Raw genomic sequence first — 57671 nt, 5'->3', positions numbered from 1 at the left:
GTATAAATTATTAAATGAAGTTTCACTTCATCTCACCATGCTTGTAGCAGTATTCCCTTAAGGTTTGGTAGTATTCTTTAAGCTCGCTATTACTTGAGCAAAATCAGTATATTACGTATGTTATACTTTTGAAAGTACGCACTTTATTAACATATAGATACATTGGTATAACATAGTGTTAAAAATAATACTATAAACTTGAATCCAATACCAAGAGTGAAAAGCCAAGGACAGCGATTATACAAGATTCGCTGCCCTTGGCTTTTTAGTAACTGATTCTTTTATTAAATGTTGTGTTTAAATGTTGTGTTTTTTCAACCTTTTAAATACGTAGAGATATAAAAAAACACGGACAGCATCTTTATTAAGATAGCTAACCGTGGTTTGTTAGTATATGAACTTTTTTACACTTTTTCGAACCCCTAGGAGAAACTCTTTTTTCTACTGAATAGACGATTTGTTTTCTGTTTCTTTTTCCAATACATTCTCAATATAATCTTTACCCCAGTCATACATAGCATCCAGAATAGGCATCAGACTTCTTCCATACTCAGTGAGTGAGTATTCAACTTTTGGTGGAACGACAGGATAGACTTCACGATGAACAATCAAATGGTCTTCAAGTTCGCGCAATTGATTAACAAGCATTCTTTGAGTGATACCCGGCATGAGGGCCTTTAGTTCACCAAAACGTTTGGTTCCTTCTTTTCCTAGATGCCACAATACCAACATTTTCCATTTTCCACCAATAATCGAAAGAGTCAATTCTTTTTCACAATTAAACACTTTTTCCCCAAGATTCGGCATTCATTTCACCTCCAACCCTTATTATGTCCCATAGTATACTTTTTGTTACTATATGATAAAAAAGTGCATACTTTTAATTTAGTAACATACCCAGTATACTGAGTATCATACCGTTAGTAAATAGCTATCAATTGGATACAATAACACTGTGCAAAAGAAAGCTATACGGCACAATATACTATTATATAAGGAGCGAGTAATAAATGAAATTACAATTAGCATTAGATCTTGTAGATATTCCAGGAGCCATTGAATTGGTGAAAGAAGTAGAAAATCATATAGATGTTGTAGAAATCGGCACGCCGGTTGTGATTAATGAAGGCCTTAAAGCAGTAAAGGAAGTGAAAGCTGCCTTCCCTAACTTAACTGTATTAGCTGACCTTAAAATCATGGATGCAGCTGGATATGAAGTTAGCCAAGCATCTGCAGCAGGCGCTGACATCATCACCATTCTTGGTACAGCTGAAGACGAGTCCATTAAAGGTGCTGTAGAAGAAGCAAAAAAACAAGGTAAACAAATCCTTGCTGATATGATCGCAGTTAAAGACATTGAAGGTCGTGCGAAAGAACTGGATGAACTAGGAGTAGATTATATCTGCGTTCACACAGGTTATGACCTTCAAGCTGTAGGAAAAAATTCTTTCGAAGACCTTGCAACCATTAAGAGCGTTGTAAAAAATGCGAAAACTGCTATTGCAGGCGGAATCAAATTAGAAACACTTCCAGATGTGATTAAAGTACAACCAGATCTTGTCATCGTAGGTGGCGGTATCACAAGCAAAGACGATAAAAAAGCAGTTGCAGCTAAAATGCAAGAATTAATTAAACAAGGTTAATTATAACTATGAAAACTACTCAATATTTAGCTGAAGTCGTTCAAGAATTAAGTCGGACAGTCGACTTAATCTCTGACGAAGAAGCAGAGAAGTTGGTTAATAAGATTCTGGAATCCAAAAAAATCTTTGTTGCAGGTGCGGGCAGATCTGGATTTATGGGCAAATCTTTCGTGATGAGAATGATGCACATGGGGATCGATGCTTATGTAGTCGGTGAAACTGTAACAGCAAATTTAGAAAAAGGTGATTTGTTGATCATCGGTTCAGGTTCAGGTGAAACGAAAACCTTGGTTTCAATCGCTGAAAAAGCAAAAAGTTTAGGTGGGACGGTCGCAGCTGTAACGATTTCCCCTGACTCCACGATTGGAAAATTAGCTGATATTATCATTAAATTGCCTGGATCACCGAAAGATCAATCTGAAAGTGAATATAAGACCATACAACCAATGGGGTCACTTTTTGAGCAAACGATGTTATTATTTTATGATGCATTGATCTTGCGTTTTATGGAAAAAAAGGCTTAGACTCTACTAAAATGTACGGCAAACATGCCAATCTCGAATAGAGTACACTTTAAAAAATATGGAAACATCGTAAAGACCGCATTTATTTCTTTTATGAATTGCGGTCTTTACTGCATATTACAAATAACACAGTCCATACAGGAAAGAAAAAATAGCCCCTGATTCAGTCCCTTCTATGGCCGGATCAGAGATCATTATTGGGTGGGGCACAGCCAAGAATTTAGCCATCACTCACAGTATGAGCCCTATTTGGGTTATCACCAATATTTCACTGGTAGGCCCCATGTCTATATAAGTTTTTTTATGGGAAAATAAAATCCTATTGGCGATGAAAAACGCTTCATAAGTGTAGTAAACAAAACTCTTCGTTTTATAAAACAAAGGAATGAGGTTGAATAAATGGTTCGATTCGGCGTAATCGGTACTAATTGGATTACAGAAAGATTACTTGAAGCAGCAAATGATGTAGAAGATTTTAAACTAACTGCTGTTTATTCTCGCACGATTAGTAGAGCAGAAGAATTTGCAAGTAAATATGGAGTAACAAAAATATTTACAAACCTAAAAGAAATGGCAGTTAGTCAAGAAATTGACGCGGTGTACATTGCTACTCCCAATTCATATCACGCAGAACAAGCTATTTTATTTTTGCAAAATGGCAAACATGTGTTATGTGAAAAGCCACTGGCTGTTAATGCAACCGAAGTAGCGAGGATGATTCAAGCCGCAAAAGATCATAACGCCCTATTAATGGAAGCAATGAAATCAACATTACTTCCAAACTTCAAGGTCATTCAAGATAATTTACATAAAATTGGTCCTATCCGTAGATACTTTGCAAGCTATTGTCAGTATTCATCTCGTTATGATAAATACAAAGAAGGAATTGTCCTTAATGCCTTCAATCCAGAGTTTGCGAACGGTTCATTAATGGACCTTGGTGTCTATTGTTTGTATCCACTTATTACATTATTTGGTGAACCAAAAGAAGTGAAGGCAACTGGCATTATGCTTGATTCGGGTGTGGATGGTGAAGGTAGCGTCATCTTAAAATATGATGATAAAGATGCGATTGTGATGTATTCCAAAATAACGAACTCTTATTTACCAAGCGAAATTCAAGGCGAAAAAGGAAGTATCATGATTGATAAGATTCATACGGCTGAAAAAGTAGAAATTCACTACACTGACGGCACGGTTGAACAATTAACAGTCGACCAATCTCATCCAGCTATGTATTACGAAGTGAAAGAATTTATTGAATTAATCAACCGAGGAAAAACAGAGTCTGATACTAACTCATATAAAAATTCATACACCACGATACAAGTGTTGGATAAAGTGAGAGATGAAATAGGTCTTGTATATCAAAGTGATCATAAGTGAAAAAACACAAAAAACCCTACAGCGACTTGTATTATTCTCTTGAGAAATTACGAATCTGGCCTGTTTGTCGAAGAATAAAAGAAATCGTTTTAGAACTTACCTAAACTATTTTGCATCCATTCTTTTTTATAAGAGCATTATAGCATTTTCTACCCGGCTAACAAATTTTAAAGGACTTTTGCTTATTATGCAAAGGTTCAATGCTCATTTTTTAAGATGTGTTTCTTCTTTAATTTGTGATTTAGTTTAAGTATTCCTTAATAGGAGTAGCGACAATGACACTACCCCTATTAGGATCCTACCAACAACCGCACTTTTCTGACCCCACCCTACCCTACAGAGTAAAAAGGGTTGTAAATGTAAAAAAAATCCATGCTATGACCCTTTTTTACAAGTACCTCGGTCGTACCCCTATAACACGCTATATGCTAACCTTTTGAAACTCTGTCACAAAATAAAATTAATATCAGAGGGATTTTTTATTACTTATTGAAATAATATCATTTTGAGGTGCATTTGTATGAATATTAAAGTAAAGTTGTTGTGAATATATGATTGATATCTTGGGACTCATCTTGTTTTATTCCCCTCAAATATACCTGCTCTACAAAACAATTATCGTTTTAATGGAAATTGCAAAAGAAGTGAAATCCGATTTTAAAGACTTGAATAACAAACGTAAAAATAGAAAAGTTTCTTAACTATGTATAGATTTATATATATCTGAATGGACCGGAAAGGTACATTCTTGACTTAAATGGATGATATAAACGTGTATCAGTATTGTCTAAGGGTGTTGCCATATTCGTACTTACACCATATGCTTTTGCTTGACCATAGAATATAAAGTTCCAATTAATTGCATTTACCTCACCAACGTTACATAATTTCTTTATGAGTTGTGTCATTTGTTTTTTGTTTATCTGCTTATCAGTAATATCCAATAGGTGAATATGTTTGGTATCTTGAGCTACGTGTATTTCAACCTTTTTAGATAAAGAAAGAGGAAATATCATCATTTCCTCCTAATCAGAACAAACGAAAGGGTGTAGCAAAAGCTAACTCTTCATCTGAAATATTTAATTCATACTTTGCTTGAGTGAAAGCAGCTACGTTAACAGCTTTTTGGATCACTGGTTCAATTTTCTTCAACTCTTCAACTGCTTTTTCTTTTTCTTCTTCCGTACCATAATGCAGAATACCATTTAATACGACCATTTTTTGGAGTAGAACTGCTGTATCTAATTGATCAAGATCTTGGAAGTCTGGTTTGTTAGAATTCATCATTATTTCCCCCTGTAGGTTTATTACTCTTATAGTAAAAATATTTGGCAACTTATGCAAATTTTAATTGGTATGTCCTCTGTTGTTATTGAATAAACTATGTCCTACTATATTTCTCTTCTCTAAACCACAAAAACTCCTATCCCGGAATCTTTGGGTAGGAGTTTTTCTATAAGTTTATAAATTAGAATCATCCAAATTACTTTCAAATGTATCTAATGAAGTATCCACAAACTCTTCGAAAGTGCTTTCATCAGTTTCCATTTTTGCTTGTTGATATACTTTATTACCATTTATTTTAAATTTACCTTGGTATGCACCTACTGGTATATAGACTGTATCGGTTTTATCTACTTGAGGCCCCTCAAATTTCTTTAACAATAAGTACTGCTTATCTCCCTCTTTTAGAACAGAAACACCATTTAATTTATAATCTACTTGTTGCAACTCTTCTTCACCATCTTTACCCTTAGGTGAGTAAACTCCTCCTGTCTCAATAATCTTCAGTGTTTCATTCTTTTTTACTTTTCCCTTTTTACTTTTCAATACCTTAACTTCAGAAAAGGTAAAAGGAAGGTTCTCATAAACTATTGTCTCAGTGCTTATAACTTCTACTTGAGCCATAATTTCAGCATCTTTTTTCAACTCTTTAAGTGTTTTATAGTTTTTATCTAGTTCTGCAGAGAATTCTACAGTCTTTATATTTTTTTGAACTTCTACTTCTTCTTTAATATTTGAATTCGCTTGTTCAGATTCGTTGTTCGAACATCCGATTGTTAGTCCTAATAGTGTTACCCCTAATAATGAAATTACTTTTCTCATATAAAAAGTCTCCTTTAGTTGAATTAATAAAGATTAAGTATTCCACTTCTATCATCAGTTGCTGGAGAATAAACTGTTCGATCCCTATTTTTATACATCAAAGCATTTAGTGAACCTGAGTGTGCTAAACCTAAAATATGACCAAATTCATGTGCAGCTGTTGCTCTGATATCATTATCAATATCATTATGAAGGTAGTATGCATTTAATTTTGCACGTCCGTAAGTATAATTTGAAGAAGGTCCTACTCCTGTTTTTGACATCTGTCCATTACTATTAAAGAATTCAGCAACACCATTCCATCCGGTATCCCCGTAATTATTGACATAAAATTCTGCTTCTGCATCTTTTACATTAGTAGTTTGATAGAAATATACATCGTCTTTAGTATTTCCACTATTAACATAGTTGTTCCAATTTGAGACTGCTTGATCAATCACATTTCCATAATTTCTTGTTTTTCCATTATAAGTAAATGAGTCCTTATATACATAATATTGTTTTCCATATACACTTCCGCTTGAGAATTTCGCTTTGTTTGTCCAGTAATTATAAGCACTAGCATCTGAGACAAAAAATGTACTTGTGATAACTGTAAAGATAACAACTGCAATAAATAACTTAGTTCTCTTAATCATTTCTCCACTCCCTAATTTTAAATTTATATGTTCTCTAAAAATATATTATATTTTGGTAAATATGTCTGTAATTTTTTTGAAATATTACTATATCTTTGTAAAACTTTCTATTTTTTTGAAGATTTTATATATTAACCCAATAAAAAAAGACTTAAAAATAAGTCTTTATAACAATACTCTTATTCACTTGGAATAAAGCCAATTACTTTATTGTCTGAGCTAACTAATACTGTAGGAGTACCTATAACAACATTTTCTTTGTCTTCGAATGTTACTGCTACAACTGTTTTTCCTATATAAGTTTCATCAATCAACTTATAGTCATCACTTACCTCGACTTCAGATACTGAAGCTTTATCCAAGTCTTCGTTTGCATTATCACTCATTTCTTGATTAACTAAGTAGTTCCAAGCTACTTTCTTTTCCTCAACAAATTTGTCGTTAGTACAACCTATTAGAAGAGTTAAAAATAAAATAACAAAAATAAAACTTAAGTTACTAATTTTCATTTTTTTACCTCTCTCAAAGGACTTTGTTGTGAATCTCGAATCTCTTTTACAATTCTATTTTCTATTTATATATTATTTCGTTTTGTTCATAAGATTTCCTCTTTAGTTTTAGACTGTTTATTAAAAAGTTAAGCTAATTTTATTTAGTTATTTCTCAATCATCGAACTCCATATCCCAGATTGAGCTAATTTCTCCATAAGAATGATGGTAAATAGGACTAAAAGGAATTTTAGTATTCACACGTTTGACTATTTTCGATAGTAACTTATTTGTAAAAGGTTGATCTATCTCAACTGGCAACAAAATTTTATGCTCTACTGAAGAAGATAGAATGCTTATATGATTCACTTTGACCTTGAGGATACCAAGAAAAATAGAGAGAGCTTTTTCAATAGGTACAACTTTAGCAAATTCTAGTTTGTGAAAGTCTTCTTTAATAAGTTTGTGCTTTCTTAAATGATAATTTCTAGTAGATAAAGGGAGTTGTTCACCTTTTTCTGCCTTTTTAATCATTTCATTTAGTTCATCTTTTGTCTGAAATTTAGAATGGTAAAGGTGTTCCAAACTAGATAGCAGCAACCCATTCCGAACACTATCATCCCAAAAAGGAACCTCCACTTTATTTGATTTTCTGTTATTTAAAGAATCAATCCACCTCTTAGGAATGATTTCTATAACGTTATATACCTGCTCTTCATTTGCTGCCAGATCGGAAAAAACTTCTGCAGTTAGTTGAATATCTTTCATTTCTACCGGAATATATTTATCCAGTGGATGATCTATTGGGAAAAACAGCTTGAATTCTTCATTACTATTCTTATCATACATATCAACATAATAATAAGGTTGTTTCGATGGTGCCTTGTACAAATAATCTTTTTGCATTGTAAATGGGGGAAGCGCTCTTGTACCTTCATTTATGGAATTTATTTTCGGTTTTTGTAAATAATCCTCAAAACAAAAAGGATCTCCCCATAGATTAAAACAAATTTCCTCTAAATTAAACTCATAATCAAAGTTGTATGTATAGCTCCGATTATTTTGACTTTCTAATCCTCTCAAAATATTAACTACATTCGTACTTGGATTATAGGTAATAAGAGAATGTGATTTCGAAAAAGTATCTTGAAAAATAAGCGATTGGCCGGCATTTAAAATGCTACATAATGCAAGTCTCTTTCCGCTAACTAAATTCTCCCCAGCTATCCATATATCGTGAATATTGGCTTGTTTGTAAAGGTCTTTTCTCCGTTTAATATCCTCACTTGGTATATTAGAACGTTGATATTCAATGACCCATTGAGTTCCATTATGAAATTGAATATAGATATCTGCTATTTGTTTCGTCTGAGGTATATATTTCTCGATATCAATAATTTTAGCTTTATGATCCAACAAATCTTTAAAATAATGATATAGTTTTAATTTTCCTTCATAGTGCTGCTCTGACTCCCCATCATGTTCGTATGGACAGTCTATAATGTTTTTATGTCTGAAGTGTGGTCTCTTTTTAGGTGTAGGGGCCCACCGCAACATTACCTGGTCTTTGCAGTTTGGACATCTGAATTTTAATTCGTCGGTTTCAACAGTTTTTAAATATTCACGTTTAGTCGAGTATGTATCACTCAAAATATTAATGACTTTATTACCAAGCATAGCAATATACAATTGAGTACCTCCTTTCACTTCAAAACCTATTTTAGCTTTATAGATTAATTTTAAAAAGCACAAGAGCAATTAATAAAACAACACGAATACTAAGAAGAACATCAAATTTTTTTGTCTTTCACTGTCATTTTTGATACCAACTATACTAAACATAAATTTGAGTAGAAGAAATGTGACTGGAACCGCGGTAATAAATGTAAGAATTGCGACTAACAATGCAGTCATTAGAATCACCTACCTTTCGTTCGAACACCTTATAACAAGCTCAATACTTGATTAAGATATTTCTTTACATCAACCACACGTTCAGCTGCAGCATCTGCAATCTGTCGATAATGAGTTACTCCTTCATCTGTTAAGCGTAAAATACGTTTAGTACGTTTCTCAGAATCCTCCCAAGCTCCAATCAAGAGATTGTTTCTCTCCATTTCAGAAGACAGATCGTACAGATAACTGTTACTTGCTACCCAACCATATTTCATTTTTAACAACTCTCCAATTTCACCCATGTATATGGTAGTACGATTAGAAGCCGCTTTAAGTGTCACATATCGAACAAGATCCATAACAGAAACGAGTTTCGAGAAGTACTTTCTATGTCCTTCAGGTAATTCATGTTCTACTGGTGGATTTTCACCTGATCCAGTCAGATCATAAACAAATCGATCGATTACCATTTTTACTTCAAGTAACCGCTCTTTGAAATTATCTATATACCAATTATATAGTTCTTGTCCTTTTTCTGTTATGGAAAAAACATTCTTGCCTCCCTCTTTTACAAAAGATAGCACTTCGGTTTGTGCCAGCTCCTTTGCTATTTTACACAGATAATCGTAACTATGAATTTTCCCTGAGTAGTTTTCCTTCAATTTTATATGCAAGGCACGAGGATAATTCGGGCCATGTTTTAGTTCATTTAATAAGAACAGGGTTAAAAATTCACGCTGGCTCATACCAAACGTTTCAACCGTCACGTCCTTCTGATTTGCTTGTTTTAACACTTTATTCACTCCTTTTGCAAGTAGGGGAGGCATATCTTACAAGATAACGCAAGTTATCCTACACCTCGATAGAATATATATTCGCTATCCCTGGCTCTTCGTCCTGCTTTCTGCTGTTTTTTTCCTTGAACAACCTTGTTTTTCATTCCATGGTTCGATTCCATTTCATTCTTTGAATCATTTAATCTCTCGATTTCATTTAATATTAAATGGATCGATCCCATTCCATCTAATCGGAAAAATAAAATCTATCGATTTCATTCTATCGAAAGCTAGGGCGGGTGTTTGACGCGCGCGCAAGTGTAGCATGTGCAAAGGCGAAGATAAATGTCCAACTGCAGCATATCAAAAAGAGGGTCTGTAAGGGTTTCGAACAGACGGACGATCAATCGAAAGGAAAATAATGGAACATTGCGCTCGAGCAGGAGAGGTACAGACAAAGAGACGACGAATACAGCAATATATATTCTATCGAGGTCTCCTGTTAAAATATAAAAGCGGTATAGTTACCTTCGGTCCCCTTTTTTATATAAGAGTTTATATATTCATTTATATAAATAAAAAGCACCAACTGATAGAGGTTTCCCTTCATCAATTGATGCTTCCAATTTAGAATTAAAAATCAATTTAATTATTTAAATAATACCAAACTACCTTTTCACACATCAAAATGAGCTTATCCATTTGTTGTTTAATGTTAGTTGTTCCACCAGCGTGGAATAAATTGTTTCGTTTATCAATTAAATCTTGAGCAAAAAATTTGTCAATCTTATGCAATCCTCCAGCATATTTAATACTTGTAATACCTAGCTTATTATTTAATATTTCAACCAACTTTTCTGCTCTATTTTCTTGTGTAGCAGTAGCAAAAGTATTACTCAATATATTAGATGCCTTATCCGCTAAATCACTTGAATATCCGTTCTTAATCAAGTAATCCTTTACAAGTTTAGACATCCCTTTTCTATCTTTCTTTTCATATATCCTTGTTCCTACATCATTCTTAAAAGCTGCTTCTATAAACTCAATGATGGTAAAGGCGTGGTAATATTTCGCTTTATGATCTAACGATTGTAATGAACCATATAGAGCTGTTACCATAAAACTAGCTTCACTTGAAGCAACCACCTTTTCAAGTCTTCTCGTCATATCTTCCAGATCTATTTTAGAAAATAATTCACCTGAAACATGATCCCCTTTTATAAAAAAGCTATCGATTGGGGACTCTCCACCTCTTAATGTAATTAACATATCTTTACGGTACCATTTAATTCTAACATGTCCCTGTAGACTGTTATCGGTTTCGCTATGTCTTCTTTGAATGTAAATGCTAATTAGTTTAGCTAGTTGATTTAAAAGACTATTCCCTATAGAAAATGCTGTAATTTCACTATCAGCTTCTATATTTTTTAGTATTATTTCTTTATTTGTCTTTGTATAACGCAAGTCACATTGAACACCTTGATATGTGATTTGATCATGAAATTCATAGAATACAATCATATTAGTATTGTGGAAATCATACTCTCCGACAAACTCTTGTGTTATAGGCACCCTAATATCATAGAAATTCATTTTAATTTTACCTCGTTTCAATCAATTAGTATTGTGGAAATCATACTCTCCGACAAACTCTTGTGTTATAGGCACCCTAATATCATAGAAATTCATTTTAATTTTACCTCGTTTCAATCATTCACTCTAACTACTAAAATAGGCTCACCATATCTTACTAATTGCCCATTACTAATCAACACCGTTTCAACTCTTCCATTTACAGATGAAGGCAAGACTTTTCCAGATGACATATAACTCATTTTAAATCCCGGAAGTACGCTTGTATACATGAGAAACTCATCCCCTATATTTATTTCACTACCCTTTTCGATAAAAGGGATAGTTGGTAGATGGTTAAACCAAAGCTGCCTTGTAAGAACGGAACTAGGTGTATCTCCTTCTAATATATTTCTGAAGATCTCTATCCTCTCATTTAAACGGTAGTATACTATTTTTATATTAGGATGAATGAATTTTCCCTCTATCTCTTTGGCCGCTTCTAAACTCACATCACTTGCTAGTAGTGGGACCCTATCAAATAAGATATCTTCTAACACATCTTTAGATCGGGTATAAGTTTTACCAGTTAATTCATTAACTCTTTTTAAAAATTTAGGTGGCATAAAGTCTTTTTGACTAATACTTGGTTCTCCCCCAAAACGAACGAGTTTAACATTATACCGATGCTCATCTTTATTATTTTCTTCTACTTTTGATCTTGAGCTATTTTCTTCAATATAGGTTTGATTGTTTTCAAGTACTATTGAGGAATTTATCATTTGAACCGATAATAGCAGTTCACAGACAAAATCAAAAATATTTACTTTTAGATCTATATCCATAAATGCTGTTTGTATCAAATAATTACGTATAAGTGATATTTGTACATCAATCTTTTCAAAAGAAACATTGGAACTAGTTAAATGGGTAGCGATTGTTTCATACAAATATTGTTCTTCGTTACTGATTTTCTCCATCTTTTCTATTCCTTTTAATACAGGGAGTTCAAAGGATTCAAAGTTATTTAAACCCTCCAGAGATACTCCCTTGAATAACCGATGAATTAACTCCATCTTCTCTATTAAATATAGGAAGAATTCAGATGATCTGATATCCGATTTCACATCAATTCCAAGATCTGCTAGTGTTGCTTTTAAAAGCATTAAATCTTTTGTGTTCCATTCGCCTTTGGAATGATGGAAAAAATCATTGGTAACACATATGATCTTTTCAAACAAAGGGAGTTCTGAATATTCCACTCCATTCTCTAATTGATACTCTATTATCCTTGTCCAATGTAATAGGTCAACATTTCTCTCAAGGTTTGCGACCCTATTTTCTAGTTTGAGTACATCTGACCTAGTTTGTTTAAAGTATAAGAAAAGGTCATTCACTAATAAGTCCGTCTCTACTGCCAATGTATTTAACTTATTGTTAACAGTAGTAATTAGGTCAAATGTTAGTAGATTTTGTTCACTCAATTTATTTAAAGTATGCTGGGATGCATGCTGAACTGATACCATATCATTATTTATTTGAGCTCTGATTTTTTTATTTTTACCTGTAATGGTATTCCAAAAACGTCTAAATACACCTTGTTTCTCTATTTCTTTAGCCCTTGATTCACTGGCTACCAGTACAGTAACTGAGTCTAATGTAAGTTTACTAATTGCCGCTTTATTTCCTTTATATAAATCTATGGTTTTTTCAATTTGTTTTTCAATATTTGTATATTTGTGAGGAACTAAATTATCACTTTGGTATAAATTTAGTTTTGTTTCCATAACTCATCTCCTGGATTATAATTTCTTCTTTAATCATATTCCTCTGCTTTAAAAGGTCTTCACGAGTAGATTTATATTGTTGTTCTGAATCCCTTAAAAAGCTAAGTGTCCTAGTTATTTTCTCTTGGGTTACACCCATTTCATAAATTGGCCTTAAAATTTCAAGTGTATCATTATACCCCTGATTTATTCTTAGGTTTGAACCTGTGCTTGAAAAGTCTAAAGTTCCTTTAAATAAACCTCCTTGATACTCAGAGGGGAAAATCTCTATTATTTTAGCTTTATTGAATTGATGGTGATTGATAATATCAGTTCTTTTTAAATGTACAACAATTATGAGATCACAGCCGATATCATAAAGTGGCTTTATAGGTATATTATCAGCTTTAGGTAGTGGTATACCCCCATCAAAATACCCGACTCCATCAATCACTTCAGAATCAAAAATAAAAGGAAGTGCAGAGCTAGCTAAAAGAACTTTTATTATTGTCTCCGGTTCTAAATGATTAATTTCAAAGTACTTTGCACTTAAATCCTGCGCTTTAAAACACGTAGCGAAGAATGGTATATCCGAGTTAGAAACACCACTTAAATCTATGTTCTTCTTAATTAATGATCGTAGTCCATCTCTAGTAAACCACCCATGTCCTACGAGTTTATTTATGTAGGGTTTAATTATATTTTCCAGCCTAAAACCAAGGCTATTTGTAATTCGATTTAATATCAAATCATGATTTATTGTTAAAATTTGATCATGTGAAATGTTCAACCAAAGCTCTTCTGCTTTTTTATAATCCCCTTGTACGAAAAGAGCAGCATTTAACGCACCTACAGATGTACCTGATATTGCACTGATGCTTTTATCTACTCCAAATTCTTTTAATGCTTTCCAAACCCCTATTTGGTAAGCGCCTTTTCCTCCACCGCCCGTAAAAACAAGTCCAATTCTTTTCATTTTCTATCATCCTTTTAGCAATCTAATACTATTATAGAGGAAAACCTCCCTCTAGCATTATTGAATTTATATCACATAATGAAATAAACCAATACTTATATTTAATGATTTTCATGAAACAAACCTATTAATCTAGCGTATACTTTACTATAAGAATATTTTTCTTTATATAAGAAAGGATGAAACCAGTGATTTTTGAAGATGATTCCATGTTTAATAAATTACGTAAACAGCAAGAAGATATGAAAAGAATGTTCGAACCTATGAATCAAATAAAAACTTTTAAATTACATGATTCTGTAATTACACAACTTCAAAATCAACAAAGAGAATGGAATGAAATGATTCAACCTCTTACCCAATCTCTATTATCATCAACACTACTTAATGAAGTTATCAAAGTGCAAGAAACAGTAAAACCGATAGCTAGCCTTCTCCCATCTATAGCGGCTGATGTACATAAATATCAATCACAAATTAATCAAGCGTTAACTCCTATATCTAATCTTATCGGAGATAATGCTATAAGAATGGCAAGTATGACAGTTATAGAAAGAAATAAATTAGATGATTTATTTAAATCTGTTGCTGATTATTTAAATGAAGAAATGCCAAACCTTAGATCTATTGATTACACCGGTATTGATGAATTTATGGGCGATACTCCGACTCTTTCTACAAACTCTGTTTATGCTAGTAATGATTTACCTTCCAGTATTACTGTTGCTACACCTAAGAAATCATTAAAAGACATGAATGAGGATGAATTAGTTGCATTAGTTAGAAAAGCAATGACTCCATCCTTAATATTTGGGGCTTTTACTTTTATTTGTAAGGTTTATGAAGACTACCTTTTAGATGCAGCAAAAGTTATTATCGAGATTGTCTTTGCTTTGCTTATAACAACCGCTACTGGTAATTTTGATGCAGAAGTTAAAGCGGAAATTGTTCATGAAGTCAAAGAATCTATGATCACAAGAGATGTACGGAAAGTTGTTACTAAATATGTAAAAGTAAACCCTTATGGAGACATTGCTTTTCTTAGAACTGACTCACATATTCGTAAAGGAAGAACAAAGACATCACCACTTCATACAGCTCATAAAATAAGTTCAAATACTGTTTTAACTATAATTGAGAGAAGAAACAATTGGCTAAGAGTCGAAATTGAAAATGAAGAGACATGCTTCATTGGTTGGGTTGAAGAATCCAAAGTAGTGAAATTCAAGAAAATAAAATAGTATATAAAATAGTATATAAAAATGACCTAATGACATCCTCACATCATTAGGTTTCTGTATATAGTTAATTTCTAAAGTGTCTACACGAAAGACATAATCAACTTTCTCTATATATAAATTCTATTTAGCATGTTCTTTCATTGTTTCATAAAAAAAATTGTTAGCATCTTTATATCAGAAATATCCCAAATAACGCTATACTACCAGAAACCAAATTATCTGCATATAAACCGAAGCCTTCTTGTTTTTGTTCATATTGGAAAGCCTTATACATTTTTTTCTACCCTTATATTTAATATTGTATTTTTTTGAAAATATAATTACCTTAAAGGTTGTAATGCTTTCCCTGTTTCAAGATCATAAAAATCATCATGCAATAAGTATACATCACCGTACTTTTCTAATAACAAATGGAAATCTGTTGGATTTAAGTTACGTGTTAATAATTTATTGAAATGATCTAAGCATATGTTCCATCTTCGCTTATCTAAGTCTAAATCTTCCATGACCGAAATAGATTTCTGATCACAACACCCACAAATGTCCACTTGTTCTTTCTCTTCACTTGGTAGCGGATACCCCTCTTTATACTCTACACGTTGTTGATCGTATGCGAATAAGAGAGTATGATTTTGACAAAGAATAACCCTTTTTTCTCCATCATCAACCTCATTTAACATTATGTTAAAATCGCAACCCTTTGACATACAAATGTGATTTTTCATCCTTTTTCCTCCTTGTAATAAGTAACTACCTTAACTCTAAATCAAAGGAGGACTTTAAACAAAAAACCGACAGTAGATGAAAAAACTAGAATGTATTATATTTTTAATATGTAGCTTCGCTGATTTCGTAATATAAGGTTTATTAATACCTTCCTTTTGACTTATTTATCAAAATCCTTTGTCACATTAATCTCAAACAACTCTAAAAAAAATAAGACCGTTTTTTCAACTTGTTCTTCTGATTCAGAATAGGGTATATCGATTACTGGCAACCCTATCTTCCAACAAAACTCTCTTTTTCCTTTATCACGTTTTCTTAATTCTCTTGCCCCTTGATACCCACCAAAATACTTTGACCTTAGATATTTGTAATGTTGAATGCCGTTATATTCAATAGCAAACAAAGGAATCTTATTTTGACATACGACAAAATCTAACCTTAACTTATATTCATACCCTAAGCGTTCCATATTGACTTCACGAATAAATTCAATCTTATTTTTTTCAAGAATGGCCGAAACCAGCTCTTCACCATTTGAGACTCTTTTTAATCTTTTTTGGCATTTAAGACATACCTCTCCTTTTTTTATTTTAATTGGCTGCGTTCTCCATTCATGCCCTCTATTACATAAGTGCAGACCATTTTTGCTCATTCCTTTATATGGCCCTATAAACTTTATATCTTTGCGGTTTTCAGTTAGAAAATTTATATACTTCTGATGATTGGGAGATATCTTGTCAGATAATTCAGGTCTCCAAACATTCGAACACCATAGGTATCTATGTATATCATCATCAAGATTAACAATATATGATTTTACCAAGGCATTTCCTAACTGGTCTTCTAACTTATTAATATAATCTTTGTATTGTTCAATACTTGCTACCGCTTTTGATTTTTTCTTATATAGGTGTAAACAATCAAATTGATCTTTTACTAAGAGTAAAATTAGTCCTCTAAACTCCATGATATCTCTTCACCTTTTCTCACTTGGTTTAAGCTGAGTATGTCCTGCTAATAATCTCTTTTTTCGGATAATCATATAGATTATCAAGCCACTTGTTATAATCATAGGTAACAATTATATCCGCACCTGGACAACCTGAATGTAACGTGTCTAAAAGAAATGCTAGTTCTCTATGATCTTTTTCGGTGTAATAGCAGTGATATAAATCTTTCCCCTTCTCTACGTAAGGCGGATCGACGAACAGGGCAACCTCATTATCCCAATATTTTTCTTCTATTAATTCAAGTGCATTTTCTTGAGTAACCTCTATCCGATCACCCATAGAATGTATCTTCTCAATACGTTTGATTAGTTCATTTGGATTCCATCTAGAAAGTAAACTATCTCTACTTCCATTACGGCCACCTAATGGATTTGCTTTTACCACCCCACTATAAGCTAACCTATTCACTATCAGGGATGCCCAAGCTGCTTCAACAAGGTTAACACCCTTATAATCTGATTTAATGATAGCTTGAGCCTGAAAATAATCCGTATGCGAAGGCTGGATCGTCCGGATTCGGTTAATTAACTCAAAGGGAAAGTTTTTAACTAACCACCATAGCGAGTAAACACCAGTATCTAAATCATTTAGATGAAGTTGCTCAATAGCTCCCGCTTCAAGTAAAGCCAACTCAAAACTAGCACCCCCAGTGAAAGGAGAAACTAATTTCTTCGTTTTCTCTTGTTGAAGGTGAGTATAAAGATAATCTACAATTCTAGTTTTTCCACCCGGATATCTGTATGGGGACAATCTCTTTGAAAGCTTATTATGTATTTGTATCTTTGCTTCCGCTTTTCCAAATTTCTTTTCTTCTAGAATTAACGTAAACCTATGTTTTAAAGTTGTTTCATCTAAGTAAGTAAAACTATCACATATTTCACACCAAAAACCATGATTAAATGAATCAATCTGAAAATCCTCACTATTAGAAAAGTCCTTTAAACCACAATGTTGACACTCCAGCATGGTTGTATGGTCCATATCTATTGCTCCTTGCTTCATTATATTTTCATTAAGTGTAACTAAGTTTATTAATAAGTGAAAAATGAAGAAATCTAATTGAAGTTATTAAAAATTCGGGGAATTTTATATTAAAAATGCTATCACGAGTTCCTCATTTGAAGAAATATGATAGCCTTTTTAACTTCCCTTTTTAGGAGATATTTCGTAAGTCTCTAATCTTTCTATAATGTTTTTCCACTGATAAGGGTGAACGATTCATTTTTTTAGCAATCTCATGATATTTAAGACCCTTTTTTTCAATTCCACTAGCCTTGTTTCCTCTTTGTAAGACCAATGTTTATAGGTTCTTTGTTTTACTTCCAATTTAATTTCACAACTCCTCTACAAATAATATTCATTTATTAACCAATTTGTAGTTTATAAATTTTGTAGTTTTGGTGAGAAACAACAGTTAAATTTGTTTCTATATTTAAAAATTCAGCAGCATCCTTTGAAATTTCTACTAATACACTATTTTCTCTCACTATCCGTACCTTACCAATAATGGAAGATCCTTTTCTAGTGAAAATTACTGGTTGCCCCTCTCGTGCTTTTTGGTTATAAGGATTTTTCTTCTTTTTCAAAGATCGGCACTCCCTTCTATCTATATGAGTAATATCTATAAGTAAAATGTACAAAGTTATTTAATAAAGTGCAAAAAACGTTCATGTTTTAAATTTAACCTTCATTCTTCAATAAATCATTCATCTTCCTTAAGAGTAAAACTTACTGTAGTGTAATTTTGATTTAGATTTAAAACAAGTTTGGTAGATTTCCTTCGTTATAACAGCAACTCCCCTATAACATGTAAAAAATGACAAATAAAAAAGCACCAAAACGCATAATGTATGCATTCTGGTGCTTCCAGATATCTAAAAAATCATTGATGTAGTTTTCAATACACAAATTATATACCATAAGAAGGATAATATAAAGATTAAAACTACAGTAAATTCAGTATTTCATATATTGTTTTTCACGAAGTTTAAGATTTTAGAATTATAGGGAGTTTCGTCCCTCTCTTTTGTAAACTAATCCTAATATATCCAGTTGTTTTCAATATAGAATTGTAATTAGATCTTAAACACTCGCGCTTAGTTTACTGAAGATCATATTACTGTGGAAGTCCTAAACTTTACCTCTGGTTTCATTTGGTTTTTCAATAGTTTATGAACAACATAAAATCGCTTTATCAAAGGCATCTTCTGGAATATATACTTTATTGTCTTTAATCTTATAAGGAATATTATTCTTTTCTAGTCTGTCTGTGTCTACAACGGGCACAGTATCTCCCCAACGTACATATTCACCATTATATGCGCACCCACTTGTGATAAAAAATGCAGATGAGAAAAGCAGGAAGTAATACTTTTTCATACTTTCAACTCCAATTTGGATTAGAACACTACTTAAATTATATTTCAATTGTATATATTATCATTTTTCTTTAGGCAAGGATCTTCAATTTAAGCGCTTAGATTGCTGAAGAGTGAATAACAAAAATCGTTAGTTCAACAATCCTTCCTTTTTCCATTTATCGTAGTACATTTGATAACCCATGTCCTCAGCTGTCATAGTGTACTGCGTATCTTCCAACTTAAAAGTATGTAAGCCCGATAAGGTCTCATAGTTTGGATTCCTTTTACATCTCCTAATAGAATTTCAAATGTATCAACATCCACTGAATGTGTTGTTCCATTCTCATCAGTTTCAAGAAGTATGAAATCTATCTTCCCATGTTCTGAATCCCCTAAACATTAAACATGCTTGTTTATATAAAGTTTATTCATACCTAAACCTCTATTCTATATGTCAATTCATTAGCTTATTGAACTATCCTGCTTTTAGCTCAATAAGAAAATCAACATTGTTCTTTAACTGAGCCTTTTATATAAATATTTATGTATATAGCATAAAATATATTAATATGTAAATGCGGTAATAAGTATGTAATAAAAAAAGATGCCAGAGGGAATTTAAGAATTTCCTTGTTATGTCTTCCACCTATGTATTTTATAAAGTCATAACATATGTGTATTCCAATTTTTTAGAGATCATACGGTTCAGACGGTGGTTGAAAAGGCTCCTCTTTTATCCCTTTTAACAAAAGGATCTTCCTTCTAAACTCTATGAATTGAGGAGATAATTTCCCTGGTCTTTCTAATCTTATAAAGGTTTCTCCCCCATCTTTTGGCTTATAATTGAATGTTAGTTGATGATGGTAAGGTAACACATTGTAATACCTACGACCACCCTGTGGGCGCACAAACTGCTTTATGTAATCAACGTTTGTAATGTTCTGGACTTTAATAGTGGCAGTATCATTAAATACAATCCTATCCTCATACAATTTGACACTCACTTCTTTTCCAAGGTCGTATCCGTGTAAAAAATATATATTTGCATATATCTTCATTAGATAGCCTTGTTTCTTTTTTTCTTTATGTTGTTGTAATCGGATCCCACCAAATATTGCGATCACTATAAGAGAACAAATAAGAAACCCCATTGACCAAGCCCCTATCTATAAATTCTTTACTCTATTTTATCATGTACCTAGATTGAGCAAACTGCATAATGTTGAAAATATAGCATAAAATATATTTAATCTGTTCCATGAAAAAGAAATCGCCACTTCGTTAGAAGCAGCGATAATTTATTAACTGTTAGTCCGAGATCATTGGTTGTTCATGCTATAAAACTATTATATTTGCTTATAAATATCATATCCATCTTTAGAATGTGGTTCCAGCAGCTGCATAAGATCCAGAGCAGATAAGTTCGGTAGATCGCAATAAAATTCCTCTCTTTGATTATCTGTAGGAAAATGAAATGTGTAAAGTTACTGTAATACCTGGTAACTTTCCAACCCATGATTCCAGCCTAATAGATAAATTGTAATAGAATAAGGATTTTCTTGTTTTGTTGTATAATCCGACATCGCAGCAAAACCTATTAAATGTTCTTTAGGATTGGTGATTACACCCATAAGACCTTTGCTATCCAATAATTCGTTTGGAAAAATTACTTTTCCATCGCTTTTTTCTCGGTACATTTTAAACACTCCTTTTAATTATGAATTGCACTTTCATAATAAGTGAATCCATTTAGTCAATCAAAAGAGCAAAACAACCAAATTATGTATAATAAGAAAGCAAAAATGACCATTTCCTTATAGAAACGGATCTTTTAAATACAAAAAGGATAATATCGCCATTTTTAGTTATTATCATAAATTTTTTATATTTTACTGCAAAGTACTCGTATTTCTCAACAGTCTTACCTAATAAATGCAAATGAGCGACATCCTTTCTCTTAAAAGGATGTTACCAAATATTACTAATTTTACAAAGTTCATAAATACACTTATAAATAGTCTGTTTTTACTTTTAAAAGAGTCAATTTTTGTTACACAGTAGGGCGCTCAAATATAAAAAACGATCGCCCTAATAGAAGTGATCGTCTTATACGATTATATAATTGCAAGTATATTTGAACTGCGCTGCAAATTGGTTATTATTTTCCCATCATAATCATTCAATAATAGATTCCTTTTTCTGGAATCAAATTTATTTCGTAGGTAATTCCCATGTCCCGTTTTTTAAGTAGCTATTAAAACGGCAATTCATGTTTAGATTGCTCATTTATTTTCTTTTCAACAGATTCCACGAACAAAATGAGGGCCGAGATATTTTTAAAAATCAGCATGCTCTCGTCATAATTCAGCAATGGATTGTCATGGGCAAATGATTTATCATTTCTGACAGGATTAAAAGCATCCAAAAGTGAAATGGAAGTTTTTAATATCCTTCGCGTCATTTCCGTTTCGATATAGCCAAGCTCATCAATATGCTTGATATATTCCCCGAAAATACTATGAAGCGGTTTGTCTTTTCCACCAGTAATTCCGTGCTTATCACAAAGCCTTCGTAAATACTTGACCACATATGTATGAAGGCGATCTAATGCTGCACCTGGTTCATTTTGCTCGATACTCTCACGAATCGTTTTTGCAAGCAAGGAAAAATCCATTTCTTCAGCGGCGACTGCAACTAAATGGTCAACATGTTCAGAAATTCCCTCTTCACCTAACTTGCCTGCTATTTTCCAACATTCATCTCTTAGATTCCAAGTGGTTTCTTCAATAGGGATGTCTTCACTCTGAATTGCCCCCCAATATACAATAAGATCTTTTAATAGAATGGAAACAGTATAATTTGATTCTATTTCCCAGAAAGCACGTAAACGATTCGCCTTGGAATCACCTTTAAAGGCGTATTGTTGGTCGTATATATCCTTTCCGGTCGATTCCATTACAAACTCACTAATTGTTCTGTTAGAAAAATCAATGACATATCCTGTTCCCATTTCAAATAATTTTTCCAAACGCATTCTATCTATTCGATTTAATTCAGCCAAGTAGAGATCTCTCCTTTACCTTTTTTCTATTGTATACAGTTAAAATTCTTGAATCAATGGGCGTAATAATTAATTAGGATATGTTAGGTTTAGATACTTATGTAAATACGGTCTCCAAGGTGATTATTCCTTTTATGTTTTCTAATACTTCAGGATCAACTTCCTTGATAAAAGATCTATAAGTATTTACAGATGGAAGGATAATATGTGTATCCATATATGGAAAGGTAAAGTCACCTTTTATTCTCCATTCCCTTTCATGTGTCCAATCAATTATGTTATTAGGATCATTAATTTTAAAAGAAACAAATTCCTATAATCGTTGTTACTTGCAGTTTAAATAGATAAACAAATCTACTAAAACACACTTCGACAAAAATTGTAAAATCCCTCCAATTACTAACAAAGAGGTATCCAATAATAATTCTGTTGGATACCTCTTTTATATATAATCAGACATTGTTTGATTGCTGCTTATGTGTAAACACCTAGGTGGAAAAACATTCTATACTCTATTGAGCACATAATATATCTCTTGCTTTTAGTATTCATTCTAATAGTTATTTTTAGGCGATTACTTCAAACCAAGCCTTGAAATTAGGACTGCCAATTTGACATGCAAAACTACCATTTACAATTACCCCTTCTTTTTCTGAGGCATTAAAAAGTTCCCCTTTATTTACATTATATCCATTCGTTCTAAGGTCTTCTTTCGCTCTTACAATTATTAATTCGTCATCAGGTATAAATATTTCAAACATATTATTTCCTCCAATCACCGTTATTGACAATATAGTACTTAAATCATACCAAAAAACCACGAATTGCTGTTCTATTTTCCAAAATAATGCCAATCGTTACTGCGCAGTAATTATTACTTTCTTGTTCAATTTCACTTTTATTGCTTTAAGTAAAGATCGTCACAATCATAACTATTTAAACTGGAAATTCATTTAACAATCCTCAACAATATGGCCCTTTAAATGAAAAAGAGCGGCATCCTTATTCAAGAATAGCGCCCTCTATTGTTGAAGAATAAAATTTCTATTAGCTGGTTTCGTAGCAATATCAAGGAATCAAGGAATCAAGGAATCAAGACGTTTTTCAATTATTTCAGTTATGTTAATAGCTATTTTATGTGATTTTAACTTATTAAGTACGGTAACTTGTTATGAAACTATCTTGCTGAATCTCTCCAGATTTTTTGCTAATTCATTATATTCAGAAATCAAACCCAATATACTGTCTATCCAGCGACTACCAGCTCCCCTGTAAAATTTATGTGCAACTGCTTTCTCCGTTCGTTGAGTAGACTCAATAATAAAGGCTACCCGATTTTGTTTCTTCTTTATCATCTTTCATTCCTCCTAATAAAAAAACACCGCTATAGATGGTCGATAGCAGTGTTCTTAATTCCTCATTACAGGTATTTTGTTAACAACCTCTTTTAGATCATGTTTCTAACTGTATCAAGGTAGATCATAAAACCAAATGGTAATATTAAAAAGAAAATTAACAAAAGAATACTTTTTCGATATACCCATATTTTTAATCGATCTTTACTTTCCTTTTGAACATCCAAAAAGGGCACTGAAGATATTTGATGATCCTGATACAGAGTTTGGAGCTCTTTTAATGCTCTTTTCTCTGTTTTCGATTCATCTCTCATATAATATAAAATGTAGGTAATAGTAGAAATACAATATAAAGCTATTGAAAGATATAATAATGTTTTTGGTATTACTACACCTTGAAACATAAACATTAAAAAATCTGTTAAAATACCTATTACTGCAATACCTACAAACAACCACCATACCCTTTCTAATAATTTAAATAATTTAGGGTTCGTAACTCCTTCATAATAATTAAGAGCATGAGATGCCTCATGAGCAGCTACAACTATAGAATTTGCATCACCTTTATTATTACTTTCGTTGATATATATTTTTGTCTTTTCTTTTTTATAATTACACTTACTCCCTTTATTTTTACTAATTTCAATCTCATAATTAATAAAATTATGATTGTTCAAAATCTCTGTAATTACAAATCTGCAATCCAAATGAATGTACACTCCTTATCTTTATATATATTATCCAACAAAAAAGTAACTTCTCAAAAAAGAGGACATTATAGAAATTACTATAATGTCCTTCGATTGTTCTAATATTTACGATGAAATTTCATATCTGAATAGATATTACCGTTTATTTGTATAAAGTAATTCTTATCAGCCTGTATAGTTGGAGACGTTTCCGGATGCATAGAATGAAACTCAAACATATACTCCCCATTAGGAATTTTTTCGAAGTCATCTCTCCATAATTCCGCTCTCCATATATATTTAGTTGGACTTGACGAAACAAGTGTAAAGTTTGTCGAAGGAATATCAACTTCTCCTACTTCTCCACCAAAATTAATAGATCCCCATACACGAGCTGCTGGCGTACTTGTTAATTCAATAACAAATTTCTCGCCTGCTTTAAACATGTTAATGTCTGGATCAAAACCTTGAGCAATTAGTCTGTTTTTCCATTCTTCCGTATGGGTTACAAATGCATCAAGCTTAGCTATACTAACGTTAATTGTTTTTACTACTGTATCAGTAGCACCTTCATTATCAGTTACTTTTAGTGTAACTGTATACTGTTTGCTTGTTGCAACGAACTCTGGATACTTAGTTGCTGTTGCTGTCGTGCTCCCTCCAAGTGGAACGATAGTCCATTCGTATTTAACGATTGAGCCGTCTACGTCATACGATCCATCTGGATTTAACTTAACAGTATCTCCAACTGTAGGGCTAAATGGTTCCCAAATAAACTCTGCTTCTGGTAATTTATTCGGTGATTTTGGCTTCACAAGTATGTCGTGAGCTGCCGGTACTTTAGATTTTAAATTGTCATTATCGAATACATTAAGTGTTACTTGATACTCCCCGACTCTAGAATTCGGTATTGTTGGATTCTTTGCAGTAGAGGTTGTAACTGTACCGTTAGGATGTTTAATTGACCACTCATATCTTGTTATTGTTCCATCTAAGTCATAACTATAAGAAGGATCAAAAGTAATAGTTCCACCCTCTATTGGTTGTATTGGTTCCCAAGAAAATTCTGCAAATGGCTCTTCTGGTCCTTGTACCATTTCCACTTCAACCGTACTCGTTCCCGATAAAGATTGGTGAGGGAATGGTGGATCATCATAAACTGTTTGAGTAATTCTATACTTCCCAATACCCCCAAATTGCTCTAAGTCAATTGGAGCAACACCTGTATTCCACACTTCAATAACATTACCGTCTTCATCAACTTGTTCTACTAACCAACTGTAATTTAGTAATTTATCACCATCAGGATCAGAACTTAAATCCTTATAAGTTAGTAATTTTCCTTTATTAACTGGGTTAGGAGTTAAAGTAAAGGATGAAATAGGTGGGTTGTTATCTGAGATAACTTTTATGTTCTTCTCAAACAATTCTGACGTCATCTTTACCCCTACTTTGGGAATATCATCTACAGTTAAACCAATTACATAGTCTCCTGCAGTCAACCCCATACCGCTAAAGCTTTCGGGGAAAGAGGTTAGATTCTTAAGAACTGTCTGACTACCTTGTTTACGTACAGTAATTTTATAGTTTGTAAGAGGGTCATTATTTGGATCATAACTTAAATCCTCAAAATTCAACTTCTCACTTGTTGCTACTGTACCCTGTACTTCGAATAAAGCAACAGGCGGTAGGTTTTCGTTTTTAGTACTAATTCTCTTTGTAATGGAATCACTTGCACCATCTAAGTCTGTAACAGTCAACGTGACATCATATAACTTATCAACTTGTAAATTAGAAGGTGGTTTTCCTTCATGTTTTACCCCATCTACGTAATAACTCCACTCATACTCAGCTATACCCCTATCTTCACGATTTGTTTGGAAATCGATATCATATGAAGGTGTTGAGTCTAGTGTTAACTTGAGATTATCACTTTGATCGACTGAAAAGTTAAATAATGCTGTTGGACGTCTATGGACATTCACTGTGTACTCTCTAACAATACTTTCATCAGACCATTTTCTGAAATTGTAAAATCTAGAGTCTTTAAAGTGAATCGGATCATCCATTGAACGTAATTGGATTTTATATGTTCCTACTTCAGTTAACTGCATTGGGTTGTTAATCCAAGAACCAGTTTGTACAATTGGTCCTAATGGTTGATTATCAATAACCCTTCCATTTACTTTAGTATGATCATGTTCAAACTTCCACTCGCGTTTTAATTCTGGATCGTTTTCGTGATCTTCATAAGTAACTGTGTAATCAACTTCATCGCCTAATATGATAGTTTTATTTACATCATCTTCCTTATGAGAATAGTTACTGATAAAGTAATCCTTGATATCTTGAACATGTTTTTCTGCTGCAGTACTGTCATACACTGTAAATTGACCTAATTTAGAACCATTAGACAATACCTTATCGAAGTTAACTCGATTTTGAGTATTTGCTGTGTTCCAGAGGTAAATTGATTTGTTCTTCATGTTTGTTATAACACTGTTATACTTTGTTGTGTTACCCATCCAAGACCAGTTCTGTTTATCAAAACGGAAATAATAGTTATCAGAACCTGCTCTAAATGAAGTGTTCGCAAAAGATTGGGTAAAGTCTGTCGTATCTATGAAAGGTTTCCCCGAACCACTTGTCGTAAAGCTTTGAATTTCATAAGCAGAACGAGGTACATCCATTTGGATACTGTACGTCCTCGATATTGTATTTACCCTCGAATACTTATCTGTTGAGGATGTTCTGTAGTGATCTTGTGATAAGAGTGGTTTCCCTTGTGCTGTTCTTTCAGCATCATCTGCTGTTCTATCAGCATAAGTGTGATTTACGAAAGATGAACTCCAACTAGTACAAGATATATAACCACATGATGGTAATGAATTTGTGTAAACACTCCAGTTTGGACACCAGTAAGTTCCTGTAGAAAAACTACATGTTAAATTGTACGACTCAACTGTTGTGTTATCCGTTACACTTGTAACATACCAACCCGAAGGTGGAGTGTAATAAGAACTTGAAGAAGTTACAGTGTCATAATAACTATCTGTCCAATAAGACATACCCCAGTTTGGGTAATTGATCTGATGAGTGCCATCAGGATCTGGTCTACTTTCATAAGAATTATCAATGACTACCCTTGCGTCAATCCCTTTAGTAAGAAGATCAACCTCCAAGTCACCTGCAAGAGCAGTTAACTTATTCTTTTCAGCACTATCAATATCATAATAATAGTCGTAACTTTCCCATGTTCTTGTTTCAACATAATTTGTTCTGTAATAACGTGCTTGTGAACCATAGTTTGTATGATTTTCTTGCATTGTAGCAGTATCAAGCCCACCAAAGTTTAAGTAAATATCGACTTTATTCTGAGTAGTTATTCCAAAATCTACGACAGGAGGTGCATTGTCTACAATGACCGCCTTATCCTTTTGTGGAATATTGAAATTTTCTACCTTATGATATTCATCGATACTCTGCATTGGCGCTGGGACTACAGGCTCCGTTCCATCCTTTAAATAATGTTCAGCTAGAATAAACTGAGTAATAGTTGGTTGATTAAACCCCTCTACTACTTCTAAACTAAAGCGATAATTACCGACTCGGTCAGTCTCATACTCAATGACTGACTCATTAGCATCAGATATAATCTGTTTAGGAATATCCCTTTTTGTGCCGAATAAACCATCGTTATTGCTGTCATACTCTATATACCAAATGCGTTGTGTAATAATATCATCATCTGGTGAATAAGAGCTGTCTCTTAAAGTAATCTTAGCTACCCCATTTTCATCTCGGAGCTCTTTCTTGCTATCAACTGTAAATTGAGCAATAGGTTTAAGGTCAGGTCCTACAGTAAAGGTTTTTGTTACCAATTCACTTGTCTCATCAACATTATTTGTAACGGTTACTGTTACTTCATAGTCACCGGGCTTTCTTACTAGTATCTCTCTTTTAGAGTAGTCACTAGAAACGGCTATCTTAATATCATCTGCTGTTACCCCTTCTGTTAAGGGCTTTATTGTCCATTTTGTTTTACTGTAATCAATAGGTGCAACATCAACAGGACTTTTAGAGTCAGAATTTGTTGCATCTAGTACAATTTTTCGATTTACTTTCTGAGTACCATAAATTGATAAATCAGCTGTTGGAGTTGTAGGTAAAATTGTAAAGTTTTTACTTGCACTCGATGTAGCACCTTTATCATCTGTAACAGTTAATTGTGCTACATGGTTTTCAGGCTCAGTTACCCTAGAGTACTTTACATTAAACGGACTTGACTTACCGTCTACCGTTAAAACTGACGAAGCTATAGATCCATCGGGATCATAACTCGTGTTCTTCATTTCAACTGTTTCAACCCAATAATACCTTTCTAACATTTCCAAAGATGCAATTGGAGGTTTGTTCTCAACTTCTAAAACAAACGGTGTTACATCAAGAGTTGCTTTGTCTGTTTTTCCATTGTAAGTGGCAGTTATAGTAACTTGCCCCTCATGTACCCCAATTGCTTTTCCTGAGTTATCTATAGCAGCTATTGCAGTATCACTGCTACTATAACTCGAACTGCTCGTTACATCTAAACGAGTTCCATCTGACTTAATGTACTCTACCTTATAAGATTGTTCCTTACCTACCATAACTGCACTGTATTCTGGTGTTAACTCAATTGTCCCTACCTCTTCTGGTGGGGGTGCTGTGCCTTCACCAACTACTTTCAGTAATGATCGGTCTACTAGTTTCCCCTTCATTGGATCGTTATAGGTTGCTATAATACCTGTTGTTCCTCTTTTGAGTCCTGTAGCCAAGGCTTTATTGTCAATGGTAGCTGTTTCAGTATTTGAGGAGATAATCTCCGTTTTAGTTGTTATGTCTACCTTTTGACCATTATTCATTTGCCCCCAAACAGTGAATTGTTGAGTCTCACCTACGTTTATGGTGGCTTCACTTGGTACCAGATCAATTGAAACGACACTAGGAGGTAATACTTCAAATTTCATTTGTAGGAAATAGTCAGTATTACGGTTCTCAAAACGTGCTCCTTGCCAATTGTAATATTGGAAGTCTTTATGAGTACCATTTGGCATACCCAGTGTTTTACCATAATATGTCCAATCGGAAAGTTTCATATTTGACATGTAGTCATCGTTGCCCGGTGTATACGTGTAAGCATTACATCGACCAAAATAAGTACCATCTCTTAGTTCACTCTCAGTAGGTGCTCTACCATACTTAGAATCTTCAACCGAAAACCGATTACAGTCAGCAACAGATACTGGATATGTTCTATAGCTGTGTACAGGGAAAACAATTGCTTCAACTGCAACTGAATAAGGATTTCTCGACCTTTCTGTATCCATTATTTGTTGCATTTTAGCTCTTACAGTTGATACTTTTTCCCCTGCAATAGAAACAGGATCTGTTACATACTGACCTGATTCAGTTTTCCGAAACTCTTTTTGTTTATCAGCGACTTCAGAGCGCAGCATTACTCCATCGTTCTTATAACTTGTATAAGTCCATGGATTAGGCAGGCCTTCTCTTTCAAACCATTGTGGATGCCTTGCACTGCTAGGTACGTCTCCTGCGGGATGAACTAACAATCTATTAAGGGGTACATCAGTAGCTACCCAGTTATACTTTTCATAACTATCACTACTAACCGCTTGTACAGATGGTGTGAACGAAAACAGATTAGATGGTAACGTAGAAAGGAGTATTATGAGAATCAATGAAACATTGAATAGCTTACTCCTTCTGAGCTTCCTCATTTAGAAAGCCACCACCTTAAATTTTACTAGCTTTTACTATATTCTGTTTTGCTTCTGTCATGGTTGATGTAAGTGTCTCCATCAAGATAAGCTTTTGAACCTTCTAACTTTTCTATGAAAACACGTTGACCTTTTTTCAAGGTGTATTCTACCTTCCCATTTGTGTTATATACAGAAACATTAGCTTTAGCAATAATTTCACCAACAAAGTACTTAGTCTTATCGCTCTTGATTACATAATAGCCACCACCAACATCATACTTTCCGTTATCATAATCAAATACTCTCACTGCTTCTCCTGAAGTTAGATATCTATGAATTTGACCATTTGGATTGTACATTGGTACAGACTTGTTAACTTGTAATCTCCCAATAAAGTGATCCATTAAAGCATCGTTTCTTGGTACATAATAATCTCCACCGACATTATAAAGGTTGCCCTCTACGCTATAAACTCGATAGAAACCGCCTTTTTTAAGCATCTTAGTAGCAGTGTATGAACCGTTACTTTCCTTCTTAAGCATTGGAATATCCTGTTTTGCTATTAACCTAGCAATTGGTTCACGATAAGGCTTTGTGTTTTTGGGGATAACAATACTTTTTCCCTCAATGCTCTTAGATTGAGCTGGAGTGTAACTGTTAATAACTTTTGTGTAGTCTTCTACAGGTAAGCTTAAATAATTTACCCCTTCATAGAATCTAACTTCCATGTTGTAAAAACCTTCTCTAGCTTGATTGTGTGCACTTATATAGTAATTACCCGTTGGTTTATTATTTGTATAAATACTAAACCTTAAGTGAAAATCTGAAAAATTCTTCTCATTTACACGATCATACCTTTTTACATATGATTGATTATACTTATACGGGTTTTCACTTTTTGGGTCGAATTGATCTGCAATGTTGTAATAGTAAGAGTTCCCTGTTTCAAATACCTCTTTGAAATAAGGCTCCGAGTTTTGATTAGTACCCCTTTTGAATATCCCAACTAATGTGCCATCGACCTTAGAAGTTTTATAAAGGTTTGTACCTTTACCACCCCAAAATACAGGTCCTCCAGTTGGTAAATCATATTCACTATTTTGAATTGTCGTTACCTTTGATGGATTAACCGCTGCGGCTTTAGCACTAATTGCATTTGGCATAAGTAAAGCACCTGCCACTGCTAGTCCTAAAATAGGTTTAATAACAGATTTCTTATTCATTTTTTATCCTTCCTCCTTCTTATTTACTACTTATATTATCAACTATTTAGGATTTTCAGGCAAAAAATGAGATAGATTTCAATATAATCATAGTATATTATACCTAAAGATGATGATTCATTTTTTATACTCTTGTACCACTACTTGATAAACTTCCTTAGTACCTTTATATACTTTTGTTTTCACAACATAAATAACAGAAGGACCAAAGATTGCTTGATCAAACGTTAACCCTTTCGTTATATCTTCATACTCATAAACAAATGGGAAAGTTACCTTTATTCCAGTATTTATATCTATAAAATCATCATCGATGTATATCTTATCAACTACTTCAATTGGCTGCTCATACAGTATTGTATCTTTAGGTTGAAGACTAAAGTCGACAGGTAAATTACGTTGCATGGTCTCAATAAATACACTTTCCGCTTTTATTTCATCGAAAAGGATTAGATCTTCCGTTAAACCACTTTTATCAATTTGGAGAGCTGCATCATGAACAGCATGTTTTAGTGCATAATTCAATTGATCATATGCTAACTTCTGTATTTCTGTTTGAGTCATGTAAGAGAGAATATAAAACGAAAGGACTCCTACTGATAATGTATAGATGAAGTATTTCATGAAAGCTACCCTCCATAATGATCTTGCTAGTTTACGTATTCACTCAATCTTGAAGCTGAGCGTATGTGAAAGATCTCTTCTTCTTCTCCAAGTGATAAAAGACTTTCTGCAAATAGAAAGAAGTATTTATTTGGTACTTTTAATTTCCCACTTATGTAATTTCCTCGATAAGTCAGATCGGTAGTTACTTCGAGTTCTATTTCAGAATCATCATAACCAACGCGCTTCATTTCATCTTTTACTTCTTGAATAATATCATCTGTAAATCGCCCTTCAATTGCAGCTTTCTCCGTTGCTCGTTGAATGACGATTTGCGCTTTATCTCCCCTTGCTTGTTCTGCATCATGCAGCATAGGCTGAACAAGGAAGAAGACGAGTAGCGGAAATAACAATAGAAAGGCGATTACATCTTTCAAAGGTTATCACTCCCTTTATTTCTAATAGGTTATGGTGTACTTGGAGTAGTTGGTGAACCTAACCCAGCACTATCCATTGAATCTTGTGCATCTTGTAACATTGTTTGTGTTTTGTCCTTAATATTTCCTGAATCCTCTTTGAAACCGCCATCTGCAAATACGAATGTAATGATCAAACCTACAACAAAAAATGTTAATAAAGCCATTGCTATTAAATCTTTCATTATTTTTTCCTCCAATTTCTATAATTAATTTTAAATTTGAAAATATGAGATTTTATTCTCCTTAACGCTATTTTCCTAACCACCACCTTTAAGGTAAACTAAACTATAAATTATTCATTTGTTGCATAATATCTTTATATTGTAAGAATTGAGCCATAAATGGATTGGCAAAAATACTTAATGCACAAGCATAGATAACAAAATAGATAATATTTTCTCTATCTTTTAAATAATCTTTGAACGCATTTTTATTGGCATTAGCAAATTCGTCTCGTTTCTGCTCTAATAACTCATATATTCTTGTTGGACTAGTGTTTTCGACACCTTGCATAATTAATGCAAGCATATGTGCCTCTTGCGTTCCAACATCTTTAGCAAAAGCATTCCAGGCATCCTCGGAACCATTTACACCGTTCCACCTTGATATTGCTAATTCAATAGAAGGCTGAATGATTTTGAAGTATTTCCTATAGGAATACAACATGTTGTAGTTGTTCCCTATATTTTGATTCGTTTTATAGTCAGCTTTCAGTTGTAAATACAAAGAATACACTTCTTGGTTAGTCGCACGATAATGTCTCTTTCTTAACAAATTAAGTACAAACTCTATTGGAAAGTATTTTCTCGGAGAGGCTACTAATACGACCAAAATGGTAACAATTGCAGTTTGTTTATTTAGGATTTCAAGTCCTGTATATCTTGTTAATAGATTTAATATCATTACTCCAAAAACAATAATTAAACGAGTTAAGTTGTAATTAAAGCTTGTAATAAAGGGTAAACCCGCTTGTTTAAATAGTTCATCTGCTTTTGGATTTACTATTAACCTTTCAATCAAAGGAAGTAATTTTTTCGTTACTCTATATTTCATATAAATTCTTAACTTGTATCTTATCGCTCTTTCATCTTGTTCAGATTTTATGAAACAGAGATATGAAAGCAACAGCAACATTGCTAGTAAACTAAAATGAAAGATCCTTTGAGAATCAACTGTATTGATAATTGAGGAAAACCATTCCACGATTTAACTCCTTTCTCATAATCTTTTTTTAGGTTTTTCAAGGAGTACCGCCATAATAAATCCGACAAAGGCTAATATAATTGAAAAAGTAAGGACCTTTATTCCGACTGGATCTGAAAAATGATAAACATACGCGTTTTGTTCCATAAAGAACTGAGCATTTATCACAATTAGAGTTGGAATAAAAAATATTGTTAATTTTCCTAGTTGAGCAATTTCGCGTCCGCTTGATTCAGCTTCAGAAGTACTTTTAAGGAATTCTGTTATATCGGCTGAAATATCTTCTAAAATTGATTCAACATCTGTCCCTTCTTCTATTGCTTTCAATATAGTCATAGATAGGTTTTGCCCCCACTCTCCAATTTGGTAAGCAAATACTTCAGCAACTTGATCTCTATCCATCGTTCTGTTTTCCATGCGAATAAAAAGCATTCCGAAAATCAATTTTGTATCTCCATCTAGTCTTTTCGTTAGTTCTTTTAAAGCAAACATCATATTTTTCGAATTTCTTTGGTACTCCTGTAACAACATAATCGTTGTGTTAGATAAATCAGCTTGTGAGTGCGATCTCATTCTAACTACTCTTACATAGAGAAATGCAGCTGGACTTATATAAATAAAGATAATTGATGTTACAAGTGCATAAAGAAAAGCATGTGTTGTGATTGATAAAAGAAACAACAGAACCAAAAAGGATATTAATTGGATTCTAGCTATACGTGTAAACAACATAGGTGAATATGACTTATTCGTCGCTTGAAGCAGTCGATCAAACCATCTAAAAAATAGGGTATTTCTTATACGAGTCTCATAATTTTTCAGTTGATTCTCTCTCTTCAACTTCAATCGGTTTTTGACCACGTTGTACTTAAAACCAAAAGAATAAACAAAAAAATTAAACCAGCCAGTCCTATCAGATATCCAATTGCTCTTATAGTTGCACTTAATAAGTCTAGTAACATTAGAGAGCACTTCCTTGTAAACCAACTGCCATTTGTTCTGATTTTCTCATTGGATACTTAGTTGATAGATTAGAAAGTAGGGATTGAAACTCGTTATAACTATTTAAATCTCGAATTTTCATAATACGTTCAATTCTTTGAGGAATGTCATTGTTGTATTCCCAAGTATCTTTTTCATAGTCATAATGAATAATCTTATAGATTGATACCTGTAGGTTATGGGGATTCACATCATAGAATTGAACTCCGGTTATTCTTTTTTTGTTTTATCAACTTCATCCATAGTGATAGAAAAATGAAGATTTTCCGCAAACCTTATATATTCGTCACGATAACTTAAGCCAGTTCCAGAATGGTGTTGAATATTAAGGCGAGCCAATGTACCAGGAATATTCACTGGATCAAGGTTATGAAACGTACCCATAAGTTTTTTTATTCCTCGCTCACCGGCACTACCGTAAATCTCCGTTTCTGCCTTACGTACCTCTTGAACGATAATTTGTTCAATATCGTGCCTTAACAATGCAGGAAAGACTTTCTTTTCTAAATCTGCCCCTTCTCCCCTCACATGTATAAAAGGTGTGTTAGGGAAGATTTCTCTTATATAGAACTCATAATTTGATTCAACAAAGGCAGTATGCAAATGTTGCGTTTCCGCTAACATTGTCATTAAGAACGTTGATTTACCAACTGCTGGTGGCCCAGCCACGATAGAATTTAACGATAGTTTAGATAGGAACTTGAAAAGACCGATTGATTCACTTGGTATAGTATGTAATTTCGATTGTTCTTCAAATGAATGTATGGATACTACTTGTCTTCTTAATGTAATGATTGGTTCATAACTTCGTTCAGGTATCATAATACTTATACGAATACCGTCTAATGAAATAGTTTCTAATTCAGTATGTTGTTGAGGATCTAATTTATTCTTTTTATCCAAATGTTTAAGGCGTTGACAAATAGCATATACCTCATCGAGATTTTTGAAAGAAAAAGATTGACGTACATATTCACCATTCTGCATATACCAAATATCCTTACCAATTACTTTCGCTGCAGGTGATTGGATTTTCTCCCACCATGTCGATAAAGGTCCTAATCCAAATTCTTGGTGGAAGATTGCATTCTCTAGATTGCTGTAATAATTAGGGAATTGGATTTCCGTATATGAGTTAAAATTGATGAAATCCCTTATCATACCTTTAATCATCTTGATTGAAGCGGGATCTCCAATTAATGCTCTATGATAAATTTCAACATAATCTTCTTTACTATTGTTTTTAATCTTCAATTCGATTTGCTTTTCGACTTCATCTTTAGCAACTTTACTAATGTAAAAGAAATCTTTATTTTTGGATAAAGTCAGTGAACCCGTCTTCTCTTTCAAAAGATAATCTTCCGCTGAAAAGGCTTGTTCTTTACGTAATCCTTTCAGAAGATCTTGTTCTCCCTTAAATAATATTTGAGTCAAAGCGTTCACCTCCTTAGAATATTCCAAATAATTTCTTCTTTTTATTATGAGAAGGAGCCTCTTTTTCTTTTGCAATGCCCTTTGCTATACCGGCTGAAGCTTTGATATAAGATTTATCGAATCCACTATGTAAAAAGTGATCCTCGATCTCAATATCCTCCGCACCAGGTACAAATGGTAATTGTCCATATAGTGGAACGTTTAGTTCACTAGATAATTGTTTCGGTGTTAGTGTAGATTGAGACACATATTTATTAACGATAAGAAGAAAGTCTTCGGGTTTATATGATAGACCGCTTAGTATCAGCTCATTCCATACATTAAAGTTTTGAGCTGAGTGTATTTGTTGAGTAGTTACTAGGATTTTTGAGTCGCTATACTTTAAACCAGCTAGAGCGCCCGCAGTATCCGGAAATGATCCTAAATCTAAAATGACATAGTCAAATGCACTTTTCGCTGTATCTATAAGAAGCTTAATCGGATGGATTTCATAACTGTGTCTAGTAAGATAATTTTTATTACCAACTAAATAGTGAATTCCATCAACGCTGACCATGTATTCCATTAACTTTTCTTCTGTGATTAATGCGCTGGCAAGAGTAGGATAGATGGTATCTAAGCTATAATCTGTACCTTTCCCAATCAAATGACCTGCGTTATAAAAATTCAACCCAATTACACATGCTTTACGATTTGTTTCAAAAAATGATTTTGCTAAACTAAACGCTGTTTGAGTAACTCCTACTTGTGGGTGTGTACCTAATACAGCAATGACATTCTTGTAATCTGAGATTTCAATATCTAGAAAAACCTCTTGGGCAAATTTGACGATCCCTTCTTGCCCCAATGTGATATCGTATATATCAATATCTTGAGAAATCGCAACTCTTCTAATATTTGAAGGTGTATCTTCTGTTACAAACATGACCAGTTTTTCTTCTCTTTTTTCAGCTCGTATGGCGAGTATTTCATCAATAGTAAAACTATCGTCATCAAATACTAGTCCGTCATACTTTAATTTAAGAGCATCATCAACACTAATAATTTCCACTGAATTACTGAATTCAGAGTAGGTTTCGATCTTGGCTTTTAAAAAGTTATATTTGGTTGCAAATCCAATCTTCATTTTTCACACTCCTACCTTCTTAGTAACTAATGATTAATCCATATCCACTCTCAACGGCCTTTTTTAATTCATTAAATTCTTCATCTGTTAAACCTAATTCAATTCTTGAAGGATTATTAATAGCATCTAGGCGATTAGAAGCTTCTCCAACACCTGTTACTTCCACATTATTTGAACTTTTCAAGTAAGCTACTACTTTCTTTTCAAGTAACGGTTTTTCTGTACTAAAAGTCTGTGTTAGGGGTTCTTTTGCAACTCTAGTCAACCAAATGTCAACTTCATCTAGGCGTCTTAAACTTCCTGGAACTGATACTAACCAAGAGCTAGGAATTGAGAAATATCGCTCATTCTCTTCAGATCGCAACTTGGAACTCATTACTTTCTTTTTTGTAAAAGGATCATTTGCAGAAATATCATGGGCAGCTCTTTTTCCAATTACATCTTTTGAAGCTAATAATGTATCTTCTGTTACTAATTCTCTAGGGTAGTCACTCAAATAAGTATTTTCTTCAGTTAACAATTCATAGGATTCAATATTATTAGTCGCCACCACTACTTTTGTCGTTGAAAGTTTTCCATGAAGATAAGTTTCATAGACAAAGATATAGCCAACAAAGATAAAGATGAATAATATTCCCAATAATCTAAACAACCATTTCTTTTTCATAAATGCCTCCTAAATCCAAACAATTTGGTACAAAGCTTTTTTTGTTTTTGTAGGTATATTTAACTTGTATTGTTATCCTAGATTTCTTTCAAACCCTTCCCCCTTTGAATAAATAACGGGTAATCAAAAAAAAGCACCTAAATACATAGAATCTATGCATTTAGGTGCTTCCTAAATATATAATATATAATTTAATTGTGGTGTTTCTTTCATATGTAAAAGTACTATATTTCAATTTCAATTATATATTATCACTTCTTTAGTAGAGCGTCAACTGAAACGGACTATTTCTCTAGAACTTTATAACTATAATTTGTACACATATAAATACGAGGATTATTTAATATATATCTATTGTATGATTAAGATAAATACAAAAACTTACTTTTACCTCTCTGAAAAATGAAGTTTGCCATTATAAGTTATACTCTATATTTGCCCAGTAACCCTATTTTTTCCGCTTACCTTTGACTCATACATATATTTATCTGCTAGCTTGATAACCTCAGTATAAGGAAGTCCACCATTGTTAGTTGCAAATCCAACAGAGAGTGTTACTATTGTGTGACTTTCAACTCTTGCTCTTACTTCTTCGGCAAGCCTTTCTAAATCTACTTTAGAATCATTAATTAAAAGAACTATCTCTTCACCTCCATATCTACCTGCAAGACCTTTTCCTTTAACAAGCTCCTGAACAATTATAGAGACTTCTTTTAATACCTTATCCCCTATATGATGTCCCTGAGTATCATTTAATGCTTTAAAATTATCAATATCGCAGAAAACCACACCTATATATCCTTGCTTTGCTTTTTGCTCCACTTGTTTAGTATAATATCTCCGATTATACAGTCCTGTTAATCCATCGATTACAGAGGTATAAGAAGCCGCATGCATTAAGTCTACTATTCTTTCAAAAAACATTATGAATTGAATAATAAAAGTTAAAGCAAGGAAAGATGAGAATAAGAATCGTAGCATAAACAGACCTAATACAACAGAAGTAACCCCACATAAACCAGTTAAAATTGTAAGTAGGATAGATACTATATAATGGTTTCTTTTTAATATATCATTTGAGAGCTTTACATAAGATACAATTGAGGAGCCCGTCAAAAGTAAAAACGGTATTACTGCTAATATGCGTAATGAAGTACTTCCTGTTATCAGAACTAGGATTAAAGGAATAAGGAAAAAGAGTAAGTTCTTTTTATTCCTTTGAGAATAAAGGTAATATATCGTACCTTGAACAAGAATAAGTGATCCTATAATTAAAGGTATAGCTGGAGAGAACATAGATATTTCTTCATTTATACTTTTGAATGAGACAATCCAAAAAGGTAACATTGAAACAAAGAACGAAAGAGCACTAATTAAATAACTGTTCTTCTTTGTTCTTAGATAAAGAATAATTGCCATAATAGTCATTATGAATAGGAAAATCATAATAAATGAAAGTGGTAAGAGATATAATTGTTGAGAAAACATATTTTCACCTTCTTAATATAATGATAGCCTCAGTATAGAGATACTGAGGCCATTTAATTTAAAGCAAATTAGCATATTGGCAAACTAATTCTTTAATAGTATTACTTGATTAAACTAATGCGTCACGCTTGATTGGAAGTCATCGTACGAGCTTAAATCTCCATGGTAAAAAACTACATCCCCATCAAGTAAGGAGAAACTATTACCATATGGATCAACCCTAGAATTTTTATATCCTTCTATCTTCCATTGATTTGCTAATGGTGCATGAATATATTGTAAGTAAGGATTCTCTGTATCCTGATTCTTAATCGTTTCAAGATTAAAGTTCACCACAATATATCCATCCTTTAAGAAGACAGATGATTTATCTGTTAAAGGCTCCATACGTCCAACTTCTGCTAAATTCGTTCCCTTCGGTACTGTATAAACTGCAGCTGGCAGACTGTACTCTCCATACCATTGATGGATTGATGCTACTGCTCGTTGTTGATCTACACTAGCATTCGGAGGGATTGAGCTTGGCCCAATGTGAGTTTTTAGTTTGGAAGGCAAGATCATCCATGAATATTGCCCTACATATGTTTTATCCTTTGCATCATTTAGATACTCCTGGATATAACGATTTTTTATTGTAGTTGTAATATTTGAATAGTGGTCAAATGCATAATCAGCAGCGGCCTCTATTTCTGATTCTGGAACATTTCGTAATCGTTCTACTAGTTTCACATGACGTCTTTCTTCGTCCTGAGCACTACCGATCTTAACAAAGCTTTGATTTTCATTTTTATAATATAAATCTACTTCTCTTCGATTCGATCCATCTTTATTAACAAAATAGAATGTTGGAGTGATACGAATACCGTCTCCTTGATTGAACATATTCCCTTTTGTTTTGAGATCGAATTTAAAGTGATAACCAGTTTTTATACTTGTATTTTTATAGTCTGGGTGACTTCCAGGCATGATTGGTAGATAAAAAGGTGAATTATTCCCCCTTAATGCACCATCAATTCCTTTGTCTTGAACCCAATAATAATTACCGGTATGACGATAATTATTCGGACTTACACGAAATACATTTTCCCAATTGTAATCAGCTATATCCGTTATTCTGAAATCATAGAGCCTACCAATAACATCGATAGGAATTACATCAGTCGCAACATGGTTTGCTAGATTTAAGTTAGCATTTTGTTCTGTAGTAAATCCCGTTGATGGAGAGTTTACTGCAAATGATCTGAACAGAACATCATAACTACCTTCATCTACCCAAACAGGTGTATAAAATGCAGATGATAGATCATCTACTGGAATATCAACCCACGTATTAGCCGGTACGAAAGTTCCTTGAGTTCCTCCATTATAATGGTATACATCAAATGGAAAGCGGACTTGCTTTCGACTAATATATTTCGCGTAGTCTCGGTTTCCATACCCTTGAATATTCAAATGCTGACCACTTGTTGGCATCATAATGGTAAATGGACGATCGAGAATAACAGCTTTCCTTACAGGATCGGGTTTTGTTCTTTGGTTATGCCCTGAATCATTAGAAACATTCGCATAAATAACAGTTGGTGTATGAACAGTTACCGTATTTATCCCGTTTATTGGATAAGTTTTAGCAGACCCACCTTTTATCCCTTTAATAAGGTTATAGTTAATGTTTCCACTACTCGGTGTATCAGCTTTATTTAAAAGGGAATTGCTAATCACCATTCCTGATCGATAAAACACATTTTGGTTTGTCATTGGTGATTCAGGAATAGTTGATGGTGTTGGTGCTGTTTCCTCAACTTTTGTATCATCCATGATTACTGAACCATTAAAGAGGACAGAATCATTTTTAACTTTGTTCTTCGTAACTGCACCTTCTGCATTGGTTTGCCAATTTTCATTTGGTACAGCTGGTCTAGATGTTCCACCATTTATATTTTGACTACCTAAATTTACGTTTTCGCACTCAGCCGGAAATACGTGTTCTTCAACGTCATCATCATTTGAAGCTGAGACAGATGGTGGTGAATAGCCATTTGGTGACATAGTAATGCTACCATTAGGTAAAGCATAGTTAGACATCGTTGCTGATTCAAGACCATTAACTTCTAAGTTATCAATCTGCCAATAATAGTATGGTCTTTTAACTTGATAGGTTTTCTCAACAACAGTTTGATCACTATGAGGAGTATAATAGTAGGTTCCATCAGGTCTGTTTACTCTAGTACTCCAAGTTAAATTGTAAGTCTTTTTCACTTTAACCGTATACGTCACATCACCAGACATTTGAGTGAAGGTATTTTTAAACAAATACTCTTTAGCAAATGCGTTAGCATATAGGGATTCGCTTGTTGGAATACCGTCAAGAACGTTAAATTTTTCATTCCCACGCGTATCAGCTTTTATAAATCCGGATGTGTTAGCATCCATCTTATCAGCTTGTTGCTGAGCACCTGCACTTGGTGGCGAGATGACACGAGGGCACATTTCTCCTACTTCACCTTCTTCTTCACCAGCTCTTTTAACCAGGTAAACTTGAATTTTATAAGAAGATTTGCTATTCGTTAACTCTTTTTCACTAACCATTGCATGCCAGTTAGCATAAGGGTATTCACAAGTAGGATCACTTGGGCATGATGCGGTCGGTAGCCCCCACGTAACACGAGAAAATGACCAATCCCAATATTGCATATCTCTCATGTATTCGTCATTTTCTGGTGTGTAATACATAGGGTGTGCTCTACCATAATAATTACCTTCTCTAATATCTGTTATAAATGATTTTCTTGACTCATCATTTGTATCCCCAGCCCACTTGATCCAAAAGTTAGGTGAATTTAACCATCTTGATCGTCCAGTTGAATCTTCGTTATATACCATATCATAGTTGCCAAAACGAGTGCCTCCCGGGTAATCGGCATGTTCATATACCTTGTGTGTTGGTAAGTATGTTTTCCATGGTAAAGCCGCGTCCGCTCCTGTTGGCCATACATATGGTTGGTTCCTTTCAGGGATGTTAGACCATTGTTTATCAATATTGGATATATCACTTATAGAGTTTTCATAGTTGTTCCTAGATTGTTTTAACAGTGCATCGGCAATCGAAATTGGATAGGACCGTTCCGTATGTATTGGGTATACCATTACTTCTTTAGCGTAATAATCAGGATTTGCACGTAAAATATTTCGAAGTGATATATCAATACTACTTTGAAGATCACCATTCCAAGTTAGAGATTCCATAGGTGTAATAAAAGAATTTGATGTATCAATAGTTTGGCTTCTCCACTCCCAGACATATCTCCATACTTCATCCCTTAGCGCAAATTCACTATTAGCAAGTCGTTCCCAATCATTGGATGATGCATTATAGTGTTTATAACTTGCTGGAACTCTCCCATTTGGATTGTCAGGTGATTTTAAATCTAAGTAATATATAGGTGTGTTTCCGTCCATCCTAACCTTTGGCGGAGGTGAATTTATAAAAGTGTATGCTGAAGCAGGAGGAATATAAGGAAGATATGTTCCTCCTACAATTAAAGCAATTAAAAGAATTCGAACTATTTTTCTCATTCATTGCTCACAATCCTATCTGTCAAATTCCACATTGAAATTTGGAATAACATAATAACCAGCTCCTACTTGATAACGTCCTTTATCTGTTGAATAAACACGTGCTGTTTGTTTTGGTACGAATTTTTTGAATAACTTTCCATTTGGATTGTATACATACATATATCTGTCTTTACTATAAACATGACCTACATAGTAAAGTGTATCTTTGCTTTTCTTGACATAATATCCTCCACCAACTTGATAACGGTCACTTTGTACCTCATACACACGTAAACCTTCATTTTGAGTTAATTTACGATGTACTTGTCCTTTAGAGTTGTAAAGTACCATGTCCTTCCCTTTAATCAAAACTCGACCAATATGAGAAACCTTCGTAGGAGGAATACCATTATTATCTGCTCTTTCAAGGTAATCAGTTCTTTCAGTTTTCGTTAGTCCTGTTAGATTTTGATTAGGATAAAACTTAGCTTCAAAGAAAAATGCACTAGGATCTCCCATTCCAGGTCCGCCTAAATAATAGTTTTTGTCACTTTTCGGATTATCAATATAGAAAACTGTTCGTATAGTAAAATCCTTAGCAGAATTACGATTTAAAAACTCGATTTTTTGATGGTTCTGATCTGAAATTGCTTGTTTAGCGGATTCGTTTCTCCCATCAAACATGTATGGTTGAGCATATAAATCAGCAGGGAATGAGCCTTCCATTGTTTTTTTATCCCTGTACATTTCCATTGCATGATATTTATTTTTCTTAATATCAATTACTAGTGTTCCCTTTTCTGATCTTTGAGTGGTGAACTGAATACTATCTTGTGCATTCTTATATGTAATACCTCCTGAGATTTTATCTCCAGTTATCCATTTCATACCTACCGCCTGGGGTTGAACAATTGATACTGAAGCAGCTTCAACTGTAGCAGTAGGTAAGCCAAGCGGAGTAGTTGCAAATCCTCCTAACATCATTGTTCCAATTGCTGTTGTTACTGCTAGTTTTTTAATACTTACTTTCATTTTTCTTTCTCCTTTCGTTTAAAAACGATGATTTTTAGGTTATCTTCACTTTCAACATCCAACATTTCAATTTAGCTCTTTAGATACTGCAACCGAAAATTGGAGTTTATTAGAACCAAGACTCTAGTACTATTCCTTCTAATTTATAACTATATTATAGGTAACTAGAACCAGAATTTTTCTTTGCAAAGTAAAATACAACTTAATTTTAACATCACAAAATTAATTTCACAAAATTCCCAAAGTGTTTAATGGATATATCTAGGTATTTAGTCGAGTGGAAAATAACCTTTTTTCACCGCTTCTTTTTCGTTAGGAAAAACTTCATCTACAGGGTATGAATACCCTTCATCATCACGATAGTAATACTTTATGTCATTAATCACTGTTCCGAAATAATCATGTTTTTTAATAATACGACTTCCACCAAGAGCAAAGTTATTATAGACATTATCTGCACCAAGCGGATAACCTTGAATAAACGAAATCACACCAATATCATCAATCGTATTTTGCCAATCCTCCCCACTTATAACAGGCATGGTGAATCGGTAGGTAATTCCATATTTTTTAGCGTAGGTATTATGACGATTGATATAATACTCAATCTCATCCTGCACAATGTTTAATATGGTGCTTCGTCTAACATTTTCAAAGAGTTCAGCATCTTGTAATAAGGGAATATCAAGTGTATCCTTAATTTCTTCTCTAACCCCCTCGTTCCATTTGTCCAGGCTCTTATCATATGCAATCACATAATCATCAAGAGTAAAAGAAAGCATATTCCCTTGATTATCCTGATACACAAAAGGTTTCATCGGCATTTCAACATGTTTTCGAATCAATTCATTATTGGCATCTTTGTATTCCTCCATCGCATAGATATAAATCCCTTTATAATCAACAATAGCCATAACAGGAATATAAGCTTGCAATACCCCTATGCCATTGGGATTTTCTTCAACATTATAGTTCGTAGACAGTGTTTTATAGAAGGTTTCGAACGCTTCTTGTCGGTTAGCACTCGTTGATTTATCAGATCCATATCCACTTTCATATTCTTGATGAACATTTGTTAGTAAGGACTTGGCTGCATCATCAACAGATGCTGTTAGTGCATGGTCATATCGTGAAGAAAGCTGGTCTGCTTTTTCAATTTGATTTCCTTTTACATGCATGGTGAACCAAAAAGGACCTAGTATTAAAATAAAGATAATCGCAAAATTAGTAATCTTCATTGTGAACCATGCCTCCATATGGAATCTGAATCACAACAGGATTTCCCGTATTTCCACTAGTTAAGAAATCACGAAGAATGGTTGAATTTGTTCGATTTGTGTTTTTCACTTCCACTTTAAAGTAGTCACCAACAGTTAACTTATATACTCTTCTGTCATCATCTTCCGGAAGCGTGTTGTCAGGAAATAAAATAGGTAGTATTTGAGCAGAATAATAGTTTTGATAATCTGTCATATATTCTTCTGTAAAAGTACTTGGATCACTTGGATCTGTATAAATAGGAAAATAGGTTTTTTGTTCATGGATTAACTCAATGTCATATGTATATTTAGTTTGCTCTAATTCTTGGGTGAATTGTTTGTACATTGTAGGAGTTATATAACCTTTGTTACGAACGGAATCTACAAATTTAGTAACCGCATTTTGAGCGGTTAGACTTGCCAGTTCGTCTTCTCGTTCAAAATTAAACGAAAGAGGTACAAGAAATAACAACACAACCGCTATTAATACTGCAAACATTTTCGATATAGCATCCATCTGTTAAGGCACCTCTTTCGTATAAGTTATTGTTTGGACCTGACCTGCGCTATCTCTCGCAATAATTTCTTCATATATTGCTTTTACATCAATTTTTGAAGAAAAATCTTGGTTTGAAATATCGGCATTATTTACGCTATAAGTATAACCATCAACGACAATCTGAAAGTCTTGGCCATAATACAAGTAAAGTTTCCCAACGATTTCTGATCCATAAATTTTTGTTTTTTCTGGTATAGTTAACTTTTGTATTAAAGAAGGATCTTTTTGAATGATTCCCTCTTTCTCGTATGCTTTATCAATCATAAAGTTTGTTTCAAGAGATAGGGTAACTGCCCCCAATGTTATGAACGCAGCTACCGTAAATAGTAGGAATTTCTGAACAGATTCCATGAATGTCCCCTATTATAGTTGTGTAAATTCTATTCCGCGGATCACTTTGTTACTATCACGAACAATCTTTGCATTAAACTTACCAGATGGATTAATATACTCACTGCTAGATTCAACAGTTGTATTTGTTGTTGATCCACTTGCAGTTACTAAAGAATCAGGAGTTGAAGCATTATAGTTGTACCATGTAGTACCTTTACCAGTTGTTACTTTTATACCAATCTCTTCATCTCCAAATTTACGAATTGCATTTAATACCTGCGATCCACTTACATCAGCATTGTCATAGACTAGGAATGTTTGCTCTGATAATTCAGTTTGTAATCCACTAAACTCTTTTTGTGCTGCTTTACTACCATCTGCTGCAGTCGTATAGATAATGACTGTTAAGGTAATTAACGCGATTGTTATAAATAATCCTGCTCCAAACATAAGGGCTCTTTTCGATGCATCCATTTAGGTCACTCTCCATTAAGTTAATAGTTTTTTACTGTACTTGCTTCATAACCTCTGAAGCTTGGACAATACTGATATACAGCATTGGAATAACTAAGTATAAAAAGATTAAAGTATAGATTGGTGCGAGTCCTAAGATCTCACCCCACCATTTCTTTTCATTTAAGACTGTGTCATTATGACGATTCCGTTGTTCGATATAGAATTGCTTTTCTAAATCAATATCATCAAATGCGTCTAAGACAGATATTCTTGTAACGGCTAGATTCAAACGGTCAACTAATCTAGTAAAGGATAGGAATGAAACATCTTCTTTCAGTTCCATCAATGCTTCTTCTGGACCACTGTCATAGTTTAATAAACATTTTTTAAGAGGCTCCTTGAAGATAACAGCAAATCGCTCCATCCATTCCAGTACATTTTGAGCTGAAACACTCTCAAAATGAGAAACGACATTGATTATGGTATAGAATTGATTAACTTCCTCTTCCATATCCATCTTTCTCATAAAGGCTTGGAAATGAAGAATCCAAACTGGAGTAAAGAATGCAGCAACACTAATCAGCATTGCGATAAGTAGCTCCCACCATTTAAAATGAGAGTTTTCTACTTTTTGTATCTTTTCAAATATTCTTTCAGCTGTTGTAGTGATCTCATTAGCCTGTTGATTTCTATCTAGCTCAAGATTCTCTGTCACATATGTAACGATATCGTCATAAGATGTATCTTTCACCTCCTCAAAATGGATGATTGCTTTACGATCAAAGTCTGTTTTTTCCTGGGCTTCTACCTTTTCCTTTTCAGTCAATTTCCCCATTAACACATTTGTTGTTGGGCTGTATAATGCATTTTGAGTTATTGAATAATGACTGAAAACAAAGATTCCAATAACGATAAAAAAAGTTAAACATGCAATGATTAAGCGTTGAGTATAAAGCCATTCCAACTTTGTGTGGGAATTGGCAGCTTTTATTAAACGTGTTAGTTTGAAGTATTGTTTTTGGTAATACTTCGGTGTAAAAGCATCAACAACATATTTAATAGGTCTGATATTATAAACTCTTTCACTCCAAAGCTTTCTTTTTACATGAGATGTGTATTTTGCTTCATTAATTTCACGCATTTTTCGTATTAATACATAGGCTAGTAAGATGACGACATATAAAATAATTTGGCTAATTAACCCCACAGTACTTTCATAGAAAGACTGCATGGAAGGGAAATATGTGATAGCCCATTGACGAATTGGAAATGTTAAAAAAATTGGAATAACAGTAATAACACTTAATCCTTTTAAAATCTGAGAAAGTTTGTCTCTGTGAAGAATTTCATAGTTAAGTTCTTGAGTTAAACCAGACAATCCATTTAAGAACACAGATCCTTTCTCAGTTCGTACATCCCCTTTTTCTAGTACTAATACACAAATGCTTGCGAATGCTTTTAAGAATCTGTTAGGTGCGACACTTTCATATTCCCGAAGCATTTCATTTGGATTAGTCGATATAAGGATTTGATAGATTCTATCTCCTTGTAATTTAACCTCATAGGAAGCTAATTTTGTTGCTTCATAAATGGCCTCATCAATCATTTTGGTTTGTTGGAAGCTATGCCGAACATCCGATAGAAAATCCTTGAATTGTTTAATTAAACGATCTTCTAATCTGTGAACAAACATGTCTATTAAAACCCCGTTAAGGAAGATAACCGCAATAATGACAACAGCTATAAAAAGTAAATTTGGATTAAAAGCAGCACACACAATAACTATGAGGGCCGAAATCCCTATCGCGGTAAAAAGGATCTTCATTACTTCTCTACGAAGCTTATATTCGTCATAAGAATTAATAGTTTCTAAACGTACTCTTACGTTTCTCACTAATCCCCTTAATATTGGAGTTCTAACGAATATTGGGTAATATCTTTGAGCGATTGTTCCAAAATGATAGCGAAGTCCTTTTTTATCTTTCGGAAGGAGTAACGATACATTTGTTTTCTTTTCGCCTTCTGATTTTCTATCGACATACATATATAACAATGAAAATATAAGTGTACCGACAGCTGAGAAAGCTAAAATTAATTCAACTAACAAGTTCGTTACCCCCAATTCTCATTCATAAATACTTGAAACTCTTCTGCCTGTTTCGGTGTTAATCGTTCCATCATTTCATTCATTTGGATATTACTGATACGATTAACAGTTACATACTTACCATCCCTGAATTCAATGATATTTTTAGATTGGAATGCCTTTCTGTCCGTTTGACGTCTAAAGTATTCTGTCATTGTATCCATCATGGCATCTAACTTTTCTTCTTTTGTTTCTTTTTCTTTCCATTCCGTCGGATAATCAATTTCCTCATTTAATGGGATACACTCTGTTATACGTTCGATGTAACGGTGCCCATCAGCACCTCTCTTAAGATGCACATCAAAGTTAATGACATTTACAACCTGTTGCTCGGCTATCTTTTCATTGTTAAACATACCTGACTTTAAAAGAGAGTTTCGTAAAGAGTGTACTAGATCTCTAAATGTCTTCGCATGGTGGGTAAAAATAGTAAACTCTGAAGCTACTTGTGCCATTTGAATCATCCATGTCGCAACTGGATCAGTCGCAACTTCTCCAAGGATATTAACGGACCCGTCTGTTTTCTTCTGTAAATCTAGTCCAGCTTGACCTGTCACATGCTCAGTCTCTTGGAAACTAAGAATATTTCGATCAGGATAGATTTTACGTAAATTTAACTCAAATGCCATTTCTTGAATACGTAGATTAAGAGTTGGATTAATATACTTAATCAAAGCCATAAGGAGCGTGGTTTTACCTGAACCTTGCGAACCGGTAACTCCTGTCACTCTACCGCCAGCCATAAGGTATTTTAAAAGATTGATCACAACTTCACTGTTTTCATCTTGAACAATACTCGGCAGTGATGCGCTTGGTAAGTCGAATTTACGAATAAAAAATGCCCATGATTCTGAAAAATTAGGTCTAACAACTACGACACGTGACCCATCTGCCATTTCATTGACAATAAAAGGTCGTGACTCAGATAATTGACCTGGATTATTGTTTTTATAGATTGTCTGTGTTACTCTTCGCAGTTCTGAATCTGTTTCAAATGATAAGAATGAAAGATGAATCGTTTTACCTTTGTACATGATCCAAACTGAGTCAACAGCTCTAGGAGCAGTTTCTAATTTATTGTAAGTTTCCATTTCATCTTCGATCGTATCAATAGTTTTTGGTAGTCCGGAAACTCCACCACTAACTCCATCTATTAATTGGTCCCGGATATCATCAATAACTCCGAAGCCTTTATATATTGAAAAGACACGCTGAACGACAATCTGAAGTTTGTCATCAAAAGTAAGGTTTTTACGATACTCTTTTTGAAATATCGTATTGATCTCTTCTTTTGAAATGTAGTAACCATCTTGATCAGCTGATTGAACCGGCTTTAAGCGATCGAGATTGTACTTTTTAATAAGTTCTGATAAAGCATTTGTTTCATGCTTCTCTTTATAAAGATGTAAAAGAATGTCGAACTTATCTTGATACGTTAACTTACTTATATCTAAGAAAGGTATAGGAATGTTAACCGTTTCTTCATTTAGGTTATATGATTGAATTAGTAAATCAGATATAAACTTCTTCACGTACAGCTTGTCATTGACATTCCCAGTGTTACAGTTTTTAAGTGCATCTTCTAATTCAGCTCGTTTACGTTTTCTGCTCAAATATTCAGCTTCGGATAAACCAAGATCATGAAGGTTAGAATTTGCAATTTCATTTAAAGACTTTTTTACATAATTTACAATTTGAGGGATGTAATACTCTTCTATTTCATAGCTTTTCTTATGTTGTTTTATTCTTTGCTCCACATCTTTTCGCTGTGTCAATTTAAACACTAAAAAGAGTGTGATAATTATTAATAGAACAAGAATGATGATTAAATTTAAAGCTGCTGACATATCAAGAAACCCCTGACTCAAGTAAGTTCATTGATGTTGATTGACCTAATTCGTTAACTTCCTCAACAGAGACTTGTACCTGAGTTAATTTCATGATCTCGTTAACTAATTTCTCAACCTCATTCACAAAATAGAAATTTGGATTTGACTTTGAGGCATTATTTGCTCTTAAGAAAAACTCTATGACATTTCGATCATTACAAGCGTCCCTAAACGCTGTATTATAAGGAATCGTTAAGATAGGAGTTTTACATTTAAACTTCCTTTGAATGTTTTTAACCGTATAGCGTGATTTTGAATCATATTGCGAAAGAACAATAACATAAGGTTTTTCATCTAGAACATCGAGCCAATCCACTTTGCTAAAGAACCTTTCTAAAACATGAATATTTTGATTAAGATTCACAACAATCAAGTCTGCTTCATTTAACACACGTTTTGTCATTTGATTTTTTGTTCCAGAATGTACATCAACCATACAATAATCATAATATTTAGATGAGACTTTAAAGATGGTATCCAGTACACTATCAATATTTTTAAACATCCCTTGGTTGGATTTAGAGCTCCCTACAAGTAGCTCCAAGCGGTCACGAATAACAGTAATAGTATAATCCGCTACTTTATCATCAGTTAGTCGTTTACTCATTGCTAGTCGTTCGAGTGCATCAAGTCCCGTATCCGAGAAACTTAGTAGATCCCCTTTATTGGACTTTTTTGTAAAGGCAGATTCTAATGTTGAATGAGAGAGCTGAGTCTGTGTAACCATTGTCTTTACATTGTGTTCTACCGCTAACATACTGGATGTCGCAACAAGGTTTGATGTATTACCTGCTTGACCATGGACCGGTGACCAAAAAGCTACTATGCTCATAATACGAAATCCCCTTTCTCTAATTTTTTGAAAGCTATTTTTGTTTCTTTTTCATGATGACCAGATAATGAAATAACAATGGAAGAGACCACCTTTTTATACTCTTTGGATAGCTTCTTAAAGGTTGGTTCCATGTAATACTGCATGTTAATTTTGTTGGCTGCATCCATTTCATCGAATGGTAACTCATAGTATGAAGCTGTCCATTTTATATTGTGATTAAAAAGTTGGTTAAGGTATTTATCATCTAAATCACTTGGCAAATCATAGGTAACTCTGTTGAATTCTTTCTCTTTTTCATTAGCACGAACAAAGCTATTCACTAATTCTGAGTCTTCGATTAAAGAAATTTTATCGTGATCACCAACGTAGAAACGGGTATGGAATGATGACCATTTTGATAGGTGATCAATATGATCAATATCTAGAAGAACATAATCATATGATTCAAGTTTTTCATTTGCTTGCTTCATTGATTTTTCTAATTCCTCCGGGCTTGAAGCAGAAGCTATATCAATATTGAAAAAATCGTATAAACTATTCTCTTCTTCATATTTTGTATAAGTTTTCAGATATCGTTTTTTCATTGAGCAATCGACAACAACTGTTTTATAACCAATTTGGGAAAGAGTCAGAGCAACGTATAGTACTAAGTCGCTCTTATCTCGTGTTCCGAGGAATAAAACTTTTTTCATTAGTTACTCCCCTCCGTTTGTTTCATCTAGTTTTTCAGCAGATTCTTCAAATACTTCTTGTTGTGTTTGAGCTTCTTCTTGTTTTTCTTTAACAGCTTGTTTTTGTTGATCTTTCATTGACTTATATGTATTTTTATCTTCTTCTGCTAGTGTTTGTAGTTGAGAATCTAATGATGATCTTCCTCTTTGTTTTAGTTTCTCGGTCGCTACATTCACTACGTTTGGACTTTCAAGAATTAACTGAAGCACGTTATCTTTTGGTGGGTATGTAACAACAGATTCTTTCTGGATATAAGGGTCAACATATGGAAGTGCATAGATAATTGCATTCTGCATGTAAGCATCTACTATTCCTGATGACATCGTCAGGATCTCTTCTTCGTCCATATTGAATTTAATCGTTTCTCCTTCAACATTTGTTACTTTCTTTTTAGATAACAAGATGTAGTCATTCCCATTTGGGAATTGAATACGAACATCAACAAAATCCTCTTCCTTTAAGTTTTGCGTTAACTGGATGAAACTATATTCACTTTTTCTTAGATCGTTTGGCGTTGCTTCTTCTTTAAAAAGAATAGCTTCAGTCATGATTGATTTATTTTTCAAATCAATCTTGGCAATTCTTCCTTCAATATCTTCTAAGCTTAAAAGGTCGTTAGAAGCAGTCTTTTCAGAAAGAACAATTTCATCAACCATATCAGCTGTAATTTTCGTTCCTGCTTCGACATCTTGATTTAAGGCATAACCTTTTTCTTGCTGAATTTTCCAAGTTTCTAATGATTCGATTTTCTCTTCGTAAGCTTTCATTTGTTTAAATTCATCCTGTTTCCAATTGGTGTAGAGGAAGTAAATAGCAATAGTTGCTATGATAAGGACCGTTACGGCCCCAATACTTCCAGCTACAAGTAGATTTTTTGTACGCTGCCTGATTTTCATTTATCTCTCTCCTAATTAAAAAAATGTAATTGCCATAACGACAAAAGAAATTATTAATATCGCGATACCACTCGCTACAAATACGTTTGTAGATGGTTTTTCAGCTTTCTTAGTTGGTAGATATTTATTAAGCATATCCTCAAAGACCATTGCAATCTCTTTATTATTTGAATAAGGATCGGATTGGGTTGGTATACTGAAGGTCGTTAATTTAGTGTCCTTTTCAACATCACCAAGAGTCCTTGAATCAATAAATGGGATAGCAAGGATCCAATTATCTTGTTCATGTTCTTCAAATGTTTTTAAAAAGCTAAGTAAGTTCTTTCTTTTCCACTCAGTACCATGAGCTGTTACAATCTTTAAATGTGACCGGAAAAATTCTTCGAAATAATCCGTGTTATCATTCCAACCAATGTCTAGAATAATGAAATCGTATTGATGAATTAGATCAGAAATATTTAATTGATTAATTCCTTTATAATGATCTATACCTTTGATATTGAAATGATTTTGAGTTGAAGTGAAACCCTTCCCCCTCGTAAACATATTCAATCTCAAATAGATGATTTGAATTATTAGCCTCAATTAATGCTACGTTCAATCCCCTATTGTTTAGAAAATTCGCTAAAAGTAATGATGTATGGGTTGAACCTGTGTTAGCTTCTACGCCTACTACCCCAATAAAGACTGCACCTACCAGCCTTTGCTGAACAATTATCTTTTCTTTTACAGGAATTTCAAATAACAAGTCTTCCTCATCAATTAGAGATAAAAAGTCCTCTTTGCCGTTATCTACTTTAATCTGTTTTTTTTCGGGATTAATATCGTTTCTCTTTTCACTTTGCTTTGTAGATTTCTCATATCGAGTAGCAATTTCGATTTTTTGGGGTTGCTGTTGAGAATGTGGGTTTCTCCATGGAATACTGGTATCAATTTCTCTCAATTCTTTAACATCTGTAAATGTTTTAGGTGTTTTGATAGAATCTAGAAGCTCAGCTACTTTATATTTTTTTGTGGTTGTTAAAAAAATGTTATAGATACCTATACTCACTAATTCTGATAGAAATGGATGCCCAACTTTCTCGGTAGCTAAAATAATAAATTGAACATTAGGGAAAACTTCTCTAATTGTTAGGAGACAATTAGAAAGAAACTCAAGACGTCTATCTTCCATCTTTTGAGCAATATCACTAGACATTAATATTGCATCTGGAGGGTTTAACTTCCCTTTTTCTTCATTCATTAGGTATTCAATTAAATCTTCAATACTTACACACACTTCTGGAACATGATGTTCCCGTTCCTTAATGTGTTTAGAGAATGCTTCAGCAACTTGCTCATTAGCCATTGCAATAAGAACATTCAATAAAATCAGCTCCGTATCTTGTATTGAAAGTGCAATTTAGAACAAAAAAAGCACGCACTCCTTCTGTAAAAGGAGTGCGTGCTTCGCACATATATCAATAGTTTTTATATGTAATTTGTAATAGGTATTTAGTTCTTAAACAGAATACCATTACAATATATTAACCGTCAATAACTTTCTCTTCGGTTTTTTCAAGAGAATCAATTTCAAGATTTCTACAAATCATATCGTTACCAGTGACCCTATCAACTATATAAACACCCTCATTTGTTTCTTCTTTCCACAAAGAAATTAAACCTTCTGGAAAATAAGTCTGGTTTTCTTCATCTTTCCAATCAAAGTCTAAAGAGTCATATTTTAAATACATATGATGCCTCATGTTCATTTCAGGTACAGGGAAAAATGTTTCTGTACTTATAATGGTGGATAAAGTAATTTCATCTGTTAAATTAACGATTGAAGCAACTAACCTTTGTGTTATTTCTTTTATATGTTTCGGTGTATTAATGCTTGTTAACTCTTTTGGTACATCAATAATCATTAGCATTTGTTGAGGTTCTGATAAATTTGATGTAAGAGCCCAATATGACCATATCCCCTTCATAAAGGACACTAATGTTTCTTCAATTGAACCTTTCTCATACATATAGGTGTATCCACTACCTTCTATGTAGTACCAATCAATACTTCTAAGGCTATTAAACTGATTTTCCAGCCACTGTTTTCTTTCTCCATCTTCTAACCGTTCGACAGCTCGAATATACCCTTTTAATGGCCCTTCTGCATGTCTCCTATAGGAAGCTAACGGAATTAAACCAGTACGACTTTCACCCTTTAGTAAAGATATTGCTTCAAGGAATGTTTGAACAAAGTCCATTCTATTCATATCGAACAATTCATTAATTTCGATATTTTCTGTGGGCATCTCTTCAAAAGCTATAAGATCATATGCATCTTTAATTTCACTTGTACTTACGTCATTGGCTTTAATCCTAAATACTGTCTTTGGATCATTGGCAGTTAACTTATTTGAGATTGTATCCAGTATCTGATGCTTCCTTCTATTATTGTTATCACCTATAACAGCTAGCTTAGATTCAAATTCACTTGCCCAATTCCACTCAAAACGTTCTTCAATTTCATTGAGAAATACTAATTGCTTTTGTAAACTAGATTCCATTTAATCCACTCCCTAATATGATTTTTGATAAATAAGCATAAAAAAAGCATTATCAAATAAACTTGATAATGCGTGCTTCGCTTCTCTACCTGTTATCTATTAAATTTTTATATTCTCTATCATAATGTTCTTCAATATAATCTTCAATAAAAAGATCTCTTTTATTTACATTTTCTGACTTACTGAATAATCCCGTTTTTATCATACGTTCATTATCAGGCTTTTCAGACCATAGTTTCAAAGCTTCTTTTCTTAATTTAGATTCTACTCTTCTAGCAGTTAAGCTTTCTATTAATCTTTGTTCCCTCTCCTGCTCTTTTTCTTGAAGAAGATGTTCCCTATTCATTAATTTAGACTGTTCTTCCAAAAGCAATTTCATTTGGGACATTTGATGACTGATCAATTCACCCACTTCATCTTTTAATTTAGCTGCATTTTCTTCCGCTGACTTTTCGATAGCGTCCGTAAATCTCTTTTGTACTGCATATAGATCTAATACTTCTAGATTATCAGTTTTAGCTTCTTCTGGTGGAAACGGTCGTAACTCAAAGCGATCAACTAACTCGTCCATAATTAATTTAAATGGTATGTTGTTATCTTTTCTACGTTTATCAATATACCTCAATATATTCAAGTCTAGTTCGTCATATATTTTTTGGCCACTATCAACTTCTCTACTAACGTAGTGAATCTTATTTTCTTCTAGTTGTTTAAACCAACTATCAACAGTAGAAACACTTCTTTTCTCTGCTAACTTATGAAAGTCCCCTATCCGCCAATATTTCACTTCTTCCTCAGTCATATTCCCTCTCCTTAATACATTATCTTATCTATTAATCTACCACATTTCTTTTTTGAAATCTACCAATAAAGAAGCAATAATGGATAAACCTTTAATAATCCATAAACAATAATGCATCAATAACGAATAAACCATCGAAAACCCCACTTCCCTACCCTACCAATAATCACTAAACAACCAATAAACCATAATCAATAAACCAGGAATAATAAATATCACTTCAATTATCCGTAGCTAATAAACCAGTAATATTCAATAAACCTTTAATAACACACAAACAATAATGCTTTAATAATTAATAGACCTTTAATAGACCATTCACAATGTACCAGCAATAATCGATAAACCTTTAATAATACACAGACAATAAAACTTTAATAATCAATAAACCGCTAGTAAACCATTTACAATATACCATTAATAATCGATAAATGTTTAATAATCTATTAACATTTACTTTGAAAAACAACACGAATTGCTGATGTTTCAACATGCTGGTGCACAACAAAAACTTATTTTTTCTAATTCCCAAACTCAACATTCTTAGGTTGTAACAAAACAGTAGTATTGGTTCAAATCCTTATTTAACTGGTTTTATTCGAGATGGTCCATGTAAATAAAATAGGGTCTATTGATGATCAATAATAACTTGATAATCCTTAAATAATAAAGCTTTAATAACCAATAATCCTTTAATAAACCTCAAGCAATAAACCTTTAATAGTCAATGAACAAGAATTGATCCGTGAAATCAAAACTCTTGAACTCACGTTATCCCTGATTCCATTGCAATGAAAATTCAGACCTTAACATAAATAAAGGTTTTTTGTTATATAGTGCCAGCTTTATTGAAAAATAATACAGGAATAAACTAGATTGCTTTAATAGTACTTACATAATAATCCTTGAATAATCAATAAACCTTGAATAAACCATAGAAACACCTTATATATATTTATTGCTGCTATGTTTATATAATTGTTTATACAATTGTTTATATACATAATTATATATTCATTTATATAAACATATATATAAGGGTTTATATAAATGAATGCCCAACTTATTATATAAATAAAATCTATCGAAACACTAATTTATTGCCAATCAGTATCATGTAAGCAAAAAAGATTTTTTATTTATATAATCTTTTAAATAAATGGTTATATAAAAGATTATATAAATATTATATTTTTGTAGCGTTTTGTTAGGGAAGGGGTGTTAAAAGATGAAAGTATATAGAAAAGTGGGGGGGTTCATAAAGTTCATTTAAAATATATTGAATTTCACCATTAGTCTTGAAAATTTATTGTATATTCATTACAAAAAAACCATTAATTTCGGGGGATAATATAAGCCTAATCATTTAAATGTATTTTATCCATTTATAAATCTTGCACATCATCATGAGGATGAGATAACAAGAGTAT

52 protein-coding genes and 1 pseudogene are annotated in these 57671 nt (G+C 33.2%); 4 read left to right on the top strand and 49 right to left on the bottom strand.

The genetic code is table 11. The annotated features are described in order from the left end of the window. Positions 1-441 precede the first annotated feature (441 nt). The gene (locus tag AC0L8O_RS26060) at positions 442-807 is read right to left on the bottom strand and encodes a winged helix-turn-helix transcriptional regulator (RefSeq protein WP_031538335.1); all 366 of its coding nucleotides are present in this window, start codon (positions 805-807) and stop codon (positions 442-444) included. Between the two features lie 203 nt (positions 808-1010). On the opposite strand from AC0L8O_RS26060, the gene hxlA reads away from it, so the two are divergent. The 3 genes and pseudogenes from hxlA to AC0L8O_RS26045 all read left to right on the top strand — a co-directional run bounded on the left by hxlA (position 1011) and on the right by AC0L8O_RS26045 (position 3553). Next, positions 1011-1643 carry a 3-hexulose-6-phosphate synthase gene (hxlA, locus tag AC0L8O_RS26055; RefSeq protein ID WP_031538336.1) on the top strand — a complete coding sequence of 211 codons (633 nt, stop codon included), beginning with the start codon at positions 1011-1013 and terminating at the stop codon, positions 1641-1643. 8 nt (positions 1644-1651) lie between these two features. After that, positions 1652-2208 (top strand): annotated as a pseudogene (gene hxlB / locus AC0L8O_RS26050) (6-phospho-3-hexuloisomerase). Between the two features lie 358 nt (positions 2209-2566). Next, entirely contained in the window at positions 2567-3553 is a 987-nt protein-coding gene (locus AC0L8O_RS26045) for a Gfo/Idh/MocA family protein (RefSeq protein ID WP_072526549.1), read from the top strand. A 713-nt stretch (positions 3554-4266) separates the two neighbouring features. Here the strand turns inward: AC0L8O_RS26045 and AC0L8O_RS26040 are convergent. The 10 genes from AC0L8O_RS26040 to AC0L8O_RS25995 form a co-directional block, all read right to left on the bottom strand. Further along, complete coding sequence (locus AC0L8O_RS26040; protein ID WP_473449466.1) at positions 4267-4572, bottom strand: hypothetical protein; 306 nt, start codon at positions 4570-4572, stop codon at positions 4267-4269. Between the two features lie 10 nt (positions 4573-4582). Next, positions 4583-4840 carry a hypothetical protein gene (locus AC0L8O_RS26035; protein WP_473449463.1) on the bottom strand — a complete coding sequence of 86 codons (258 nt, stop codon included), beginning with the start codon at positions 4838-4840 and terminating at the stop codon, positions 4583-4585. Between the two features lie 174 nt (positions 4841-5014). Then, entirely contained in the window at positions 5015-5659 is a 645-nt protein-coding gene (locus AC0L8O_RS26030) for a hypothetical protein (RefSeq protein WP_473449460.1), read from the bottom strand. A gap of 23 nt (positions 5660-5682) precedes the next feature. After that, positions 5683-6297 carry a matrixin family metalloprotease gene (locus tag AC0L8O_RS26025; RefSeq protein ID WP_473449458.1) on the bottom strand — a complete coding sequence of 205 codons (615 nt, stop codon included), beginning with the start codon at positions 6295-6297 and terminating at the stop codon, positions 5683-5685. Between the two features lie 179 nt (positions 6298-6476). Beyond that, positions 6477-6806, bottom strand: a complete 330-nt coding sequence (locus tag AC0L8O_RS26020; protein WP_473449455.1) for a hypothetical protein — start codon at positions 6804-6806, stop codon at positions 6477-6479. A gap of 154 nt (positions 6807-6960) precedes the next feature. Then, positions 6961-8475, bottom strand: a complete 1515-nt coding sequence (locus AC0L8O_RS26015) for a competence protein CoiA (RefSeq protein WP_473449452.1) — start codon at positions 8473-8475, stop codon at positions 6961-6963. Between the two features lie 254 nt (positions 8476-8729). After that, complete coding sequence (locus AC0L8O_RS26010; RefSeq protein WP_473449450.1) at positions 8730-9476, bottom strand: hypothetical protein; 747 nt, start codon at positions 9474-9476, stop codon at positions 8730-8732. A gap of 627 nt (positions 9477-10103) precedes the next feature. After that, positions 10104-11051: a hypothetical protein gene (locus AC0L8O_RS26005; protein WP_473449447.1), complete on the bottom strand. Its 948-nt coding sequence runs from the start codon at positions 11049-11051 to the stop codon at positions 10104-10106. 113 nt (positions 11052-11164) lie between these two features. Continuing rightward, a complete protein-coding gene (locus AC0L8O_RS26000) occupies positions 11165-12817 on the bottom strand; it encodes a hypothetical protein (protein ID WP_473449444.1) in 1653 nt (550 codons plus the stop codon). After that, positions 12786-13772, bottom strand: a complete 987-nt coding sequence (locus tag AC0L8O_RS25995) for a patatin-like phospholipase family protein (protein WP_473449442.1) — start codon at positions 13770-13772, stop codon at positions 12786-12788. Before AC0L8O_RS25995 ends, AC0L8O_RS26000 begins: the two co-directional genes overlap by 32 nt. Before the next feature lie 188 nt (positions 13773-13960). Here AC0L8O_RS25995 and AC0L8O_RS25990 point away from each other — a divergent pair, with 188 nt between their 5' ends. Continuing rightward, positions 13961-15013: a hypothetical protein gene (locus AC0L8O_RS25990; protein WP_473449439.1), complete on the top strand. Its 1053-nt coding sequence runs from the start codon at positions 13961-13963 to the stop codon at positions 15011-15013. A gap of 320 nt (positions 15014-15333) precedes the next feature. Here AC0L8O_RS25990 and AC0L8O_RS25985 read toward each other — a convergent pair whose 3' ends face one another. From AC0L8O_RS25985 to AC0L8O_RS25800, 38 genes are all read right to left on the bottom strand, one after another. Then, complete coding sequence (locus AC0L8O_RS25985) at positions 15334-15738, bottom strand: hypothetical protein (RefSeq protein ID WP_473449436.1); 405 nt, start codon at positions 15736-15738, stop codon at positions 15334-15336. 161 nt (positions 15739-15899) lie between these two features. Beyond that, entirely contained in the window at positions 15900-16706 is an 807-nt protein-coding gene (locus tag AC0L8O_RS25980) for a DUF2726 domain-containing protein (RefSeq protein ID WP_473449433.1), read from the bottom strand. A gap of 28 nt (positions 16707-16734) precedes the next feature. After that, positions 16735-17730 carry a DNA adenine methylase gene (locus tag AC0L8O_RS25975; RefSeq protein WP_473449431.1) on the bottom strand — a complete coding sequence of 332 codons (996 nt, stop codon included), beginning with the start codon at positions 17728-17730 and terminating at the stop codon, positions 16735-16737. Positions 17731-18113: 383 nt separating this feature from the next. Beyond that, entirely contained in the window at positions 18114-18335 is a 222-nt protein-coding gene (locus tag AC0L8O_RS25970; protein ID WP_473449430.1) for a DUF2187 family protein, read from the bottom strand. A gap of 583 nt (positions 18336-18918) precedes the next feature. Further along, positions 18919-19128, bottom strand: coding sequence for a hypothetical protein (locus tag AC0L8O_RS25965; RefSeq protein WP_473449428.1), 210 nt, complete (start codon positions 19126-19128; stop codon positions 18919-18921). Between the two features lie 670 nt (positions 19129-19798). After that, positions 19799-20260 carry a hypothetical protein gene (locus tag AC0L8O_RS25960; RefSeq protein ID WP_473449425.1) on the bottom strand — a complete coding sequence of 154 codons (462 nt, stop codon included), beginning with the start codon at positions 20258-20260 and terminating at the stop codon, positions 19799-19801. A 333-nt stretch (positions 20261-20593) separates the two neighbouring features. After that, a complete protein-coding gene (locus AC0L8O_RS25955; RefSeq protein ID WP_473449423.1) occupies positions 20594-20806 on the bottom strand; it encodes a hypothetical protein in 213 nt (70 codons plus the stop codon). Positions 20807-21363: 557 nt separating this feature from the next. After that, positions 21364-22170 carry an abortive infection family protein gene (locus AC0L8O_RS25950; protein WP_473449420.1) on the bottom strand — a complete coding sequence of 269 codons (807 nt, stop codon included), beginning with the start codon at positions 22168-22170 and terminating at the stop codon, positions 21364-21366. Between the two features lie 566 nt (positions 22171-22736). Beyond that, entirely contained in the window at positions 22737-22931 is a 195-nt protein-coding gene (locus tag AC0L8O_RS25945) for a hypothetical protein (RefSeq protein ID WP_473449417.1), read from the bottom strand. Positions 22932-23339: 408 nt separating this feature from the next. Beyond that, positions 23340-23525 carry a hypothetical protein gene (locus tag AC0L8O_RS25940; RefSeq protein ID WP_473449415.1) on the bottom strand — a complete coding sequence of 62 codons (186 nt, stop codon included), beginning with the start codon at positions 23523-23525 and terminating at the stop codon, positions 23340-23342. A gap of 92 nt (positions 23526-23617) precedes the next feature. Further along, the gene (locus AC0L8O_RS25935) at positions 23618-24235 is read right to left on the bottom strand and encodes a hypothetical protein (protein WP_473449412.1); all 618 of its coding nucleotides are present in this window, start codon (positions 24233-24235) and stop codon (positions 23618-23620) included. Positions 24236-24336: 101 nt separating this feature from the next. After that, entirely contained in the window at positions 24337-29994 is a 5658-nt protein-coding gene (locus tag AC0L8O_RS25930; RefSeq protein WP_473449409.1) for a PKD domain-containing protein, read from the bottom strand. 26 nt (positions 29995-30020) lie between these two features. Beyond that, positions 30021-31199 (bottom strand): hypothetical protein, encoded by a 1179-nt coding sequence (locus tag AC0L8O_RS25925; protein ID WP_473449406.1) that lies wholly within the window; start codon positions 31197-31199, stop codon positions 30021-30023. A gap of 117 nt (positions 31200-31316) precedes the next feature. Next, the gene (locus AC0L8O_RS25920) at positions 31317-31823 is read right to left on the bottom strand and encodes a hypothetical protein (RefSeq protein ID WP_473449403.1); all 507 of its coding nucleotides are present in this window, start codon (positions 31821-31823) and stop codon (positions 31317-31319) included. A 26-nt stretch (positions 31824-31849) separates the two neighbouring features. Then, positions 31850-32239, bottom strand: a complete 390-nt coding sequence (locus tag AC0L8O_RS25915) for a hypothetical protein (protein ID WP_473449400.1) — start codon at positions 32237-32239, stop codon at positions 31850-31852. Between the two features lie 29 nt (positions 32240-32268). After that, a complete protein-coding gene (locus AC0L8O_RS25910) occupies positions 32269-32463 on the bottom strand; it encodes a hypothetical protein (RefSeq protein WP_473449398.1) in 195 nt (64 codons plus the stop codon). Between the two features lie 103 nt (positions 32464-32566). Continuing rightward, the gene (locus AC0L8O_RS25905) at positions 32567-33484 is read right to left on the bottom strand and encodes a hypothetical protein (RefSeq protein ID WP_473449395.1); all 918 of its coding nucleotides are present in this window, start codon (positions 33482-33484) and stop codon (positions 32567-32569) included. Positions 33485-33499: 15 nt separating this feature from the next. Continuing rightward, positions 33500-34330, bottom strand: a complete 831-nt coding sequence (locus AC0L8O_RS25900; protein ID WP_473449392.1) for a hypothetical protein — start codon at positions 34328-34330, stop codon at positions 33500-33502. Between the two features lie 115 nt (positions 34331-34445). Next, a complete protein-coding gene (locus tag AC0L8O_RS25895) occupies positions 34446-34676 on the bottom strand; it encodes a hypothetical protein (protein WP_473449389.1) in 231 nt (76 codons plus the stop codon). Positions 34677-34696: 20 nt separating this feature from the next. Then, complete coding sequence (locus AC0L8O_RS25890; protein WP_473449386.1) at positions 34697-35920, bottom strand: P-loop NTPase family protein; 1224 nt, start codon at positions 35918-35920, stop codon at positions 34697-34699. 13 nt (positions 35921-35933) lie between these two features. Beyond that, the gene (locus AC0L8O_RS25885; protein WP_473449384.1) at positions 35934-37046 is read right to left on the bottom strand and encodes a CpaE/TadZ family protein; all 1113 of its coding nucleotides are present in this window, start codon (positions 37044-37046) and stop codon (positions 35934-35936) included. 19 nt (positions 37047-37065) lie between these two features. Then, positions 37066-37713: a Flp pilus assembly protein CpaB gene (gene cpaB / locus AC0L8O_RS25880; protein WP_473449381.1), complete on the bottom strand. Its 648-nt coding sequence runs from the start codon at positions 37711-37713 to the stop codon at positions 37066-37068. A gap of 429 nt (positions 37714-38142) precedes the next feature. Continuing rightward, positions 38143-39201, bottom strand: a complete 1059-nt coding sequence (locus AC0L8O_RS25875) for a GGDEF domain-containing protein (RefSeq protein ID WP_473449378.1) — start codon at positions 39199-39201, stop codon at positions 38143-38145. A gap of 114 nt (positions 39202-39315) precedes the next feature. Then, complete coding sequence (locus AC0L8O_RS25870) at positions 39316-42774, bottom strand: DUF5704 domain-containing protein (RefSeq protein WP_473449375.1); 3459 nt, start codon at positions 42772-42774, stop codon at positions 39316-39318. A 15-nt stretch (positions 42775-42789) separates the two neighbouring features. Beyond that, on the bottom strand, positions 42790-43788 hold the full coding sequence (locus tag AC0L8O_RS25865) for a hypothetical protein (RefSeq protein WP_473449372.1): 999 nt from the start codon (positions 43786-43788) through the stop codon (positions 42790-42792). Positions 43789-44057: 269 nt separating this feature from the next. Then, complete coding sequence (locus AC0L8O_RS25860) at positions 44058-45026, bottom strand: hypothetical protein (protein ID WP_473449369.1); 969 nt, start codon at positions 45024-45026, stop codon at positions 44058-44060. Next, positions 45013-45564: a hypothetical protein gene (locus AC0L8O_RS25855; RefSeq protein WP_473449366.1), complete on the bottom strand. Its 552-nt coding sequence runs from the start codon at positions 45562-45564 to the stop codon at positions 45013-45015. The genes AC0L8O_RS25860 and AC0L8O_RS25855 overlap by 14 nt, the downstream gene beginning before the upstream one ends. Before the next feature lie 3 nt (positions 45565-45567). Next, a complete protein-coding gene (locus AC0L8O_RS25850) occupies positions 45568-45957 on the bottom strand; it encodes a hypothetical protein (RefSeq protein WP_473449363.1) in 390 nt (129 codons plus the stop codon). Between the two features lie 12 nt (positions 45958-45969). Then, a complete protein-coding gene (locus AC0L8O_RS25845) occupies positions 45970-46413 on the bottom strand; it encodes a hypothetical protein (protein ID WP_473449360.1) in 444 nt (147 codons plus the stop codon). Positions 46414-46444: 31 nt separating this feature from the next. Next, on the bottom strand, positions 46445-48502 hold the full coding sequence (locus AC0L8O_RS25840) for a hypothetical protein (protein ID WP_473449357.1): 2058 nt from the start codon (positions 48500-48502) through the stop codon (positions 46445-46447). A 5-nt stretch (positions 48503-48507) separates the two neighbouring features. Then, a complete protein-coding gene (locus AC0L8O_RS25835) occupies positions 48508-50388 on the bottom strand; it encodes a pilus assembly protein CpaF (RefSeq protein WP_473449355.1) in 1881 nt (626 codons plus the stop codon). A gap of 1 nt (position 50389) precedes the next feature. Continuing rightward, on the bottom strand, positions 50390-51262 hold the full coding sequence (locus AC0L8O_RS25830) for a P-loop NTPase family protein (protein ID WP_473449352.1): 873 nt from the start codon (positions 51260-51262) through the stop codon (positions 50390-50392). Next, positions 51259-51957, bottom strand: coding sequence for a P-loop NTPase family protein (locus AC0L8O_RS25825; protein ID WP_473449349.1), 699 nt, complete (start codon positions 51955-51957; stop codon positions 51259-51261). The genes AC0L8O_RS25830 and AC0L8O_RS25825 overlap by 4 nt, the downstream gene beginning before the upstream one ends. A 3-nt stretch (positions 51958-51960) precedes the next feature. After that, entirely contained in the window at positions 51961-52893 is a 933-nt protein-coding gene (locus AC0L8O_RS25820; RefSeq protein WP_473449346.1) for an SAF domain-containing protein, read from the bottom strand. Positions 52894-52908: 15 nt separating this feature from the next. Further along, a complete protein-coding gene (locus tag AC0L8O_RS25815; protein ID WP_473449344.1) occupies positions 52909-53439 on the bottom strand; it encodes a hypothetical protein in 531 nt (176 codons plus the stop codon). After that, positions 53369-54259 carry a hypothetical protein gene (locus AC0L8O_RS25810; protein WP_473449340.1) on the bottom strand — a complete coding sequence of 297 codons (891 nt, stop codon included), beginning with the start codon at positions 54257-54259 and terminating at the stop codon, positions 53369-53371. Before AC0L8O_RS25810 ends, AC0L8O_RS25815 begins: the two co-directional genes overlap by 71 nt. 160 nt (positions 54260-54419) lie before the next feature. After that, on the bottom strand, positions 54420-55439 hold the full coding sequence (locus tag AC0L8O_RS25805) for a hypothetical protein (protein WP_473449337.1): 1020 nt from the start codon (positions 55437-55439) through the stop codon (positions 54420-54422). 85 nt (positions 55440-55524) lie between these two features. Beyond that, positions 55525-56241, bottom strand: a complete 717-nt coding sequence (locus AC0L8O_RS25800; RefSeq protein WP_473449334.1) for a MerR family transcriptional regulator — start codon at positions 56239-56241, stop codon at positions 55525-55527. Positions 56242-57671 lie beyond the last annotated feature (1430 nt).

Source organism: Metabacillus sp. KJ11-3 (assembly GCF_055808295.1).
Note: the sequence above shows the minus strand (reverse complement) of the source record. Positions and strands in the feature narration are given on the sequence as shown.

Excerpts from the sequence above, each read along its gene's own strand:
- AC0L8O_RS25985 (WP_473449436.1), bottom strand. The coding sequence starts at position 15,738 with ATGAAAAATCACATTTGTATGTCAAAGGGTTGCGATTTTAACATAATG.
- AC0L8O_RS25930 (WP_473449409.1), bottom strand. The coding sequence starts at position 29,994 with ATGAGGAAGCTCAGAAGGAGTAAGCTATTCAATGTTTCATTGATTCTC.
- AC0L8O_RS26035 (WP_473449463.1), bottom strand. The coding sequence starts at position 4,840 with ATGATGAATTCTAACAAACCAGACTTCCAAGATCTTGATCAATTAGAT.
- AC0L8O_RS25925 (WP_473449406.1), bottom strand. The coding sequence starts at position 31,199 with ATGAATAAGAAATCTGTTATTAAACCTATTTTAGGACTAGCAGTGGCA.
- AC0L8O_RS25800 (WP_473449334.1), bottom strand. The coding sequence starts at position 56,241 with ATGACTGAGGAAGAAGTGAAATATTGGCGGATAGGGGACTTTCATAAG.
- AC0L8O_RS25845 (WP_473449360.1), bottom strand. The coding sequence starts at position 46,413 with ATGGATGCATCGAAAAGAGCCCTTATGTTTGGAGCAGGATTATTTATA.
- AC0L8O_RS25945 (WP_473449417.1), bottom strand. The coding sequence starts at position 22,931 with ATGTTTGAAATATTTATACCTGATGACGAATTAATAATTGTAAGAGCG.
- AC0L8O_RS25955 (WP_473449423.1), bottom strand. The coding sequence starts at position 20,806 with ATGTACCGAGAAAAAAGCGATGGAAAAGTAATTTTTCCAAACGAATTA.
- AC0L8O_RS25815 (WP_473449344.1), bottom strand. The coding sequence starts at position 53,439 with ATGTTTACGAGGGGGAAGGGTTTCACTTCAACTCAAAATCATTTCAAT.
- AC0L8O_RS25960 (WP_473449425.1), bottom strand. The coding sequence starts at position 20,260 with ATGGGGTTTCTTATTTGTTCTCTTATAGTGATCGCAATATTTGGTGGG.
- AC0L8O_RS25830 (WP_473449352.1), bottom strand. The coding sequence starts at position 51,262 with ATGAGCATAGTAGCTTTTTGGTCACCGGTCCATGGTCAAGCAGGTAAT.
- AC0L8O_RS25995 (WP_473449442.1), bottom strand. The coding sequence starts at position 13,772 with ATGAAAAGAATTGGACTTGTTTTTACGGGCGGTGGAGGAAAAGGCGCT.
- AC0L8O_RS26030 (WP_473449460.1), bottom strand. The coding sequence starts at position 5,659 with ATGAGAAAAGTAATTTCATTATTAGGGGTAACACTATTAGGACTAACA.
- AC0L8O_RS26020 (WP_473449455.1), bottom strand. The coding sequence starts at position 6,806 with ATGAAAATTAGTAACTTAAGTTTTATTTTTGTTATTTTATTTTTAACT.
- AC0L8O_RS25820 (WP_473449346.1), bottom strand. The coding sequence starts at position 52,893 with ATGAAAATCAGGCAGCGTACAAAAAATCTACTTGTAGCTGGAAGTATT.
- AC0L8O_RS25835 (WP_473449355.1), bottom strand. The coding sequence starts at position 50,388 with ATGTCAGCAGCTTTAAATTTAATCATCATTCTTGTTCTATTAATAATT.
- AC0L8O_RS25865 (WP_473449372.1), bottom strand. The coding sequence starts at position 43,788 with ATGAAAGTAAGTATTAAAAAACTAGCAGTAACAACAGCAATTGGAACA.
- AC0L8O_RS25980 (WP_473449433.1), bottom strand. The coding sequence starts at position 16,706 with ATGGAGTTTAGAGGACTAATTTTACTCTTAGTAAAAGATCAATTTGAT.
- AC0L8O_RS25875 (WP_473449378.1), bottom strand. The coding sequence starts at position 39,201 with ATGTTTTCTCAACAATTATATCTCTTACCACTTTCATTTATTATGATT.
- AC0L8O_RS26000 (WP_473449444.1), bottom strand. The coding sequence starts at position 12,817 with ATGGAAACAAAACTAAATTTATACCAAAGTGATAATTTAGTTCCTCAC.
- AC0L8O_RS26060 (WP_031538335.1), bottom strand. The coding sequence starts at position 807 with ATGCCGAATCTTGGGGAAAAAGTGTTTAATTGTGAAAAAGAATTGACT.
- AC0L8O_RS25860 (WP_473449369.1), bottom strand. The coding sequence starts at position 45,026 with ATGAAGATTACTAATTTTGCGATTATCTTTATTTTAATACTAGGTCCT.
- AC0L8O_RS26040 (WP_473449466.1), bottom strand. The coding sequence starts at position 4,572 with ATGATGATATTTCCTCTTTCTTTATCTAAAAAGGTTGAAATACACGTA.
- AC0L8O_RS26045 (WP_072526549.1), top strand. The coding sequence starts at position 2,567 with ATGGTTCGATTCGGCGTAATCGGTACTAATTGGATTACAGAAAGATTA.
- AC0L8O_RS25855 (WP_473449366.1), bottom strand. The coding sequence starts at position 45,564 with ATGGATGCTATATCGAAAATGTTTGCAGTATTAATAGCGGTTGTGTTG.
- AC0L8O_RS25910 (WP_473449398.1), bottom strand. The coding sequence starts at position 32,463 with ATGAAAGATTTAATAGCAATGGCTTTATTAACATTTTTTGTTGTAGGT.
- AC0L8O_RS25850 (WP_473449363.1), bottom strand. The coding sequence starts at position 45,957 with ATGGAATCTGTTCAGAAATTCCTACTATTTACGGTAGCTGCGTTCATA.
- AC0L8O_RS26005 (WP_473449447.1), bottom strand. The coding sequence starts at position 11,051 with ATGAATTTCTATGATATTAGGGTGCCTATAACACAAGAGTTTGTCGGA.
- AC0L8O_RS25805 (WP_473449337.1), bottom strand. The coding sequence starts at position 55,439 with ATGGAATCTAGTTTACAAAAGCAATTAGTATTTCTCAATGAAATTGAA.
- AC0L8O_RS25825 (WP_473449349.1), bottom strand. The coding sequence starts at position 51,957 with ATGAAAAAAGTTTTATTCCTCGGAACACGAGATAAGAGCGACTTAGTA.
- hxlA (WP_031538336.1), top strand. The coding sequence starts at position 1,011 with ATGAAATTACAATTAGCATTAGATCTTGTAGATATTCCAGGAGCCATT.
- AC0L8O_RS25885 (WP_473449384.1), bottom strand. The coding sequence starts at position 37,046 with ATGAAGATTGGATTTGCAACCAAATATAACTTTTTAAAAGCCAAGATC.
- AC0L8O_RS25920 (WP_473449403.1), bottom strand. The coding sequence starts at position 31,823 with ATGAAATACTTCATCTATACATTATCAGTAGGAGTCCTTTCGTTTTAT.
- cpaB (WP_473449381.1), bottom strand. The coding sequence starts at position 37,713 with ATGAAAAAGAAATGGTTGTTTAGATTATTGGGAATATTATTCATCTTT.
- AC0L8O_RS26025 (WP_473449458.1), bottom strand. The coding sequence starts at position 6,297 with ATGATTAAGAGAACTAAGTTATTTATTGCAGTTGTTATCTTTACAGTT.
- AC0L8O_RS25975 (WP_473449431.1), bottom strand. The coding sequence starts at position 17,730 with ATGGACCATACAACCATGCTGGAGTGTCAACATTGTGGTTTAAAGGAC.
- AC0L8O_RS25965 (WP_473449428.1), bottom strand. The coding sequence starts at position 19,128 with ATGAAAAAGTATTACTTCCTGCTTTTCTCATCTGCATTTTTTATCACA.
- AC0L8O_RS25870 (WP_473449375.1), bottom strand. The coding sequence starts at position 42,774 with ATGAGAAAAATAGTTCGAATTCTTTTAATTGCTTTAATTGTAGGAGGA.
- AC0L8O_RS25940 (WP_473449415.1), bottom strand. The coding sequence starts at position 23,525 with ATGATAAAGAAGAAACAAAATCGGGTAGCCTTTATTATTGAGTCTACT.